The organism is Paraburkholderia sp. Ac-20347, assembly GCF_017104805.1.
GTDB classification, from domain to species: Bacteria; Pseudomonadota; Gammaproteobacteria; order Burkholderiales; family Burkholderiaceae; genus Paraburkholderia; species Paraburkholderia tropica.
On sequence record NZ_JAAGPN010000024.1, the window covers coordinates 1 to 56,561 of the forward strand.

The 56,561-nt window shown below is 64.8% G+C and carries 54 protein-coding genes (1 of these 54 running past the window's edge); 33 read left to right on the forward strand and 21 right to left on the reverse strand.

Going from position 1 to position 56,561, the window contains the following annotated elements:
- Positions 1-768 precede the first annotated feature (768 nt).
- The 4 genes from G3N97_RS07160 (at position 769) to G3N97_RS07175 (ending at position 4,898) form a co-directional block, all read left to right on the forward strand.
- Entirely contained in the window at positions 769-1,869 is a 1,101-nt protein-coding gene (locus tag G3N97_RS07160; RefSeq protein ID WP_065059395.1) for a polyamine ABC transporter substrate-binding protein, read from the forward strand.
- Between the two features lie 112 nt (positions 1,870-1,981).
- A complete protein-coding gene (potA, locus tag G3N97_RS07165; RefSeq protein WP_205992603.1) occupies positions 1,982-3,151 on the forward strand; it encodes a polyamine ABC transporter ATP-binding protein in 1,170 nt (389 codons plus the stop codon).
- Positions 3,148-4,083 (forward strand): ABC transporter permease subunit, encoded by a 936-nt coding sequence (locus G3N97_RS07170; RefSeq protein WP_065059397.1) that lies wholly within the window; start codon positions 3,148-3,150, stop codon positions 4,081-4,083. Before potA ends, G3N97_RS07170 begins: the two co-directional genes overlap by 4 nt.
- Positions 4,080-4,898 carry an ABC transporter permease subunit gene (locus tag G3N97_RS07175; RefSeq protein ID WP_065059398.1) on the forward strand — a complete coding sequence of 273 codons (819 nt, stop codon included), beginning with the start codon at positions 4,080-4,082 and terminating at the stop codon, positions 4,896-4,898. The genes G3N97_RS07170 and G3N97_RS07175 overlap by 4 nt, the downstream gene beginning before the upstream one ends.
- Positions 4,899-4,990: 92 nt before the next feature.
- On the opposite strand, the gene G3N97_RS07180 is transcribed toward G3N97_RS07175, so the two are convergent.
- The gene (locus G3N97_RS07180; protein ID WP_241030445.1) at positions 4,991-6,409 is read right to left on the reverse strand and encodes a methyl-accepting chemotaxis protein; all 1,419 of its coding nucleotides are present in this window, start codon (positions 6,407-6,409) and stop codon (positions 4,991-4,993) included.
- A 436-nt stretch (positions 6,410-6,845) separates the two neighbouring features.
- On the opposite strand from G3N97_RS07180, the gene G3N97_RS07185 reads away from it, so the two are divergent.
- On the forward strand, positions 6,846-7,616 hold the full coding sequence (locus G3N97_RS07185; protein WP_205992604.1) for a class I SAM-dependent methyltransferase: 771 nt from the start codon (positions 6,846-6,848) through the stop codon (positions 7,614-7,616).
- Between the two features lie 43 nt (positions 7,617-7,659).
- Here the strand turns inward: G3N97_RS07185 and G3N97_RS07190 are convergent, their stop codons facing one another.
- The 4 genes from G3N97_RS07190 to G3N97_RS07205 form a co-directional block, all read right to left on the reverse strand.
- Entirely contained in the window at positions 7,660-9,150 is a 1,491-nt protein-coding gene (locus G3N97_RS07190; RefSeq protein ID WP_205992605.1) for an NAD(P)/FAD-dependent oxidoreductase, read from the reverse strand.
- Positions 9,151-9,273: 123 nt separating this feature from the next.
- A complete protein-coding gene (locus G3N97_RS07195) occupies positions 9,274-10,464 on the reverse strand; it encodes a tetratricopeptide repeat protein (protein ID WP_205992606.1) in 1,191 nt (396 codons plus the stop codon).
- Positions 10,465-10,560: 96 nt separating this feature from the next.
- Positions 10,561-11,241, reverse strand: coding sequence for a PspA/IM30 family protein (locus G3N97_RS07200; RefSeq protein ID WP_065059403.1), 681 nt, complete (start codon positions 11,239-11,241; stop codon positions 10,561-10,563).
- A gap of 348 nt (positions 11,242-11,589) precedes the next feature.
- Positions 11,590-12,183 (reverse strand): hypothetical protein, encoded by a 594-nt coding sequence (locus G3N97_RS07205; RefSeq protein ID WP_205992607.1) that lies wholly within the window; start codon positions 12,181-12,183, stop codon positions 11,590-11,592.
- A 311-nt stretch (positions 12,184-12,494) separates the two neighbouring features.
- Between G3N97_RS07205 and G3N97_RS07210 the strand changes: the two genes are divergently transcribed.
- From G3N97_RS07210 to G3N97_RS07250, 9 genes are all read left to right on the forward strand, one after another.
- Positions 12,495-12,854 (forward strand): hypothetical protein, encoded by a 360-nt coding sequence (locus tag G3N97_RS07210; RefSeq protein ID WP_205992608.1) that lies wholly within the window; start codon positions 12,495-12,497, stop codon positions 12,852-12,854.
- On the forward strand, positions 12,841-15,342 hold the full coding sequence (locus tag G3N97_RS07215; protein WP_205992609.1) for a penicillin-binding protein 1A: 2,502 nt from the start codon (positions 12,841-12,843) through the stop codon (positions 15,340-15,342). The genes G3N97_RS07210 and G3N97_RS07215 overlap by 14 nt, the downstream gene beginning before the upstream one ends.
- A 170-nt stretch (positions 15,343-15,512) precedes the next feature.
- A complete protein-coding gene (locus G3N97_RS07220; RefSeq protein WP_205992610.1) occupies positions 15,513-15,827 on the forward strand; it encodes a hypothetical protein in 315 nt (104 codons plus the stop codon).
- Positions 15,828-15,836: 9 nt separating this feature from the next.
- Positions 15,837-16,067 carry a hypothetical protein gene (locus tag G3N97_RS07225; protein ID WP_205992611.1) on the forward strand — a complete coding sequence of 77 codons (231 nt, stop codon included), beginning with the start codon at positions 15,837-15,839 and terminating at the stop codon, positions 16,065-16,067.
- Positions 16,068-16,170: 103 nt separating this feature from the next.
- Positions 16,171-16,404 carry a hypothetical protein gene (locus G3N97_RS07230; protein WP_205992612.1) on the forward strand — a complete coding sequence of 78 codons (234 nt, stop codon included), beginning with the start codon at positions 16,171-16,173 and terminating at the stop codon, positions 16,402-16,404.
- A gap of 928 nt (positions 16,405-17,332) precedes the next feature.
- Positions 17,333-18,658, forward strand: a complete 1,326-nt coding sequence (locus G3N97_RS07235; protein WP_205992613.1) for a hypothetical protein — start codon at positions 17,333-17,335, stop codon at positions 18,656-18,658.
- The gene (locus tag G3N97_RS07240) at positions 18,651-18,827 is read left to right on the forward strand and encodes a hypothetical protein (protein WP_205992614.1); all 177 of its coding nucleotides are present in this window, start codon (positions 18,651-18,653) and stop codon (positions 18,825-18,827) included. Before G3N97_RS07235 ends, G3N97_RS07240 begins: the two co-directional genes overlap by 8 nt.
- A 1,167-nt stretch (positions 18,828-19,994) precedes the next feature.
- Positions 19,995-20,267 carry a CPCC family cysteine-rich protein gene (locus G3N97_RS07245; RefSeq protein ID WP_205992615.1) on the forward strand — a complete coding sequence of 91 codons (273 nt, stop codon included), beginning with the start codon at positions 19,995-19,997 and terminating at the stop codon, positions 20,265-20,267.
- 385 nt (positions 20,268-20,652) lie between these two features.
- The gene (locus tag G3N97_RS07250) at positions 20,653-20,964 is read left to right on the forward strand and encodes a hypothetical protein (protein WP_205992616.1); all 312 of its coding nucleotides are present in this window, start codon (positions 20,653-20,655) and stop codon (positions 20,962-20,964) included.
- An 82-nt stretch (positions 20,965-21,046) separates the two neighbouring features.
- On the opposite strand, the gene G3N97_RS07255 is transcribed toward G3N97_RS07250, so the two are convergent.
- Positions 21,047-22,321, reverse strand: a complete 1,275-nt coding sequence (locus G3N97_RS07255) for a S8 family serine peptidase (protein WP_205992617.1) — start codon at positions 22,319-22,321, stop codon at positions 21,047-21,049.
- Positions 22,322-22,543: 222 nt separating this feature from the next.
- Between G3N97_RS07255 and G3N97_RS07260 the strand changes: the two genes are divergently transcribed.
- A complete protein-coding gene (locus G3N97_RS07260; RefSeq protein ID WP_205992618.1) occupies positions 22,544-22,852 on the forward strand; it encodes a hypothetical protein in 309 nt (102 codons plus the stop codon).
- Here G3N97_RS07260 and G3N97_RS07265 read toward each other — a convergent pair.
- Positions 22,818-23,381, reverse strand: coding sequence for a hypothetical protein (locus G3N97_RS07265; protein WP_205992619.1), 564 nt, complete (start codon positions 23,379-23,381; stop codon positions 22,818-22,820). The genes G3N97_RS07260 and G3N97_RS07265 overlap by 35 nt on opposite strands.
- A 114-nt stretch (positions 23,382-23,495) precedes the next feature.
- Between G3N97_RS07265 and G3N97_RS07270 the strand changes: the two genes are divergently transcribed.
- Positions 23,496-23,882: a hypothetical protein gene (locus G3N97_RS07270; RefSeq protein ID WP_205992620.1), complete on the forward strand. Its 387-nt coding sequence runs from the start codon at positions 23,496-23,498 to the stop codon at positions 23,880-23,882.
- Between the two features lie 80 nt (positions 23,883-23,962).
- On the opposite strand, the gene G3N97_RS39935 is transcribed toward G3N97_RS07270, so the two are convergent.
- The 5 genes from G3N97_RS39935 to G3N97_RS07290 all read right to left on the reverse strand — a co-directional run bounded on the left by G3N97_RS39935 (position 23,963) and on the right by G3N97_RS07290 (position 31,339).
- Positions 23,963-24,097 (reverse strand): hypothetical protein, encoded by a 135-nt coding sequence (locus G3N97_RS39935; RefSeq protein ID WP_277397724.1) that lies wholly within the window; start codon positions 24,095-24,097, stop codon positions 23,963-23,965.
- 686 nt (positions 24,098-24,783) lie between these two features.
- On the reverse strand, positions 24,784-25,206 hold the full coding sequence (locus G3N97_RS07275; RefSeq protein WP_205992621.1) for a hypothetical protein: 423 nt from the start codon (positions 25,204-25,206) through the stop codon (positions 24,784-24,786).
- A gap of 258 nt (positions 25,207-25,464) precedes the next feature.
- The gene (locus G3N97_RS07280) at positions 25,465-26,946 is read right to left on the reverse strand and encodes an efflux transporter outer membrane subunit (protein WP_241030446.1); all 1,482 of its coding nucleotides are present in this window, start codon (positions 26,944-26,946) and stop codon (positions 25,465-25,467) included.
- 74 nt (positions 26,947-27,020) lie between these two features.
- The gene (locus G3N97_RS07285) at positions 27,021-30,179 is read right to left on the reverse strand and encodes an efflux RND transporter permease subunit (RefSeq protein WP_205992622.1); all 3,159 of its coding nucleotides are present in this window, start codon (positions 30,177-30,179) and stop codon (positions 27,021-27,023) included.
- The gene (locus tag G3N97_RS07290) at positions 30,176-31,339 is read right to left on the reverse strand and encodes an efflux RND transporter periplasmic adaptor subunit (protein ID WP_205992623.1); all 1,164 of its coding nucleotides are present in this window, start codon (positions 31,337-31,339) and stop codon (positions 30,176-30,178) included. Before G3N97_RS07290 ends, G3N97_RS07285 begins: the two co-directional genes overlap by 4 nt.
- A gap of 336 nt (positions 31,340-31,675) precedes the next feature.
- Here G3N97_RS07290 and G3N97_RS07295 point away from each other — a divergent pair, with 336 nt between their 5' ends.
- Entirely contained in the window at positions 31,676-32,308 is a 633-nt protein-coding gene (locus G3N97_RS07295) for a TetR/AcrR family transcriptional regulator (protein ID WP_205992624.1), read from the forward strand.
- 19 nt (positions 32,309-32,327) lie between these two features.
- Here the strand turns inward: G3N97_RS07295 and G3N97_RS07300 are convergent, their stop codons facing one another.
- From G3N97_RS07300 to G3N97_RS07320, 5 genes are all read right to left on the reverse strand, one after another.
- Positions 32,328-32,558: a DUF2795 domain-containing protein gene (locus tag G3N97_RS07300; protein WP_205992625.1), complete on the reverse strand. Its 231-nt coding sequence runs from the start codon at positions 32,556-32,558 to the stop codon at positions 32,328-32,330.
- Between the two features lie 200 nt (positions 32,559-32,758).
- Positions 32,759-33,025, reverse strand: coding sequence for a hypothetical protein (locus G3N97_RS07305; RefSeq protein WP_065064697.1), 267 nt, complete (start codon positions 33,023-33,025; stop codon positions 32,759-32,761).
- Positions 33,026-33,366: 341 nt separating this feature from the next.
- Positions 33,367-35,124, reverse strand: coding sequence for a ClcB-like voltage-gated chloride channel protein (locus tag G3N97_RS07310; RefSeq protein WP_205992626.1), 1,758 nt, complete (start codon positions 35,122-35,124; stop codon positions 33,367-33,369).
- Positions 35,125-35,326: 202 nt separating this feature from the next.
- Entirely contained in the window at positions 35,327-36,061 is a 735-nt protein-coding gene (locus tag G3N97_RS07315; RefSeq protein WP_205992627.1) for a glutathione S-transferase, read from the reverse strand.
- 200 nt (positions 36,062-36,261) lie between these two features.
- The gene (locus tag G3N97_RS07320) at positions 36,262-37,353 is read right to left on the reverse strand and encodes a YeiH family protein (RefSeq protein WP_205992628.1); all 1,092 of its coding nucleotides are present in this window, start codon (positions 37,351-37,353) and stop codon (positions 36,262-36,264) included.
- Between the two features lie 113 nt (positions 37,354-37,466).
- Between G3N97_RS07320 and G3N97_RS07325 the strand changes: the two genes are divergently transcribed.
- The 8 genes from G3N97_RS07325 to G3N97_RS07360 all read left to right on the forward strand — a co-directional run bounded on the left by G3N97_RS07325 (position 37,467) and on the right by G3N97_RS07360 (position 45,419).
- Complete coding sequence (locus tag G3N97_RS07325; RefSeq protein WP_205992629.1) at positions 37,467-38,432, forward strand: LysR substrate-binding domain-containing protein; 966 nt, start codon at positions 37,467-37,469, stop codon at positions 38,430-38,432.
- 199 nt (positions 38,433-38,631) lie between these two features.
- Entirely contained in the window at positions 38,632-39,435 is an 804-nt protein-coding gene (locus G3N97_RS07330) for a TIM barrel protein (protein ID WP_205992630.1), read from the forward strand.
- A 59-nt stretch (positions 39,436-39,494) separates the two neighbouring features.
- Positions 39,495-40,517, forward strand: coding sequence for a sugar kinase (locus G3N97_RS07335; protein ID WP_205992631.1), 1,023 nt, complete (start codon positions 39,495-39,497; stop codon positions 40,515-40,517).
- 142 nt (positions 40,518-40,659) lie between these two features.
- Positions 40,660-41,943, forward strand: coding sequence for an MFS transporter (locus G3N97_RS07340; protein WP_205992632.1), 1,284 nt, complete (start codon positions 40,660-40,662; stop codon positions 41,941-41,943).
- Between the two features lie 63 nt (positions 41,944-42,006).
- A complete protein-coding gene (locus tag G3N97_RS07345) occupies positions 42,007-42,972 on the forward strand; it encodes an NAD(P)-dependent oxidoreductase (protein ID WP_205992633.1) in 966 nt (321 codons plus the stop codon).
- Between the two features lie 2 nt (positions 42,973-42,974).
- Positions 42,975-44,069, forward strand: a complete 1,095-nt coding sequence (locus G3N97_RS07350) for a substrate-binding domain-containing protein (RefSeq protein ID WP_205992648.1) — start codon at positions 42,975-42,977, stop codon at positions 44,067-44,069.
- Between the two features lie 134 nt (positions 44,070-44,203).
- Positions 44,204-45,010 (forward strand): YhfC family intramembrane metalloprotease, encoded by an 807-nt coding sequence (locus G3N97_RS07355; RefSeq protein WP_205992634.1) that lies wholly within the window; start codon positions 44,204-44,206, stop codon positions 45,008-45,010.
- 43 nt (positions 45,011-45,053) lie between these two features.
- Entirely contained in the window at positions 45,054-45,419 is a 366-nt protein-coding gene (locus G3N97_RS07360; protein WP_065064718.1) for a DUF3022 domain-containing protein, read from the forward strand.
- A gap of 44 nt (positions 45,420-45,463) precedes the next feature.
- On the opposite strand, the gene G3N97_RS07365 is transcribed toward G3N97_RS07360, so the two are convergent.
- Both G3N97_RS07365 and G3N97_RS07370 read right to left on the reverse strand, forming a co-directional pair.
- The gene (locus tag G3N97_RS07365) at positions 45,464-45,898 is read right to left on the reverse strand and encodes a PGDYG domain-containing protein (RefSeq protein ID WP_205992635.1); all 435 of its coding nucleotides are present in this window, start codon (positions 45,896-45,898) and stop codon (positions 45,464-45,466) included.
- A 185-nt stretch (positions 45,899-46,083) separates the two neighbouring features.
- Positions 46,084-46,632 (reverse strand): Spy/CpxP family protein refolding chaperone, encoded by a 549-nt coding sequence (locus tag G3N97_RS07370; RefSeq protein WP_205992636.1) that lies wholly within the window; start codon positions 46,630-46,632, stop codon positions 46,084-46,086.
- A 275-nt stretch (positions 46,633-46,907) separates the two neighbouring features.
- Here G3N97_RS07370 and G3N97_RS07375 point away from each other — a divergent pair, with 275 nt between their 5' ends.
- Both G3N97_RS07375 and G3N97_RS07380 read left to right on the forward strand, forming a co-directional pair.
- On the forward strand, positions 46,908-47,372 hold the full coding sequence (locus tag G3N97_RS07375; protein ID WP_065064724.1) for an Lrp/AsnC family transcriptional regulator: 465 nt from the start codon (positions 46,908-46,910) through the stop codon (positions 47,370-47,372).
- Positions 47,373-47,598: 226 nt separating this feature from the next.
- Complete coding sequence (locus tag G3N97_RS07380) at positions 47,599-48,705, forward strand: saccharopine dehydrogenase C-terminal domain-containing protein (protein ID WP_205992637.1); 1,107 nt, start codon at positions 47,599-47,601, stop codon at positions 48,703-48,705.
- 48 nt (positions 48,706-48,753) lie between these two features.
- Here G3N97_RS07380 and G3N97_RS07385 read toward each other — a convergent pair whose 3' ends face one another.
- On the reverse strand, positions 48,754-49,335 hold the full coding sequence (locus G3N97_RS07385) for an ATP-binding protein (RefSeq protein ID WP_205992638.1): 582 nt from the start codon (positions 49,333-49,335) through the stop codon (positions 48,754-48,756).
- Positions 49,332-49,505, reverse strand: coding sequence for a cytochrome bd-I oxidase subunit CydX (gene cydX, locus G3N97_RS07390; protein ID WP_205992639.1), 174 nt, complete (start codon positions 49,503-49,505; stop codon positions 49,332-49,334). Before cydX ends, G3N97_RS07385 begins: the two co-directional genes overlap by 4 nt.
- Positions 49,506-49,775: 270 nt before the next feature.
- Here cydX and G3N97_RS07395 point away from each other — a divergent pair, with 270 nt between their 5' ends.
- The 6 genes from G3N97_RS07395 to G3N97_RS07420 all read left to right on the forward strand — a co-directional run.
- Entirely contained in the window at positions 49,776-50,174 is a 399-nt protein-coding gene (locus G3N97_RS07395) for a hypothetical protein (protein WP_205992640.1), read from the forward strand.
- Positions 50,175-50,313: 139 nt separating this feature from the next.
- On the forward strand, positions 50,314-51,291 hold the full coding sequence (corA, locus tag G3N97_RS07400) for a magnesium/cobalt transporter CorA (protein ID WP_205992641.1): 978 nt from the start codon (positions 50,314-50,316) through the stop codon (positions 51,289-51,291).
- A gap of 187 nt (positions 51,292-51,478) precedes the next feature.
- Entirely contained in the window at positions 51,479-52,435 is a 957-nt protein-coding gene (locus G3N97_RS07405) for a sugar ABC transporter substrate-binding protein (protein ID WP_205992642.1), read from the forward strand.
- Positions 52,436-52,796: 361 nt separating this feature from the next.
- Positions 52,797-54,479, forward strand: a complete 1,683-nt coding sequence (locus G3N97_RS07410) for a sugar ABC transporter ATP-binding protein (RefSeq protein WP_205992643.1) — start codon at positions 52,797-52,799, stop codon at positions 54,477-54,479.
- The gene (locus G3N97_RS07415; protein ID WP_205992644.1) at positions 54,476-55,492 is read left to right on the forward strand and encodes an ABC transporter permease; all 1,017 of its coding nucleotides are present in this window, start codon (positions 54,476-54,478) and stop codon (positions 55,490-55,492) included. Before G3N97_RS07410 ends, G3N97_RS07415 begins: the two co-directional genes overlap by 4 nt.
- Positions 55,493-55,766: 274 nt before the next feature.
- A protein-coding gene (locus G3N97_RS07420; protein ID WP_205992645.1) for a LacI family DNA-binding transcriptional regulator crosses the window boundary here: on the forward strand, positions 55,767-56,561 show its 5' portion. Its footprint extends 246 nt past the window's final position; only the first 795 of its 1,041 coding nucleotides appear in the window; it begins with the start codon at positions 55,767-55,769; the stop codon falls past the right edge of the window.

Below are 56,561 nucleotides of genomic sequence, written 5' to 3' on the forward strand. Positions count from 1 at the left end.
CGGCGGTGACGAGCAGGGTGAGTTCGAGCGGCTCGGAGGCGGCGACTTCGCGCGGCGGCTGCAGCATGGCGATGCTGGCGTGCGCGGCCGGGGCGGCGGCGAGACACAGGGCGGCGATTGCCAGCGTCTGAATCGACATTGATGCGCGATGGGTCGCGTCAACCCGGCTGCGCCTGCGCGAGGCCGATACCGCGCGGATCGCACCGATGCGCGCCCGGGAAGGCAGTAAAGACGGCACAGAGGACACACAGGACAGAAGACGGAGAAAGCAAAGACTAAGGCGAGGCGCGGGAGTATCGAGGCTCATGCGTCGGGTCGTCCGGAGGCGGGCGGTGGTCGGAGGGGCGCGCGGGGCGGTGCATGCCGCCCTGAGGCTCGCGAGGCGCGAGCCCGGTCTGCTCGGGGTTTTTACCACGCGTCCCGCGCCGGTGCGCCGGACGTGCCCCAGCGATGACGCGGCGCAAGCCCGGCCCGCGTGGCGCCCGGGCGCGGCCCGCGTCGCGCGAATGTTGCACGGTCCGGTTTTTTCGGTAGACAGGGACGCATAAACGGCTAAAATTGCGCCCGATTTGCCATCGGTGGCCATCGGTCGCGCGCGGAGAATGCGTGTTCCGTTTGCGCGACATGCGGGCGTTCTTTTTTGGCGCCTGGCATGTTTGATGGTAGGTTCGGTAAATTCTGGGGAGCCGCGCGAGGCGCGGCGACATGCGAGGCAAAAACAAAGGGCGGGCGCGAGCCGCGCCGTGGCTGAGTGAATCGGAGAACGGGATGAAGAAACGGGTTTGGGCGCATCTGGGTGCGATCGCGTTGTGCGCGGCGCCGTGGGTGTCGTCGGTGGCGAAAGATACGCAACTGAACGTGTACAACTGGTCCGATTACATCGCCAAGGACACGATTCCGAACTTCCAGAAGCAAACCGGCATTCAGGTCAAGTACGACAACTACGATAGCGACGACACGCTCCAGGCCAAGCTTCTCGCGGGCAATTCGGGCTACGACATCGTTGTGCCGACCAGCAATTACGCGGGCAAGCAGATCGCCGCCGGCATTTTCTCGCCGATCGACAAGTCGAAGATCCCCAATCTCAAGTATCTCGATCCGCAGCTGATGGCGCTCGTCGCCGGCGCGGATCCGGGCAACAAGTTCGCGGTGCCCTGGGCGTATGGCACGACGGGTCTCGCCTACAACGTCACGAAGGCGCAGCAGATCCTCGGCAAGAACGTGCCGCTCGACAACTGGGATATCCTCTTCAAGCCCGAGAACATCTCGAAGCTGAAGGCGTGCGGCGTCTCGGTGCTCGACGCGCCGGACCAGATGTTCGCGGCCGCGCTGCACTACATCGGCAAGGATCCGCTCTCGACGAACCCGGACGACTATCGCGCCGCGCTGGCGATGATGAAGAAGATCCGTCCGTACATCACGCAGTTCAACTCGTCGGGCTATATCAACGACATGGTCGGCGGCGATGTCTGCTTCGCCTACGGCTGGTCGGGCGACGTCGTGATCGCCAAGCATCGCGCGATCGAGGCGAAGAAGCCGTACAAGATCGAGTACTACATCCCGAAGGGCGGCGCGCCGATCTGGTTCGACGTGATGACCATCCCGAAGGATGCGCAGCACAAGGAAGCCGCTTACGAGTGGATCAACTACATCGAGACGCCGCAGGTGCACGCGGCGATCACGAATACGGTGTTCTACCCGAGCGCGAATGCGGAAGCGCGCAAGTACGTGAACAAGGACATCGCCAACGACCCGGCCGTCTACCCGCCGCCCGAGGTCCTGAAGACCCTGTTCCTGCTCAAGCCGCTGCCGCCTGAGATCCAGCGTCTGCAGACGCGTCTGTGGACCGAATTCAAGTCGGGCCGCTGACGCGCCGCGCAGCAGACTGATCGTTTTACCCGAGCCCTCGGCACGACGCCGGGGGCTTTGTTCGTCAACCCCGTCCAGTAGTCAGGCAGAACCAGGCAGGGCAGAGAGAATCATGAGTGACCAGTCGAGCGCGCCGGCAACCGCCGGTGTGCTGCCTTCGGGCTTCGCCGCGGCCAACGGTGCCAATCCCGCCGCGGACAACTTCGTGCAAGTCGTCGATGTCGTCAAGAAGTTCGGCGACACCACGGCCGTCAAGGGCGTCAACCTGTCGGTCAAGAAGGGCGAGCTGTTCGCGCTGCTCGGCAGCTCGGGCTGCGGCAAGTCCACCTTGCTGCGCATGCTCGCCGGTCTGGAGACCGTCACGTCGGGCAAGATCCTGATCGACGGCGAAGACCTCGCCACGCTGCCGCCGTACCGCCGTCCGGTCAACATGATGTTCCAGTCGTATGCGCTCTTTCCGCATATGACCGTGGAATCGAATGTGGGCTTCGGGTTGCGCCAGGAAGGCGTCAAGAAGGGCGAGCTCAAGGATCGCGTGGCCAACGCGCTCGAACTCGTGCAGATGACGCGCTTCGCGAAGCGCAAGCCGCATCAGTTGTCGGGCGGTCAGCAGCAGCGCGTCGCGCTCGCGCGCTCGCTCGTCAAGCGTCCCAAGCTGCTGCTGCTCGACGAGCCGATGTCGGCGCTCGACAAGCAGATTCGCCAGCGCACGCAGATCGAGCTCGTCAATATTCTCGACAAGGTTGGCGTCACCTGCATCATGGTCACGCACGACCAGGAAGAAGCGATGACGATGGCGGGCCGCCTCGCGGTGATGAGCGAAGGCGAGATCGTCCAGCTCGGCACGCCCAACGAGGTCTACGAGTACCCGAACAGCCGTTTCTCGGCGGAATTCATCGGCTCGACCAATCTGTTCGACGGCAACGTCGTGGAAGACGAACCGGACCACGTGTTCGTCGAGTCCCCGGACCTGCCCGTGCGCCTTTACGTGAACCACGGCATCACCGGCCCGCTCGGCATGCCCGTGACGATCTCGGTGCGCCCCGAGCGCATCTCGCTCACGCGCAAGCCGCCCGAGGGCGTGTTCAACTGGGGCAAGGGCGTCGTCAAGAACATCGCCTACATGGGCGGCTACTCGCTGTATCACGTCAAGCTCGAATCGGGCAAGACGGTGATCGCGAACATGTCGAGCCTCGCGCTCTCCGAGATCGACTCGCCGACCTGGGAGGACGAAGTCTACGTGCGCTGGAGCGCCTCGGCCGGCGTGGTGCTGACGTCATGAGCGCGCCGACCTTCAAGGACGTGCTGCACTGGCCGGCGCGGCGCTTCAACCTGACGGGCCGCACCGCCGTGGTGGCGGGGCCGTTCTTCTGGTTGCTGCTGTTCTTCCTCGTGCCGTTCATTCTGGTGGTGAAGATCAGCTTCGCGGACCAGCAGCTCGGCATTCCGCCGTACACGGAACTCACGTCGTTCAGCGACGGCGTCTGGCACATCGCGCTCGACCTCTCGCATTACGCGTTTCTGTTCCAGGACAGCCTGTACTTCGCGACCTACGTGAATTCGGTGGTCGTGGCGGCCATTTCGACGCTGCTGTGTCTGCTGATCGGCTATCCGATGGCGTACTACATCGCGCGCTCGAATCCGGCCACGCGCAACATCCTCATGATGGCCGTGATGCTGCCGTTCTGGACGTCGTTCCTGATTCGCGTCTACGCGTGGATCGGCATCCTGAAGAACAACGGACTGCTGAACAATTTCCTGATGTCGGTCGGCATCATCCATTCGCCCATCGAGCTGTATCACACGAACACGGCGGTCTATATCGGCATGGTCTATTCGTACCTGCCGTTTCTCGTGATGCCGCTTTACGCGCACCTGGTGAAAATGGACCTCACGCTGCTCGAAGCCGCTTACGACCTCGGCGCGAAGCCGTGGCGCGCATTCCTCGAAATCACGCTGCCGCTCTCGAAGAACGGCATCATCGCGGGCTGCCTGCTGGTGTTCATTCCGGCGGTCGGCGAGTACGTGATTCCGGAACTGCTCGGCGGCGCGAACACGCTGATGATCGGCCGCGTCATGTGGAACGAGTTCTTCGATAACGCCGACTGGCCGATGGCGTCCGCCGTCACCTGCGCGATGGTGCTGCTGCTGCTCGTGCCGATGGCGCTGTTCCAGCACTTCCAGGCGAAGGAACTGGAGGGCCGCGGCAAATGAAACCGAATCGCGTCCTGCAATTCATCGCGCTCGGCCTCGGCTTCGCGTTCCTCTACATTCCGATCGTCAGCCTGATCGTCTATTCGTTCAACGAGTCGCAACTCGTGACGGTGTGGACGCATTTCTCGACGCGCTGGTATCAGGCGCTCGCGACCGACGACGAACTCATCAACGCCGCGTGGCTCTCGCTGCGCATCGCGCTGATGACGGCGTTCGCCTCGGTGATCATCGGCACGTGGGCGGGTTTCGTGCTCGCGCGCATGGGCCGTTTTCGCGGCTTCACGCTCTACACGGGCATGATCAACGCGCCGCTCGTGATCCCCGAAGTGATTCAGGGCATTTCGCTGCTGCTGCTGTTCGTCGAAATGGGCAAGCTGCTCGGCTGGCCTGCGGGCCGTGGCGTGTTCACGATCTGGATCGGTCACGTGATGCTCTGCATCTCCTACGTCGCGATCATCGTGCAGTCGCGCGTGCGCGAGCTGAATCCGTCGCTGGAAGAGGCCGCGCTCGACCTCGGCGCCACGCCGTTCAAGGTGTTCTTCCAGATCACGTTGCCGCTGATCTCGCAGGCGCTCGCGGCGGGCTGGCTGCTGTCGTTCACGCTGTCGATCGACGACCTCGTGCTCTCGGCGTTCCTCTCGGGCCCCGGCTCGACGACGCTGCCGCTCGTGGTGTTCTCGCGCGTGCGTCTGGGCCTGAATCCGGAAATGAACGCGCTCGCGACGCTGTTCATCGGCGTTGTGACGGTAGGTGTGATCGTCGGCAATTACTTCATGCAGCGCGCCGAACGTCGGCGCTCGGCGATGGCGGTCTGAGGTTTCGCTGCTTGTGCAGCGTCGCCAAAACAGACAAAACGGCGCGTGGACTTCGGTCTGCGCGCCGTTTTTCTTTTTGGACGAGCGCGCGTTTAAAGCCGATACCCCATTCGAAAACCGCCCCAATGCCGTCCGTTGACGAAGATCGGCGCCGATGCGTCCTTCATCATCGCGAACTGGCCGCCGCCCATATCGCGCCGATACGTCTGCAACAGAAACGGCTTCGTATGCGAGCCCGCCGCGAGCCCGGTGCGGTCGTTGAAAATGCGCCGGTTGCGGCAGTTCGCGGCGTTCCATACCGGATCCGCGCCCTGCGGATGCGAGAACTTGCGGTTGTGCGTGGGAATGTAGCCGAGCGGATCGATGGCGGCGCAGAAGGCCACGCGCTCGTCGAGTTGCAGCAGCGGTTCGAGTATCGGCGGCAGCACGCGGTCGGTGAACGCTGTGAAGCGCGTCATGTGCTGCTGCGGCTGCGTGTTCGGCACCGGCGCGTGGTGGCGGTCGAACAGATCGGCCTCGCTGATCTCGCCGCGCGCGACGGCCGCTTCGAAGAGCTTGCCGACCTGCGCCGCCGCGCGCTGCACGCTGTCGATGAAACGCGTGTCCTCGGTTTCCACGCCCGTCGCGGCCGACAGCTCGATGAGCGTCTCCGAGACCGAAAGCAGCTTGCCGAGCTGATCCTTGGCCTGCGCGAAATTGCGGCTCGAATCCTCGACGCCGTTGGCCATATCGCTGACCTGTGCTTCGAGACCGTCGCACTTCGCCTCGATCTCGCCGGTCAGTTTGGCGATGTCTCCGGCGTGGGCGTCGAGCAGGGTGATTGCGTCGCCGGTACTGTGCACGGCCTCGCCGATCGCCCGCGTGCCTTCGCGCACGCGATGCGCGCGTTCCGTGTTGGCCGCGCCTTCGACGATCAGGCGCTCGGTCTGCTGCGTGAGTTTCGCGAGCGTCTGCTCGATCTGGCCGGTGGCTTGCGCGGTCTTGGCGGACAGGTTCTTCACCTCGGCGGCGACCACCGCGAAGCTCTTGCCGGATTCCCCCGCGCGCGCGGCCTCGATGGCGGCGTTCAGCGCGAGCAACTGGGTTTGCCGCGCGATCAGCGAAATTTCCTCGGAAACCCGCGAGACGTGTTCGAGCGCCGCCTTGAGCGCGCCGATCTGGGTCTCGATGACGGTCACGCCCTCGACCAGCCCGTGAATGTCGCCGAGCGACGCCTCGATGGTCTGCTGCGAGGCCTGCACGTTGGCGGCGGTCCCGGCGCTGACTTCGCGCATCGCGCGCGCGGCGGTGGCGATCTGGTGATTGCCGGCGAGCGTGTGCGCGGCCGACTCGCGCAAGGCGTCGCAGACGTCCGCCTGATGCCCGACGCGGGCCGCCACGGCCTCGACGTTGCCGGACACGTCGCAGATTTCGATGCCAAGCCGGCCCGCGTGCGCGGCGATATCGCCGACGATCGAAGCCGATTTCCCCGGGCGGCGGCGGCCGCGCCAGGCCATGCGCAAAACTGTCATCGGAAGTCTCCTTGCTCTACGTATTCGCTGCGGCGATGCGTGTCGCGCCCGGTCGTCGCGCCACGCATGCATGACGCGTGCGCGATCGCCGGGATTTCAACTTGTTTACGGCAGCCCGGACGGCGACTTGAGCGGGCTTTCCGGACCAACTATGGGCCAACATCGGGCCAACTTCGGGCCTGGCTTCCAGGCCGCTTTCGCGTGCGGGTAGCGCGGGGCGCTATGATCGGGGCTTGCGGATCGCGATGGGCGCGCTCCGCAGTGGGAACATGATGATAGAAGCGATATTTGGACAACTGGCTCAGCTTTGGGAGTTGATCGTGATGGTGTGCCGTTTTCTCTGGGACCTGCTCAAGCTGCTGAGTGGGGCCGGATGACACGGCGCGCCGCGCACGACGCGACACACTGAGCGCACAACACACGACGAGGGGCGTTCATGACCGACGATTCCACCCGGCGTTTCACCGACCGGGTCGCCGACTACGTGAAGTACCGCCCGAGCTATCCGCGCGAAGTGGCGACGTTCGCGCACGTCGAATGCGGCGTCGCGCCAGGCGCGACGGTGGCCGACATCGGCGCGGGCACGGGTTTATCGTCGAAACTTTTTCTCGACGCGGGCCATCCGGTCGTCGCCGTCGAGCCGAATGCGGCGATGCGCGCGGCGGCGGACGCATTTCTGGCCGACTATCCGCGCCATCGCAGCGTGGCGGGCACGGCGGAAGCGAGCACGCTCGATACCGCGAGCGTCGATCTTGTGATTGCCGCGCAGGCGTTTCACTGGTTCGACAAGGCGGGCGCGCGGCGTGAATTCGCGCGCGTGCTCAAGCCGCGCGGCAAGATCCTGCTGTTCTGGAACAGCCGTCTGCTCAAGGGCTCGGCGTTTCTCGAAGGCTATGAGGCTTTGCTGCACGGGTATTGCTCCGACTACACCCAGGTCGCCGAAACCTATCCGTCCGACGATGCGATGGCCGACTGGTTCGGCGAGGGCTTCGAACAGAGAACGGTGTTTCCGAACGCACAACAGCTCGATTTCGACGCGCTGAAAGGGCGCTTGATGTCGTCCTCGTATGCGCCGAAGGCCGACGACGCCCGTCACGCGCCGATGCTTGCGGCGCTACGCACGCTGTTCGATGCCACGCAGCAGGGCGGCACGGTGGACTTCGCGTACGAAACGCGGGTCTACGCGGGCAAGCCGGTGCGCGTGTAGAGCGCGTGGCGCATATGATTCGGATGCCGAAATATACGCGCCATCAGCGACCGAACTCATAGTCGCTTTCGCGCACGCGCCGCGTCTGGTGACGAAACGCGAACGTGAAACCGGGCCACAGCGACGTGACCTTGCCGCTTTTCGTCTGATAGTAGCTATGGCAGCCCGACTTCCAGACCGTGCGCGCGAGCTGCGCCTGCAGCTTCGCGTTGAACGCGCGCTGCACGTCGGCACGAACGTTCATCGTGCGCGCGCGGCGGCGCTGCATCGCGCGAATGCAATCGGCGATATAGCGGATCTGCGACTCGATCATGTAGATCATCGAGTTGTGGCCGAGCCCCGTGTTCGGGCCGATCACGATGAAGAAGTTCGGAAAGCCCGCCACGCTCGCGCCCAGATACGCCTCGGGGCCGTCGCGCCGCCACGCTTCGCCGAGATCCGCGCCGTTGAGGCCCGTCACGCGAAACGGCGCATCCACGTCGTTGACCTGAAAACCCGTACCGCAGACGATTGCATCGACGCGATGATGCGTGCCGTCTTGCGTCACGACGCCATCGGCGACCACTTCGCGAATCGGCTCCGTCACGAGCGCCACGTTGGGCTGCGTGAGCGCGGGCAGATAGTCGCTCGATAGCAGCACACGCTTGCAGCCGAGCAGGTAATCGGGCGCGAGTTTCGCGCGCAGCGCCGCGTCCTTGACCTTGTGCGCGAGATAGTTGCGCGCGAATTTCATCGGCGCATTCAGCAGGCGCAAATCGACGATGAAGCCGAGCGCGCGCGATTCGAGCTGGCAATAAATGGCCGAGCGCGCGAGCCGCTGCGCGAGCGGCACGTGCCGGTAAATCCAGCGCCGGCGCGCGCTGATCGCGCGGTCGCGGCGCGGCATGATCCACGGCGGGGTGCGCTGGAACACCGTGAGTTGCGCGACGCGCGGCTGGATGCGCGGCACGAACTGGATCGCGCTCGCGCCCGTGCCGATCACGGCCACGCGTTTGCCTTCGAGCGCGTAGTCGTGATCCCAGCGCGCCGAGTGAAACAGCTTGCCTTCGAAGCGATCGAGCCCGTCGATCGCGGGCAGGGCGGGACGCGAGAGCGGTCCGTTGGCGGCGATCAGCAGATCGGCTTCCACGGTTTCGGTCACGCCGTCGCGTTCGATCTCGATCACCCAGACGGCGCGCGTCACATCGAAACGCGCGGCGCTCACCCGCGAGCGATAGACGACGAAGCGCTCGACGTCGTATTTGCGCGCGCAGCGTTCGAGATAGTCGAGGATCTCGCGTTGGGGCGCATAGGTGCGCGTCCAGTCCGGGTTCGGCTCGAACGAAAACGAGTAGAGATGCGAAGGCACATCGCAGGCCGCGCCGGGATAGGCGTTGTCGCGCCAGGTGCCGCCGAGGCTCGCGGCGGCTTCGTAAATCGTGAACGACTCGATGCCCATGCGGCGCAGCCGGATCGCCATGCCGATACCGGCAAAACCGCTGCCGACGATGACGATGCGCGGCGCAGTGGAGGAGGGTCCCGCAGGTGTGGCCATGGTCGTGTGCTTCTTCAAAGCGCGAGCGCGTGCTCGAAAAGGAAAGGCAGCGCCGATGCAAAACGGGCTCCGCGAGGGAGCCCGTCATCCAACACCGGCGGTGAATGCGCAGCGGCTGGGCGCCTAGCTGTTCCAGTCGTCGGAACCGCCGCTATCGTTGCTGCCCATGTCGACGCCGCCGCCCGAGCCGTCGTCCCAGTCGTTCGAGCCCTGACCGAAGTCGAGACCGCCGCCGTTGCCGCCGTCGCGCGGCACGCGGCGGCCGTCGTCGTCGACGAGCACGTCGCGTTCGATCACGCGGTCGCGGCCGTGGTTGAGCGCTTCGCCGAGCAGTACGCCCGTCAGCAGACCGCCCATGCCGCCCATTCCACCGCCGCCTTGCTGCACGATGACTTGCGGTTGCTGTTGCGGCGGATACTGCGGCGGATATTGCGGATTGTGACCAAAGGCGGCGTCGGCTTCACGCGCATACGCCGAGCCGCTGCCGTACGCGGCCGCCGGCGCGGCGGCCTGGGCGTTCGGATCGGAGCGGCCTTCGGCGCGCGCCTTGAGGCTTTCGAACTGGCGTTCCAGATCTTCGATCTCGTAGGGCGCGACGGGATTCGTGCTGCCCGAAAGCCGTTCGACCACGCTGCGAAGCTGCGTTTCGAAGGCTTCGAGATCCTTCTCCAGCACCTCGTGACCGGCCGCCGTCGAGAGCTTCACGTCGAGCTTGAGCGAACGCACGCCATTGAGCAGGTCGGTGGCGCGCTTGAGCTGGTCGCGGCGGTCGTCGCCGGCCTTGGCGTCGTCGTTCGATTTCGCGCGGCGCAGCGTCCAGCGCAGCACTAGCGCGATGCCGATCACGACGATCGCAATGCCGATCCACATGCCGATGCCAGGACCGTGCCTGACCGGCGCGGCAGCGGCCATGGCGGCGGCGGGCGCAACGGATTGCGATTGCTGCGCGAACGGATTGCTTGCGCGGTTGGTGGTGACGCCACCGGCGCGCGCGGCGTCGGAGCGGATTTTGGCTTCGACCTGCGCGAAGCGCTGCGGCTGCGTGAAGCGCACTTGCGGGTCGAGCTGCTTCGCCTGCTGGACCTGCGTGAGCGCATCGGCGTAACGGCCTTCGCGGTTGAGCACCTGCGCGTACAGATAGTGCGCGCGTGCGTTGTCCGGATGCGCCTGCAGAACCTCGGTGAGACCCGAGTCGGCGCGTTGCCAGTCGCCTTGCGACATCGCGGATTCGATCTGCTGGACGCTCGGCACGGCAAACGCCAGGCCGCTCACGAACGCAAGCGAAGCGAAAACAGCGACAAGAAACTTTTTCATGTTGCAGGCCGGGCGGCTTGTCGCCCGTCTCCATGACAGTGTTACGTGGATGCGGCGCGCGAAGACCGCCGCGCCGCATCCGTCACGCGCGGCGCGTTACTGCGCCGGCGTATTCAGCTGCTTTTTCAGGGCTTCGAGGCGGTCGTCCACCGACGGGCCCTTGTTCAGCGCGGCGAGCTTGTCGTCGAGCGCCTTGCCGCTCGACGTGTCCGCCGAATTCAGACGGGCGTCGGAGCGGGCGTTCGACAGGTTCACCTTGTCTTCGAGCTTCTGAAAGTCCTGCGCAAGATTCTTGCCGCCGATGCCGCCGAGCGCGGTGGCCGCGACGTCCTTGGCCTGGGCGATCTGCTGCTTCGCCTGCAGGATATTCGAGCGCGCGTTGAGGTCGTTGCGGCGCGAGCGCATGTCGTCGATCTGCTGCTTCAGCTGGTCGACCGACGGTTCGAGCTTGGCAAGTTCCGCCGCGAGCGCGTCGCGTTCGGCTTCAGCCGTGGACTGCGCGCCGAGCGCTTCGCGGGCAAGCGCTTCGTCGCCCGATTGCAGCGCGCGCTTCGCGCCGTCTTCGTACTTCTTCGCCTTGTCGGCGGCCACGTCGCGCTTGCTTTGCTGCATTGCGACCTGCGCCTGGATCTCGACGAGCGAGTTCTCGGCTTTCGCAATGCTGTCGTCGAGTTCGCGCACGATCTGGCGCGCGTCGCGCGACGGGTCCTGCACGGAGTCGGCGGCATCGTTCAAGAGACCCTTGACCGTGCGAGAGATGGAGTCGAAAAGCGACATGTAATTCTCCGGTGAAATGAGATCGGCCCTACGTTTGGCGGGCCGCGATGCGGCTTGCGGCACGTGCGCGCGCCTCGCGTTCAGCTTACGCCGCTTTGGGCGAGCCGCGCATGCAGCGCGCAAATCGGGACGAAAGCGCCGATTGCAATAGCGCGAACGATTCACGCCGACACAATTGACCTTTCTTCACGTCGAGCCGCGTTTCATGCGTGGCCCAGCGCGCATCGCTCGCGGATATTACACCACGGGGTCTCTTAAAAGGGACTTAAAGGCACGGCGCGCAGAGGGCGCGCGGCGCGTGCATCGGCCGTCGCGTTGGCGTTCAGATTGGCGCGGGCGGGCGCCTGCTCAGGCGAACTTGCCGCCCTCGGGCGCGGGGCCATGGCGATGCGTGTCTTCTTCGTCGCGGTCGTCGAGCGTGCGACGCGCGAACGGCGTGCCGCTGAGCGGCTGCAGCGGTTCGTTATCGGCGAAATGCAGGTCTTGCGGAAGTGCGGCGTGGCTCTCCTGCGCGGCGCTTTCGGCGGCGGATGCCGCGAGGCGCGCGACCGCCTGCGCCAATTCGTGCGTGGCGTCGTGTTCGAGATGGACTTCGTGTTCCGCGTGTGTTTCGTCGGATGTCTGCGCGTGTTCGAGCGGCGCGTCGGTTTCGTGCGGCGCGTTCGCTTCGTCGCCGGCAGCGGGCCGTATGCCGGCGCGTCCCGGCTTCAGCGGTTTCGCCGCCTTGCGCAAGACCTGCGCGAGCGCGTCGGGCTGGCGCGGCGCGTTCAGACGGTCGACGATGCTGGCCGCCTTCACCTGGTCGCTGGTCGCGCTGAAGGCGATCACCGCGCGCCGCATGAGCTCGCTGATGCTGATGCCGAGCTCGTCGGCAGTGGCGGAGATCGCGCGTTTCTGCGCGGGGGTGACGAAGACCACGATGCGTTCGCTGGGCTTGTTCATGATCGGCTCGCCGATGGATCGGCGTCGGGGTCGGCCTCGAATGACCTCGGGTCCGGCGCGGGTGGGGCGGCCGTTACAGCAGCGCGATGGCCGCCGCTCGCGCAGGGGCGTGCAGCAATCTCTCCATGATAAGACGAGACGCGCGATGCGCAACGCCAAGCTGCGCGCACGGCGCTTGCGCATCGCGCAATGATCTATTGCGGATTGGGGCGCGCAGCGTCGAATGCGCGCGCCGATCTCCCATCGCTTCGACACTTTCTCCGCAGAACGCGTCAGATGGCGCAAACTGCCGTCACTGCACGGCATTCACGGTGAATAAACAGGTCGGCATGGGCTTGTCCAGGAAACTCTTACAAAAAAAGCGCGACCGCCCCCGCCCGAATTATTTAGAATGCGCTGTTACATTTCGCGTCGATGCAGCGCACAAGGCTTCATGGGCGGGCGTCACGCGAAAGGGTGATGAAAGATTCACCTTGCGACGGCGCGCGGAATTCGCGCGCCACGTGGCCGGACGGGGGCGTTGCCGGCCGCGTTACGGTACCGCGCTCGGGGCGCGGCGCCGTCACATGCCGCATTGGCGCCATGACGCCATGATCGAGATCTACGCGCGCTTGCCGCGCAGCCGCGGCGCAAACGAACGCGCCAATCATTCCAGTCATGCCTATCATTAAACGACCGCCTTCACCGCAGTACCCGAACGACGATCGGGAACCCTCCTTCAACCGTGGACGCGAGCCACAGCGCCGCGACGACGCGCGCGACGAACGGCCCAAACGCCGCTCGATCGGTGCGTCGATCGCGCTCGGCTTCTTCGGCCTGTTCGCTACGCTGGCCGTGGTGGGCGCGCTGATCGTCGGCTACGCGCTCGTCGTGATGGGCCCGCAGTTGCCTTCGCTCGACGCGCTTACGAACTATCAGCCGAAGGTGCCGCTGCGCATCTACACGGCCGACCACGTGCTGATCGGCGAATTCGGCGAAGAGCGACGTCAGCTCGTGCGCTTCGACGACATCCCCGACGTGCAGAAGAAGGCCGTGCTCGCGATCGAGGACTATCGCTTCTACGAACACGGCGGCGTCGACTTCGTCGGCATTCTGCGCGCAGGCGTGGCCGATCTGATGCACGGCGGCGCGTCGCAGGGCGCGAGTACGATCACGATGCAGGTCGCGCGTAACTTCTTCCTCTCGAGCGAGAAGACCTACACGCGCAAGATCTATGAAATGCTGCTGGCGTACAAGATCGAACGCGCGCTCACGAAGGATCAGATCCTCGAGCTGTACATGAACCAGATTTATCTGGGTCAGCGCGCCTACGGTTTTTCGGCCGCCGCGCGCGTGTACTTCGGCAAGGATCTCAAGGACATCACGCTCGCCGAAGCGGCGATGCTCGCGGGTCTGCCGAAGGCGCCGTCCGCGTATAACCCGATCGTCAATCCGAAGCGCGCGAAGATCCGCCAGGCGTACATTCTCAAGCGCATGCTCGATCTCGGCTACGTGACCCAGGCGCAGTACGACGAGGCCATCAAGGAGCCGCTGCACACGCGCACCGCTGGCACCGAATACAGCGTGCACGCCGAGTACATCGCGGAAATGGTGCGCCAGATGATGTACGCGCAGTACAAGGACGAAACGTACACGCGCGGTCTCACGGTCACCACGACCATCGACAGCGCCGATCAGAACGCCGCCTACGCCGCCGTGCGCAAGGGCGTGATGGATTACGAGCGCCGTCATGGCTATCGTGGTCCGGAAGGTTTCGTGCAACTGCCGCCCGCCGGCGACGACCGCGACCAGGCCATCGACGACGCACTGACCGATCACCCCGACAACGGCGACCTCGTCTCCGCGGTCGTGATCGACGCCACGCCGAAATCGGTGACGGCGCAACTGCTCGACGGCACGCAGATCACGGTGACGGGCCAGGGCCTGCGCTTCGTGGCGGCGGGTCTGTCGCCGCGCGCGTCGAACGCGCTGCGCATCAAGTCCGGCTCGATCGTGCGTCTGATCGCCGACGAGAAGAACGACTGGCAGATCACGCAGTTGCCGCAGGTGGAAGGCGCGCTCGTCTCGCTCACGCCGCAGGACGGTGCGATCCGCGCGTTGATCGGCGGCTTCGACTTCAACAAGAACAAGTTCAACCACGTCACGCAGGCGTGGCGTCAGCCGGGTTCGAGCTTCAAGCCGTTCATCTATTCGGCGTCGCTCGAAAAGGGTCTTGGACCGGCGACCATCATCAACGATGCGCCGCTGTATTTCCCGCCGAGCTCGCCGGGCGGCGACGCGTGGGAACCGAAGGACGACGATCAACCCGACGGTCCGATGCCGATGCGCCTCGCGCTGCAGAAGTCGAAGAACCTCGTGTCGATCCGCATCCTGTCGTATATCGGCACGAAGTACGCGCAGGATTACGTGACGCAGCGTTTCGGCTTCGACGCGGACAAGACGCCGCCGTATCTGCCGATGGCGCTCGGCGCGGGTCTCGTCACGCCGCTGCAGTCGGCGGGTGCGTACTCGGTGTTCGCGAACGGCGGCTATCGCATCAATCCGTATCTGATCGCCGAAGTCGACGACGCACGCGGCCAGCCGATCTCGCGCGCGCAGCCGCTGGTGGCCGGCCAGAACGCGCCGCAGACGATCACGCCGCGTAACGCGTACATCATGAACAGCCTGCTGCATTCGGTGGCCACGGCGGGTACGGGTGCGGGCACCAACGTGCTGCATCGCGACGACCTGCAAGGCAAGACCGGCACGACCAACGACGCGCACGACGGCTGGTTCGCCGGCTATCAGCACACGCTGGTGGCGGTTGCGTGGATGGGTTACGACCAGCCGAAGAGCCTCGGCAGCCGCGAGTTCGGCGCGCAGCTCGCGCTGCCGATCTGGGTCGACTACATGAGCAAGGCGCTGCGCGGTATTCCGCAGGAAGAGCCGCCGATGCCGCAAGGTCTCACGACCATCGGCAGCGAGCTGTACTACTCGGATATGACGCCGGGTGCGGGCTTCGTCTCGGCGATCGGCATGGATGCGGGCGTGCCGGCCGGCGCGGCCAGCGACGCGAGCGGCGCAACGGGCAGCATGGGTCCGGGCGGCATGACGCCGCCGAGCGTCACCACGAGCGAGAAGCAGCAGATCATGGATCTGTTCGAGACGAACAAGCCGTAACGCTGCGGTATTCGCTCAGGTTCGCCCCTTCACCTCATTAACACGGCACGTCGGCAACGACGTGCCGTGTTTTGTTTTGTGCGGACAATTCTCTTTGGCAACAAGGGTTTGGGTGGGTTGCCCAGGGCTTGTCCACAGGGACTTCAACAAAAACTGGGGATAAGTGCGGCGTGACAGCGAAAAGTCCCACAAACGTCTATCTGGCCCGCCAGGCGCTTGCCGAGCGCGAACGCGAGGACGGCGAACTGCACCGGACGATACGCGAGCTGTTCGAGGCGTGGCACGTAGTTGCGCATGCCGACAGCACAGCGAAGCACGCGAACGCCGTGCGGCGCATCATGGAGCAGCACCTTCTTTCACGATGCGGCGAGAGTCAGGTTCGCGCGTTCAAGGGCGATCATCTACGTGGTTGTGTGCGCAACATGTTTGACGTGGACAAGTACGCAACGGGCCTCGCCTTCCACAGCTGCACCAGCACCATGTAGGCGACGTGCGTGATACCTGATGCGCTGGCGAAGAACGGTAAATCGCTCACGGTTCATCTGTCCGACTTCGCGCTGCGGTTGCTGCGCGAACTGCATGCGCTCACGGGCCGCACGCCGTTCGTGCTGCCTCACCCGAAGGATTCGAAGTGGCCTGTCACAACGTCTGTGCTGCAAAGCAGCGATCCTTTCACGGCAGAGTTTCGGGCGGTGGGGGAAAAAGAAGCATCGGCCATCCGATGAAACAGTCTCATCGCTGCTCCTGTGTGGTGGCCCCGGGTCATGGCATGACCTGCGCCGCACGGGCGCCACGCTTATGCAGGTTTGCGGTGTGGACGAGCGAATCGTGGAACGCTGGCTGAACTATGCGTACTCGACACGGGCAAACCGTGCGGGATTGAACCACGGGTTGCTCGCGACGTACCAGCAGTACGACTACTGCAGTGAAATGCGTGCGGGCTGGGACGCGCTGGGCGAGTATCTGGTGGCGCTCGGTCCAATGCCTTGGCCAATTGCTACACCTGGTGAGGTCGTGGTGGCTAACGACGACTACGAACCGGCGCGGATTGTTGCTCTGTAGTCGAAATAATGGGGAATTTAATTTTATTCGACATTTACTGAATTGATTTTGATATATTTATATTAAATAATATATCTGCGATGGCGAATTGAATTAAATTGTCAATTTTTGTAGTTGGTAATGCGAATAAAATTGTTGGAAGGCTTGTCCGCTTCCTGCGTGGCGCACAGGAGGCCGGACTGGTAAGTCGTTCGGGAAATATCTACGACATCCCCGTCTCGCTGGTCCAGGAGCGTGCGGGGCTGAACCCGCGTGACTACGACGACCCGGCCGTAGCAGCGCAGATCGAGCGGTTCGCCGCTGCCTTCCTCGCCGGACGCAACGTGCCCCCATCGAGGTCGAATGGGAGGCGCGGCGCGTGGATTTTAGGTCGGCCGGACGATGGGCTGCATGAATGCGCACATCGTACTTCTTTTCACGACTACAGATCAGGACTACAGATTTCTTGCCTGACGGAATCCTGCTTAAAATTCAGACTAGGACGATAGCTACATCTCCACCGTCGCGTCACGATGCTTAAATGGGGTGCGATGTGTTGCGCCCTTGTGGTCAATCGCGCTGTTGTCTGCCTTTGATGTTGACGAGCGTAGTCATGCTGCGTGTGGTGATCCATGTCACAAAAACAAGGAAAAAACATTGGCAGTACAAATTCGCAATGTACTGACGAGGGTTGCGCCGCACACTCTTTCACTCTTCATCTCGGCGTGTGGAGGTAGTGGCAGTGATAACGCAGCCTCCAATTCGGGCCTAAATCAGGCTGAGACCGCGGAGGTCACGGCCGCAGCCAGTGCAGCGGCTACGGAAAATGTTTCTCCGGAAATCGGGAGGCGCTTACGCGCAGTGCCGTTACCAGACCTCAAAGTCGCGTTCATTCGAATTTATTGCGAATGCAGCTGATGTTCTTCATAAATATATGTTGATCTGGTAAATGAATAATTCAAACCCTTCGGTCCGCGCGGCTCCTTACTCAGAGCTACCGCTCCAGTTGGTACTGGAAAGACGCAGTGCTGGCGATTGGGAAGCCGTGGAACGGTTGTGCCTTGCGGAATTTGCCCGGAACCCTGGTAATGCCGAGATCGCGTGGCAACTTGCCAATGCGCAATGGCGAAGCTACGACCCGGCTGCTGCTGAGGCAACCATGCGGGCCGCAGATGCAGCCAACCCCGGTAATGGCAATGTCGTGGCTGCAATAGCGCTATTTGTGGCGGAACAAGGTCGCTATGGCGCGGCACGACGACTATACGAACGTGCCCTTGCGCTCAGTCAGTCGGCCTTGAACGCCTCCGTTGATCTCGCCGAACTCGAATTGCGCAACGGCGCTTGGAAGCGCGGATGGTTTCTGTATGAAGCGAGACTTTCGCGACAAGACCGGTCGCCGAAAAGTACTGTCTCTATCATGGAAAGAATTGCACCGCGATGGAGCGGTCAACCACTCAGTGGTCGGACGCTGTTGGTTTATAGCGAACAGGGCAGCGGCGATGACATTCAGATGGTACGCCTTCTTCCGATGCTTGCAGGACGTGTGCTGGCTGAAGGTGGTCAAGTTGTGTTGGCTTGCAGAAAAGCGTTGTTCCCACTCTTTGCTCGCCACTTTTCACCCTGTGTATCAATCGAGAATGGAGATCTAGGCCGGTTCGGCAAGCCGAGCTATTGTTTGCCGATGATGAGCTTACCGTTTGCGCTCGGTTTGAAACCCGAACAGGTACACGGGATTCCATATCTGTCCGCAAATATGGAGCGCGCACAAATATGGCGCTCCCGCGTAGGAGGCGCTAGCCCCTACCCAGCTAATTTGCAGGTCGGTCTAGTATGGCGTGGCAATCCGGATCATCGGCGTGACTTCCAGCGCTCCATGCAACTTGGCGATATAGAGCAGCTTTTTGAAGTATCAGGCGTGACCTTTCATCCACTTACGCCCGGATGCACGTCTTTACCTGGAGCCGTGCCGCATTGCGATCTAACGCGTTTTTACAGCGACGGTTTCGACGATGTAGCTGCCCATATGGCCGCGCTTGATGCGGTAGTCTCAATCGACAGCGCGCCATTGCATCTCGGTGGAGCCCTTGGCGTACCAGTCTTTGGAATGCTGGATCACGTTTCTCAGTGGGCATGGGGCACGGGCGAGTCGCAGCGCTGGTATAGCAGCGTTACGATGTTCCGGCAGCCGAGGCCTGGTGATTGGCGACCAGTCGTCGAACGTGTCGCCGCTAAATTGCGAGATCTGGAATCGGACCGGGAAACCGAGAATGAGTAAATTGGCGGATTATGAAACCTTTGTAACGTACCGCCAATCCAGTATCGAGATGATTTTTCGAGGAGCCAATGGCAGTTGCGATGCGATCTTGCTGCAATGGGATCGTGCGGTCGAATTCAGGAGGAGTTTTACTGACGGGCCGCGCCCAGGAAGCAGAAAAGAAGATTGATGAGATCCTTGGCCACATGCTAAATGGTGCGCTCTACAACATTCCTGGACTTGTTCGCGATCAGGCAGAACATATCGAATGGTCCAGCACCGCCTCAGGCTCGCTGTGTACGTACGCAAGGTCGAGTGTTTACGCTTTGGCAAATGTAATTTTATCGACTTCTGCCGACCGGGGAGACGCCGCAGAGGCCGGGCACTAAGCGTCAATGCGCAGAGCTTGTGGACTGGGAGGTAGCCTCGCGGCAGTTCCGCGCAGTATGCGAGGCGTCAAGGTCGGTGGCCCCGCGGGTGACAGTCAAGCGCAGAAATTACAGGCTATCAATATCGAACTACGAGCGCTTGGTGCGGGAGGGCGGCTGCGACCCGGTAACGCTCCCGCTGCCTCCGACACATACTGCCGATTTCTATCTTGAGACGGGGGCTGGGACCGATAGCACGTTGCTCGCGGGATTTCTATCGTGCTCCATGAACAGTTGCCGTGGCTGCCCTCATTGACGTCAACAGCAAGATCTACAAGCTGTAGCCTTATCACCGCACGCGTCGTGGGGAACGCCCGCACCGTCCCCGAGCTGTACGCAACGCAATCGACTACTCACTTGCACGAGCCGTGGACTTGTCACATGTCCTGTCAGTTCTTGGTGCCAGTTGCTGCTAACTTTCCTTATCAGCACGACAAACGTCTAATAAGTGCATTCCCCTCGTGTGGGGAATGAGGTTTCTCCTCAGATCAATGCGTGGGGAAACGTGGGGGAATAGACGAACGGAAGTCTCGGGGGAAATTTATTCCCCGGATTCCGTCCGCAGAGCCTTGCGGGCAGGCCTGAGCGATGCCGGACCGATGTTATGCACAGCCTTGTGAACAAAAACTGGGGATAAGTTGGCGCGCCAGCCGCATGCGCGCTCTACCACGCAACGGACATTCACGTCCAGGTCGAGGCGCTATACACACCGCTAACGCAGCATCGATCGATCAATCGCGGCCAACGCAACGCGAGATCGCGCAAAGTTTCACTTTGCACGCGTACAGTAGTGCGAAAGGTGTAAGCCGCATGAAACATAGACGAATAACGCTCGCACGGTCTTCGAATTTGGGATAGGCAAACGAAGGCACGTGATACGTTCACGTCTGCGTTACCACACGCGTTGAAACTGCAGGAGCGGCGAATGTATGAATGATGGATTGACACAATGTGATTGCTGCGACTACTTCGCGCTGTCTGTAAAGGGAGAGTGGGAAATCTGTCCCGTTTGTTTTTGGGAAGATGACCGACTAGGCGAAGTGATCGAAGCGGATATCAAATCCGGCGCGAACCATGGTCTGACATTGCGCGATGCCCGAGCAAATTTCCTTCTCCTCGGTGCCTGTTGCAGAGAGATGCTGCCACACGTCCTGCCCGCCGAGGCACGTGAGCGCTTGCGTTATGCTCCCCGAAATCTCTAAGCGGAGTAAAAGACCCCAAGACCAACAGATGTTTGAATATTCAGGAGCGAACATGGCAAAGCAGGTCGCAGGGGACCTCATGACGCCGATTGAAGGACGGTATGAGTGCGTTGGCGGTATCGAATCACTTGTGCTTGATGACGTCAGATATTTATTCGGGTTCGATTTGGCGAGGTCATATCCAAGCGCGGCTTGTATTGCCGCATACACGCGTTGTCAAGGTCTGGCCTTCCCCCGTTCTCCCGGACACATCAGCTAAGCTGCGAGACACCTGGCCGCGGGGGAACTCGCAGCGGCGACACGGCTCACCTGAATTCAGAAATTCCGTAGAGACTGCACCGGCATCGGCTGTCAGTCTGTTCGCTCTATTCGACGGAGACAGACAATGAAGCGATTCACGAGCTTGACCGTCCTGCTGCTTGCCACAGCCCCCGCCTTTGCTTCGACCTGCACCGAAGATCTGCTGGTCAACCGCGACGAAGGAAACCAGCGCTTCACCATGCAGTCGGGAGCGGTCTACGAAGTGCTCGCCGGTTATGAGACGAAGGACATGCGCTGGATGACGCCACAGGCTGTGACCACGTGCCTGCTTGCGGCAGGCGTTTCACAGCGCAACACGCCTGAGTACGAAATCATCAACAAGTACGATAACGAGTCGATGAGAGCGGCATTGCGCCGCGCGCCGAATCCGAGCTGATCACCAGCGCGTCTCCGGGGCGCGCAGCGCGGGCGACAGTTTTATCGGGTTACGTATTTCTGCTTCATCGAGCTACAGGCGATTAACTAGGGGAGCCGTTAAGCGCCGCCTTGATGTTCAGTACCGACGCTCCCTGCGCCGCGAGTCCGGCACGCGTACCCTTCAACGGCGTGCCGGTACGGACCATGAGCTTGACCAGCGCATCGACAGACGGCCCCTTGCCGAACTTCTGGCGAAGGACAGCGAATGCCCCGGCCACCTGAGGAGCCGCGAACGATGTGCCCCAAACGTAGAAGGAGCCAGAGTCCGCCCAGGGGGCAAGTACGAGATCACCACTCTTGAAGTCACCCGTTCCTACGGGAGCAAACAGGCTGACTCGCTGAGAGATGTTCGTGTAGTTGGTTGGCGTCGCAGGCGTCACGATGCTTGCCGCTCCTACGGGAATGACGTTGCTGCCGCAGTTCCATGTGCCGGTTCCGTTCACCGCATCGTTGCCAGCCGCCATCACCACGGCAACGCCCTTTTTCTTGAGCACGGCTGCCGCTGCGTCGATTCTGTCGCCGCCGCCGCCCGTCGCGCACGGCGACGTGCCTGCTATCGAGCTGCCGTTGGCGGAAATACTGACGGCGACAATTTTCGACCCGACATCCCCACGGAGCAGCAGCACCCTGTTGACGTAATCGAGCGCGTCCACGACTGAATTGATCGGCCACCCCTGCGAAACATTGGTACCCCTCCCGCCACCAACCTTGAGCGTGATGACATTCGCCCCCGGTGCCACGCCCGCATAAGTCATCTTGTAACCCCCATCCCACCGTAAGGTAGGCTGACCGACGACGATTCCCGCCGTGGCGGAGCCGTGGAAGTAATGACAATACTGCGGCTTTGACGGATTGTTCGTGTCGCGGCAGGTGTTGTTGGGCGCGTCCATAGGCTTCGATGACCCACTCAGCGAACTAAAAAAATAGCCCGCCGACGGGTTGCCAGGCAAGGGGCGGGGTATCCAGGCCGTAGTGTTGCAAAGGCTCGGAAACGTCGCGTTGAGCGCCTCACCAAAGCAGGCTTCGACAGGAATCTTGCTCTTGCCCTTCGCATCCTTGAATACCGGATTGCGGGTGTCGAATGCTCCGTCGATGACGACGACGATATACCCCGTTCCGTCGTATGTCTTGCCGCTGCTGGCCTTGTACGTGCCATCCAGCGAACCGCCGAGGTTATAGGGGATGGTCGCCGTCGAGGGCCATCCAGACGGATAGGCGAGCGCTCCGGTACTCGACATCATGACTGCGACCAGCAGGCAGGCGGACTTCACTGCACTTAATCTGTCGTCGTGCGGAGAATTCACGGGAATTTGCATGACTTTCCTGATTTATTTTTCGATGTTTGAGAGAGGGCGGCACGGAACGTACCGGCGTCAAGCGTAGGAGGGGAAGGGACGTCTTCACCATGAGAAATATCTGAAATCGAGGTAGAGATAACCGTATGCGCAATGATTCAGTGACCAGGCATCCTATGTATCTACACTGGCGCGCAGAGCGCTCCTATACTCAGTTTTCCAACCGAAAATTTCCCGTTACCAATGAAACCGCATTTTCAAACCCTGCGCTGTGGTGCATTTACCATTCTGGCGGCCGTGTTCCTCAGTGGCTGCGGCGATGGTGACGGCGGTCCAACCGCCGTCACCACCAGCGTTTCCACACAGGCTGCTTCACCAGTTGAGCATGCTGAACCCGACATCAGCGCAAAGAGCGAAAACCGATCTGCTGAGACAGTCGGCGCGAAAGACACCGACGGCGAATCGGCAAACACCTCGGAACCATCCAGCTCGCCCATCGAGCACAACTATGGCAGGGTCACTGCGGACGACGGCGTGCACGCAGAACCGTGACGGTCAGACCAACCGCCGCTTGCTCACCCGCACCCGCGAGCTGTCGATCGCTTCTTCTTCCGGTACCACGTGGGCGACGTGCAGGCACAGATACCGGAACGCCTCGCATAGGTGGCTCGTTGGCCCTTGCACTGGCTCGTTCGCATTGCCAGTCCCGTGATCGTCGTCGCGCACAGCGTGCGGTGGAAATAGCTACGCCCAGCCCGTCGACGAGCATGGCGCATTTAGGATGAATCACGCACCCGTGGCGCCTGTTCAGCACGCGCGCAACGGCCGCCTTGCGCAGCCCGAAGCAGTTGGTCGCTGCGGGGATCGCACGGATCTGGTAATGCAGCGTGGCGAGCGAGTTCGCGTAGTAGTCGGGCAGCAGGTCCGGCAGATTCTCGGCCTCGAGGTTCAGACAGTAGCGCGGCGGTGCGCCTTCGGCCTCCACGGCCCGCTCGCTCTCGCAGATCACCGCTGCGGGCTGAAGGAACAGCTCCTGCGTCGGGGTGAAGATGCGCCCGACCAGCAGCTCGATCGCGCGCATCGGCTTGCCCTCGACAAACTTCCTGTAGACCCAGTGCGCTCCCCACGAAAATATTGAGACGTGAGCCAGCAGGGCAGCTCGATAATGAGTTTCCTCATCTCAAGGAGTATCGCAATGGACATCCGTTCGTTCGAGTTGCACAAACTGGCGCGCGTTGTTTTGAGCGAGTTAGACGCAAGGCGTCGGCTTGACGCCAAGAAAAATGGCGTTAGCTCTGAGGCAAGCCGCAATTTGCGCAATCCTGCTGTTTGCCTTTACGCCGTGGAGATCTCCAATCGAACAGGTCTCCATCCTTTGAACGAGTCGGACTACGTAAAGCTCCAGGAGCACCTAGAGTCAAAGCACAGTGTCAGAGTCACGACGATCCCGATTGTTAGTGATGGCTCAAATATAATTGCTGGCTTGATAGTTGAAAGCATCGCGCCGAGCATTCCGCCGCAATTTCACTCGCTGACACACCTGCAACGCGCGAATCGGGACGATCTGTCCGCAGCACCATGACAAGCCATCAGGGAAGATCCGCGTGTTGACACCTCCCGTGATCGACAGCACGACGCAAGCCTCATCCTCCCCGTCACGTGCTACATCCCGCGTTTGCCCTGGGCGATGTTGAAGATCACGCGCACGCCGCCCTCGACGTTGTCTTTCTTCGTAGCGGGATTGAGCAGGGTATAGCGCGCCAGAGACTCGAAGATGCGACGGCAGCAACGCTGCATCGTTCTTTGTTTCCTTGGCCAGCCCGTACACATCGGGCAACAGATCCTCGGCCAGCGCGCGCGAGCGCAACAAGAAACCCGCCGCGGCCCCGTGTTCCCTCAACTGGCAGCGCGCATCGCGCAGCGCCGCCGGAAAAAGCGGGCGTGCGAAGTTGCTCCCCGAAATGTTCGAGCGATACACCGTAGATGTCGAGAGTCTCGCGCATGGGTGCCACGCGCAGCACCCGATCGAAGGCGAGGGCGCCCCACTGCGCTTTGTCAAAGACGACCGGCGCAAGTTCGCCATCAGGCTCATCCACGGCGCTCTCCCTTCAGCTCGTTGAGAAACAGGCGCAACGCGACATGCACGATCTGCTGCATGGGCCGGTGCGTCGCGCGCGAGATCGCAAGCATCTCGTTCAGCAGTTCCCGCGGCAGCTACTGGCGGTAGGAAGTATTGCGGTATCGGCCGGCCATCGGGTTTCCCTGTCGTCCTGGCGTGCGCTACAAGTGACTTGTTCCGCACGCTCAGAGATCGAGCACATCGGCGCTCAACAGCCTCGCGCGGATCAGCTTGTGATGCGCACAGGCCAGCAGATCCGTGGCACTCGCAGGCGGGGCTCCGTGGGTAAGCTCTGGAGATCGAATCTAACTCGCTGATCCGCATCGCGTTTTTCGCTTGCGTGCAGCGCGAGGCAGATTGCGGCTCAAAACACGCTGTCGTATCGCAGACCGAATGTTTGGCTATGCGACGTACGCGAGAACATCAAGCCCCAGTGTGTGAGCCACGCGCCCGTGAGCGCACCGAGCGCGTCCGCGAACAGGTCCTTGTACGAGAAGCCGTCGGTGCGGCAGGTGCCGTCGAACGTCTCTTTCAGCAAGCCCGGCACCGTCCCGATCAATGTGCCGTAGATCACCGGATGTCCGCTATCGCGCGCGAGCCAGCCGCCGATTGCGCCGAACGGCGCGGACAGGCCGAAGTGTTCGAGCTTGTCGGTGCCGGTCCAGCTGTCGTGATTCTGGAAGCGAAAGCCGCCGCGCGAGCCGGCGCAATCGATGCTCGCATACGCCGCCTGACTGACGGCGATCAGCAGGGCCAGCGAGATCGTGTATCGGAAGAAGGCAGTCATGGTCGTCATGCTCGAGGTTGTGGTCCGCGGGCGCGGCCATGCATGCCATCCGACGATGCACGGCCCACGCCACTAAACGCTCCGATCAATGGTTATTTTCATCAGGATGACTAACAAATTATTCTGCGATGACCTGATGTGCCGGGGAGTGTAGCAGCCCCATCCCAAAAAAAGTCTTGCGATTTTTCTGTCAGAAAAACGTGAAAAGCGCCTGTTTCAGGCGCTTTTCAACGAATCATGCAAAACGATCGGGATGTATCAGTCGCTGGCCGAAGAGGACGAAGCAGCGACATCGGCGGCCGCTTTCGGAGAAGAAACGGGATTGTCCGACGGCGGGGTGCCCATCGCCTGGAACAGTGCCGCTGTGTCGGACAGACGCGCGCCGCGATAGCGGATCTCGTCGAGACGCGCATTGCGCCATTGCTGCTCGCTTTGGCGCACGGCGTAGTAGGGTAGCGCGCCGAGCTTGTATCGCGCGTTGGTGTCGTCGTAGACGCCTTGCGCGGCCTGCGCCGAGGTGCTCGCCGCGTCGAGCGCCTGCGCGTCGTGCTCCAGCGAGGCGAGCCGGTCGGCGACATCCTGGAACGCCGCCAGCACGGTCTGCCGGTACGACGCGTTGGCCGCGTCATAGGTCTGCAGCGCCGCGCGCCGCTGCGCGACCAGCGCGCCGCCGTGGAAGATCGGCTGCGTGAGCGAGGCGCCGATCGCCCACAGCGCGCCCGCGCCCGACGTGACCACCGGCCAGCTGAAGCCCGCCTGGCCGAGGCCCGCCGACAGCGTGATGCTCGGGAACATCTGCGCCGTCGCCGCGCCCACGTCGGCGGAAGCGGCGATCAGCGCCGCGCTCGCGGCCTCGATGTCGGGACGCGTCTTGAGCAGCTCCGACGGCACCACGACCGGCACCTGCTGCGGCAGATGCAGGCTCGCGAGATCGAGATCGGGCGGCGCATTGTCGGGCGTGCGGCCGAGCAGCACGGCGAGCGCGTGGCGCATCGCCGTCCATTGCTGACGCAGCCCCGGCAGGTTGGCCGCAAGCGACGCCGCGCTCTGCTGCGCATTCAGCAAATCGGTGTGCGACACGGCGCCGAGCGCATAGCGTTTCTGCATTTCGTCGGCTTGCGCGTTGGCGAGCGCGATCAACTGCACGGTCGTGTCGATCTGCGCATGCAGCGTGGCCGCGCCCAACGCACTCGCGACGATGTTGGCCGCGAGCGCGCGTCGCGCCGATTCGAACTGGAACACCTGCATGTTCACGCGCGAGGCGAGCGCCGCGTTGTTCAGGCGCGTCGCGCCGAACAGGTCGAACGAGTAGCGCACCTCGACGAGGCCCGCGAACACGTCGTACTGAAGCTTGTCGATGCCGAGTTGCGGAATGCCGGGCGCGCGCTGGCGTTGCGCAGTGCCGAGCGCATCGACGGTCGGCAGCATCGAACTGCCGATCTGGCCGCGCAACTGCTCCTTCGCGGCTTGCAGGCTGTGATCGGCCGCGGTGAGGTTCGGGCTGTTCGCGAGGCCTTCCTCGACGAGCGCATCGAGCTGCGGCGAATCGTAGAGCGTCCACCATTGCGGCACCGGCTGGGCGCCCACATCGAACTGCTGCGCGACGCCTTGCGCGGCGACCGTCTGTGCCGGTTGCGGCTCGGCGCCGTAATGCGCGGGCTGTGGCATCGCGGGCGGCTTGCCGTCCGGTCCCCAGGAACAGGCGCTCGCGAGCAGCGCGGCCAGCGCCGCCGCGCTCATGCGCAGGCGCGAGGCAGCGGCCTTGCGCCGGACCGCGCGTCCCGCATCGCCCATCTTCGTCGGCGTGGACATGTTCATGATGCCTTCCCCGCGTTCGCTTGAGGCTGGTCGGTTTCGCTGCTGCGCACGCGGAACGCGGTCGCGTACAACGCGGGCAGGAAGAACAGCGTGAGCACCGTGGCGCTCGTGATGCCGCCCATCAGCGCCGTGGCCATCGGCCCGAAGAAGTTCGAGCGCACGAGCGGAATGAGCGCGAGCACGGCGGCGGCCGCCGTCAGCATGATCGGGCGGAAGCGCCGCACGGTCGCGCCGACGATGGCGTCGAAACGCGGATGCCCCGCGCCGATATCCATCTCGATCTGATCCACGAGAATCACCGAGTTGCGCATGATGATGCCGAACATGGCGATCACGCCGAGCATCGCGACGAAGCCGAACGGCTCGTTGAACAGCAGCAGCGCGACCGCCACGCCGATCAGCCCGAGCGGCGCCGTGAGCACGACCATCATCACGCGCGACAGACTTTGCAGCTGGATCATCAGCAGCGTGAGCACGGCGATCACGAGTATCGGCAACTGCGCGTAGATCGACGTCTGGCCTTTCATACTTTCCTCGACCGAGCCGCCCACTTCGATCCGATAACCCGTCGGCAGCGTGGCCTGGATCGACTTGAGCGTCTTCTGCAGTGCGTGCGTGACGTCGATGCCTTGCGCGCCCTGGCGCACGTCGGATTGCACGGTGATGGTCGGCTGCCGGTCGCGCGACCAGATCACGCCGTATTCGAGCGTGTTCTCAAGGTGCCCGAGCGCGCCGAGCGGCACCGCGCCGTTCGGCGTGGGCATGGCGAGCGAGAGCATGCGCGCGGGATCGACGCGCTCGTTGGGCGGCGAGCGCAGATCGACGCTGATGAGCTTGTCGCGCTCGCGATACTGCGTGACGGTGTAGCCGGAGTAGGTCATCTGCAGGAAGTTGGCCACGTCCTGCGAACTCACGTTGAGCGCGCGCGCCTTCTGCTGATCGATCTCGAAGTGCAGCGAGCGTTCGGCCGGTTCGTCCCAGTCGAAGCTGACGTTTTCAGTGCGCTTGTCGGCGCGCATGGCCGCGGCCACGCGATCGGCGATGCCGCGCACGGTCGCGATGTCGTCGCCGCTCACGCGGAACTGCACCGGATAGCCGACGGGCGGCCCGTTCTCCAGCCGCGAAAGACGCGTGCGGACCGCCGGAAAATCGTTGCGCAGTTTGGTTTCGAGCCATTCGGCCAGCTTCTCGCGATCCTTCACCGACTTCGCCGTGATGACGAACTGCGCGAAATTCGGCTGCTGCAATTGCTGGTCGAGCGGCAGATAGAAACGCGGCGCGCCGGTGCCAACGAAGTCGATCGAGTGATCGATTTCCGGTCGGCCCTTGAGCGCTTCTTCGAGCCGCTTCGTCTGGCGCAACGTCGCGTCGAACGATGCGCCTTCGGGCAGCCGCACGTCGACGAGCAGTTCGGGGCGATCGGAACTCGGGAAAAACTGCTGTGGGATCAGCGTGAAGCCCGCGAGCGCGACCACGAACAGCACCAGCGTGAGCCCGAGTACGACGAAGTTGCGCTCGATGCACCAGCCGATCCAGCCGCGCAGCCGATGGTAGAAACGCGTGTCGTAGATGTCGTCTTCGTGATGCTCGTCGTGCGGCGCGTTGGCGTCACGTTTGCGCTCGGGCAGCAGGCGATAGCCGAGCAGCGGAATCAGCACCACGGCCGCGAACCACGACGCGATCAGCGCAATCGCCGACACCTGGAAAATCGAGCGCGTGTATTCGCCCGTGCTCGACTTCGCCAGCACGATCGGCAGGAAACCCGAGACGGTGACGAGCGTGCCGGTTAGCATCGGGAACGCCGTGCTCGTGTACGCGAAGGCGGCGGCGCGCGTGCGGTTCCAGCCTTGCGCGAGCTTCACGGCCATCATTTCGACCGAGATGATCGCGTCGTCGACGAGCAGGCCGAGCGCGAGCACCAGCGTGCCGAGCGAGACCTTGTGCAGGCCGATATCGAACAGAAACATCACGAGCGCGGTGATGGCCAACACGATCGGAATCGTGATGACGACCACCATGCCCGTGCGCACGCCGAGCGAGACGAGGCTCACGACCAGCACGATGCCCACGGCTTCGGCCACGGCTTCGACGAAGTCGTCGACGGAGTGCGAGACCGCGTCGGGCATGCTCGACACTTCGGTGAGCTTGAGGCCCGCGGGCAATTCGGCGCGCAACGCATCGACGCGCTGATCGAGCGCCTTGCCGAGCCGGATCACGTCGCCACCGGGCTGCATCGTGATACCGATGCCGAGCACGGCCTTGCCGTCGTAGCGCATCTGCGTGGCGAGCGGGTCGTCGTAGCCGCGCCGGATCGTGGCGATGTCGCCGAGCCGGAAGTTGTGGCCGTTCACGGTGATGAGCGTGTCGGCGAGCGCCTTGAGGTCGGTGAACTGGCCGCTCGGTCGCACGAACACGCGGTCGTCGGCGGTGGTGAGCGTGCCCGAGGCCGCGACGCTGTTCTGCGCGCCGATCACCTGGCCGATCTGCGTGGGCGAAATGCCGAGGCGCGTGAGCTGCGCGTTCGGAATTTCGATGTAGATGCGCTGGTTCGGGTCGCCAAAATAATCGACCTTGCCCACGTCCTTCACGCGCAGCAGTTCCTCGCGCAGCTTGTCGGCGTAGTCGTGCAGTTGCGCGGGCGAGAAGCCGTCGCCTTCGAGCGTGTAGATGTTGGTGTAGACGTCGCCGAATTCGTCGTTGAAGAACGGGCCTTGCACGCCTTGCGGCAGCATCGGCGCGACGTCACCGACTTTCTTGCGCACCTGATACCACGTTTCGCGCACCTCGCTGACGGGCGCGGAATCCTTCATCGTGAAGAACACCAGCGACTCGCCCGGACGCGAATAGCTGCGCAGGAAGTCGATATACGGCGTTTCCTGGAGCTTGCGGCCGATGCGGCTCGTGACTTCGTCCTCGACCTGGCGCGCGGTCGCGCCGGGCCAGAAGGTCTGGATCACCATCACGCGGAACGTGAAGGGCGGATCCTCGGACTGCGAAAGACGCGTGTACGAGAGCGCGCCGAAGATCGTCGCGAGCGCGATCACGAAGATCACCAGCGCCTGATGGCGCAGCGCCCAGGCGGACAGATTGAAGCGGCCTTCCTGATGATCCGCGCCTGGCTCGCGGTCGTGTTCCTGCTCGGGCACCTCGCTCATGACGCGAAGTCCTCGGGATGCAGCGGCGCAATCGGGCGCACTTTTTCGCCGGCGGTAACCGTGTGCACGCCTTGCACGACGACGCGCTCGCCGTCCTTGAGGCCGTTCGTCACGGTGATGGTGCGCGCGTCGTAGCGCGAGACGCTCACGCGGCGCAGTTGCAGCACGTTGTCCGCGCCTTGCACGATCCAGAGCGCCGGCGCGTTGCCGTCGTGGAAGAGGGCGGTGGCCGGGACCGTGTACGCGTCCTGGGGCGCGTTGTTCGCAGCGTTATTCGGCGCCAGCGCGATGTTCGCGGTCATGCCGAGACGCACGTCGGCGTCGGGATGTTCGAGCGTGAGCTTCACGCGCCACGTGCGGCTTTGCGGATCGGCGGCGGCCGCGAGTTCGCGCACTTTCGCGGCATAGCGGCGGCCTGGCAGCGCGGGCAGTGTGACCTGGGCCGTATCGCCCGTGCGCAGGCCCGCGATGGCGTTTTCCGGCAGATCGCTCACCACGTCGATCTCGCCGGTCCAGGCCAGTTGATAGACGGCTTGCCCCGCCTGCACGTTCTGGCCGGTGTCGGCGTTTTCGGCGGTGATGACGCCCGCGTGGTCGGTGACGAGCTGCGTGTAGCGGCGCTGATCCTGCGCGAGCGCGAGCTGCTGTTTGGCCTGATCGCGCTGCGCAAGCGCCGACGCGTACGCGTCCTGGGTCTGCTCGAACTGCGCGCGGGCGATGAGATTGGCTTGCGACTGCGCGGTGTCGCGATCGAGCTGCTGCTTGGCGAACACGTAGCGATGCGCGGCGGCGTCGTACTGCGCCTGCGCGCTCGCGACGTTTTTGTCGTAATCGCCCGGATCGAGACGCGCGAGCACCTGGCCGGGCTTCACGCTGTCGCCCAGACGCACGTTGCGCTCGATGATCTTGCCGTTCACGCGGAACGACAGCGGTGTGGCGTTGCGCGACTGCACGGTGCCCGGATAGCTGGCGCTCGCGCCGTGCGCGTCCGGATGCACCGTCATCGACACGACGGGACGCGGGCCAGGCGCGGCGGCCTCGTGCTTGCCGCAGGCCGCGAGGCCCGCGAGCGCGCAGCACGCGGCGACGCCCGCCAGGCGGCGGACGGCCCGGCGCAGAGTGGAAGGGGATTCGACGAAAACGGGGCACTGCCCGCGCATCCTGCTCGATGCGCCACGACCGCAACGATTCACTTGGACCTCGACACGCCTGGAACGCGCGCCGGGCCGGATCGAATGCACCGGACACGCCGCGCCGCCGCTGAGTCTGTCCGCGCGTGGCGCGGGACGCGCCTCGATGTCTCCTCCGATGCGCGTCAACTGATCTCAGATGATGGTTTGCATTCTAATACAACGTTGTATCTGAATACACGATTGAATCCGAGGAATGATTCAGTGCTAGACTTCGGCGATCGCCTTTCCATCCGGGACGCATCGTTCCGGCGACGTTTTCCATCGAGGTCCCCACCTCGTTTCTCGCATCGTTATCGACACGCCATGGCACGCCAGACCACCGGGCGCAAGCGCCTTACCCGCGAAGAAAGCCGCGACCAGACGCGCGAGCGTCTGCTCGACGCCGCGCAGGCCATGTTCATGAAGAAGGGTTTCTTGGGCGCGAGCGTGGAAGACATCGCGGTCGCGGCCGGCTACACGCGCGGCGCGTTCTACTCGAACTTCGGCAGCAAGGCGGAACTGCTCGTGGTGCTGCTGCGGCGCGATCACGAAGCGATGGAAGGCGAGCTGCGTTCGATCTTCGAGACGCCCGCCACGCGCGAGGAAATGGAAGCGCGCGTGCTGACTTTCTACAGCCGCTTGCCGCAGGACAACAAGATGTTTCTGCTGTGGGTGGAAGCCAAGCTGCTTGCGGCACGCGATGCGCGTTTCCGGGCACGTTTTAACGCCTTCATGAAAGAAAAGCGCGAGCGGCTCGGTGCGTATATCGCGGAGTTTTCGGCGCGCGTCGGCACGCCGGTGACGATCGCGCCGGACCTCATGGCGCTCGGGCTGATGGGCCTGTGCGACGGCGTGCAGTTTCTCGCCACGGCCGATCCGCAGCACGTGACGCCGCCGGTGGTGGAGGAAGTGCTGGGCCGCTTCTTCGCGCGCGTGGTCTTCGGACGCGACGCCTGACGCGTGCGCGCGGCAAGCCTCAGATGCCGAGGCCAGGGCCGTAGTTGCTGCCGATGAGCTCGGTGACCGAGGCCACGTCGCGGTAATCCTGCTCGGGCATGCCGTCGAGAATCGCGAGCACTTCGTTGCTGGCGCCCGCCGCGCGCGCGGCGTCCACGAGATCGTCCTTGTTGGCGGGCCAGCGCACTTCGCGCAGGACGTCGGTGAACTGGAGGTCGATCGGCTCTTCGGGGATGCGGGAGGCGGACATGCGTCGAATCCTTGCTGAACGGGCTGAAGTGTCGGAAAGCGGTTTTACAGGCGATTTGTGGATACGGCCCGGCCGTCCGGCCGGAGCCGATCAGATACACGTTTCGGTCCACGGGCGTTGCGGATCAAGCATACACAATCCACATCCTGGCCCGCCGCAGGGTGCGCGACCGCCCGTGCAAGCTCGCGCGCGAGCGCGGCTCAGGTCTGCAGATGCACGTCGGGCGTGAGCGCGTGATCGAGACGGTGCGATTTGGGCAGGGTCAGATATTCCCAGCGCTGCGTGCTCGTGGCGGCGGGCACGTCGGGCGCGGGTGGCGCCACGGGCACGTCGGCCATCGGAGAGCGTGTGGACGGCTCCATCGCGTGTGCGCTGGCGCGGTCGATCTGGGCATCATGCGTGTGCACCGGCGCGGCAAAACACGACGCGGACAGCAACACAGTGGTCAACAGCGTCGAGGTTTTCATCGCTCGACCTCCTTTCCTCATGCGGCCCGAAGGCCACAGCAAGTGCCGTACCGCGACGGTGCGCACCTGCGTCCGTGCGATGCGGCGACCGCGTGCCGAAGGCGGGCGATGATGGCAAACATCATGGCCAAACCCGCAGCGAGCGGCTCAGCGCGGCGCGTGCGAACGGCGGGCGAGGCGGCCTGTGCGACGACGGACCGGCTGGAGAAACCGGCTTTGACCGCCGGCCCGCGCACACGCGCGAGCGACCTGCTCATAATGGCAGCAAAAGCCTGCGCGCGTCGCGAACGCGCGTGCTTTTTTTCATCGGTCGATCGGCAATAAGCGATGGGCGCGCGGCTTCAGCGCTCGGCGTTCAGCCGCTGATACGCGTCGAGCAGCGACGTCTTGTAGACCACGCCCGCGAGCTTGGGCTGCTGCGCGCTTTCGATCACCGGCAGGCGCTCGCCCTGAAACGACATGAAATGCTGCAGCGCAACGGCGAGCGGCATATCGGGCGTCAGCACGTCGAACGAGGCCTTGAGGTAGTCGCACGCGTGCTTGTTCGAGGTATCGCGCTTTTGCAGCAAGTCGTTCGTGATGTCGGCGAGCGCGACTGCGCCGAGGAAGCGGCCGTCGTCGTCGGTCACATAGAGATACTTGACCGGATATTCGAGGAACACGCGCGTCATTTCCTGCACCGTCGCTCCGGCGCGCACGACCGTGTCGGCGGGGCGCACGAGCTCGCGCATCTGCGTGGCGCGCAGGCGCAGGCGCTCGGCTTCCTCGCGATTGCGGTGCAGCGTGATTTCGTACATCGACTTCTTGCCGGTCGCGCGCGCGACGAAGTACGCGACCACGCAGGACAGCATCAGCGGCAGCACGACCTGATAGCTCAGCGTCATTTCGAAGATCATCAGGATCGCCATCAACGGCGCCTGGGTCGCGCCCGCGAGGAAGGCGCCCATGCCGACCATCGCATACGCAAACGGCGCGGAGGTGCCGTGCGGCCACAGCGCGTGCATGCCCTGGCCGAACAGACAGCCGACCACCGCGCCCATGAACAGCGTCGGCGTGAACACGCCGCCGACCGCGCCCGAGCCGACCGTCGCCGCCGTCGCCATCAGCTTGAAGACGAGCACGGCCGCGAGCGCGGTCCACGTCCACGGCGAATGCAGGATCGAATTCACGACGCTGTAGCCGTTGCCCCAGACTTCGGGCGTCCACACCGAAATCACGCCGCAGACGAGGCCGCCGAGCGCGAGTTTCGCGGGCAGCGGAATCGCCAGCTTGCCGAAGCCCGCCTTGGCGACGTCGAGCAGCGAAAGAAAACGCGGCGCGAGCACGCCGCACAGCAGCCCGAGCGCCACGAACAGCAGCACTTCGATGCCCGTCACGGGCGGAAACACCGGCATCTCGTACGGCGGCTTGTAGCCCGCGAACTCGCGCATGGTGATGTTCGCCACCACGGACGAGACCACGATCGGCCCGAAGCTTTCCATCACGATCGAGCCGAGCACGATTTCGGTGACGAAGAACGCGCCCGCGATCGGCGCGTTGTACGCCGAGGTGATACCGGCCGCCGCGCCGCAGGCCACCAGCAGACGCAGGCGCTGCGGATCGAAGTGCACCCAGCGGCCGATCAGCGAGGCGGCCAGCGCGGCGAGTTGCACCATCGGGCCTTCGCGGCCGATCGAGCCGCCGCTCGCGATGGTGAACAGCGACGAAACGCTGCGCCAGATGCTTTTGCCGACCGGCATCACGCCGTCGCCGATCGCCACGGCTTCCACGTAATCGGTATGGATCGGCTTGCTGCCGCCGCCCGCCGCGTCGCCCGCCGTGCTGCGTTTGGCGACGAGCAGCAGACAGCCCGCGATGAAGCCGCCCGCCGCGGGCAGCCAGATGCGCGTGTGCCACGGCAGACGGCGCGCCATCTCGACGAAGCTGCCTTCGCTGCCCGTGAAGAGAATCTGCAGATGCGCGATGCCTTCGCGAAACAGCACGGTCGCAAAAGCGCCGGCCACGCCGACGATGACCGACCAGATCAGCATCGTGTGGGCGTCGGAGAGGCGAAAGAGATCGCGGGCGCGGGTGCGCAGTTTCAGCAGGAATGACAGCACGGCAGGCAGGCGGATTGAACAGGTGAACAGGATCGCACGCGCGCGGGGCGGCGTGCGTGCGAAAGCGTCGATATGGCGAGGATAACGTCGCGGCGGCGCGCAGGCGTTGCGAACGCCGGGGCCGCACAGCGCGCGGCCTGCGCTGCGTCAGCCCGAATGCAGGTGCGCGCACGCACCCGACCCGGGAAGCCCGGGCAGGCGTTCAGCGCACGGCGTGGTCGAGTTCCGGGTAGTGCCGGAAAATGCCCGTCTCGTTGAACGGCAAACGCCGCTCCGAAGTCAGATACGCGGCGATGTGCGGGCGCGCCGCCACCGCGTCGTGCAGCGCGACCACGTGCGGATAGTGATCGGCGAAATGTTTCGTGGCCTTCGGAAACGCATAGCGCAGCCCTTCGACGATCTGGAACATCGAAAGATCGACGTAACTGAGCGCGTTGCCGACCATGTGGCGCGGCCCGTCGGGATTCTGCGCCAGCACGCGCTCGAAATAGCTCATGAATTTCGGAATGCGATGCGCGATGAAATCCTTCGCGCGCGCTTTCGCCGCGTCCTTCTGGTCCTCGTAATAGAGGCCGCTCGCGATCGGATGATGCGTGTCGTGCGCCTCGGTCACCAGATCGGCGATCGTCAGTTGCAAGCCGTTCGCAATGATCCGCAGACCCTCGTCGCGCGGCGCGAGCTTGAGCTTGGGCCCGAGGTAGAACAGGATGTTGGCCACGTGCGGCACGATCAGCTCGCCGTCCTTCAGGAACGGCGGCGCGTAGGGCGGATACGGGTCGTCGCTGTCCAGTTCGGCCATCATCGCGCCGATGCCCTCGCCATCGTCCTTCGAGCCGCGCGCCACGTCGATATACGGCGCCTTCGCTTCTTCCAGCGCGAGCCGCACGAATTCGCCCCGGCCTTGCAGGCCGTCCCAGTAATACAGTTCGTATGCCATCGGTCGTCCCCCTGGTCGAGCCGCCGCCCGAGCGTCCGGCGGCAGTGGACAGTATGGCCCGCAACCGGCGCGCCTGGATTGCGCGTGCCCCCGGCGCATGAACGCCAAAAGCCCCGCGACGGGCGGGGCTGACGGCGCTGATGGCGCTGACGGGACGGGCGGCGCGGGCGGCTCCCGCTCGGCCTCGGATCATGCGCGGGTCATCCGAACAGACGCTGCACGCCCCAGGTGATCGCGAGGCCGCCGAGCGTCAGCCACACGTAAAGGATGAAGCCCGTCGTCAGCGCACGCGGACCGGCCTGGCGGATCTGCGAGACGCGCGTTTCGATGCCGAGCGCGGTCATGGCCATCGTGAGCGCGAAGGTGTCGAGCGTGTTCAGCGTCGAGGTGGTCGCTTCGGGCAGCACGTGCAGCGAATTCACCACGACCAGCGCGAGGAAGCCGAGCGTGAACCAGGGCACCGCGAGCTTGCGGGCGCCGTGCTGCGCTTCGTCGTGCGCGCCGTGGGTCTTGCTGGCGACGGCCTGACGCGCCGAGCGGTTCAGCCACACGCCGAGCACGAGCAGCACCGGCACGAGCAGCATGACGCGCGTCATCTTGACGATGGTGGCGATGTGCGTGGCCTCGGGGCTCACGTTGCTCGCCGCGCCCACGACCTGCGCGACTTCGTGGATCGTGCCGCCGAAGAACAGGCCCGCGCCGACCGTGTCGAGATGGAGCCAGCCCGCGCGGTAGAGCAGCGGATAAAGGAACATCGAAAGCGTGCCGAACAGCACCACGCTGCCCACGGCCATCGCGCTCTTGTGCGGCTTCGATTGCAGCGTCGACTCGAAGGCGAGCACGGCGGCCGCGCCGCAGATCGCGCTGCCAGCCGCCGTCAGAATGGCGGTGTCGCGATCGAGCTTCATGACTTTCATGCCGACCCACGTGCCGATCACGAGCGTGCTCACGACGATGACGACCGACTCGACGAGCCCCGGCACGCCCACCTGCGCGATTTCCTGCAGACTCACGCGCAGCCCGAAGAAGGCGACGGCGATGCGCAGCAGCTTGCGCGCCGAGAAGTTGACGCCCGCGGCCCAGCTTTCGGGCATGCCGTCGCGCAAGGCGTTGCCGTAGACGGCGCCCGCGACGATGCCGACGATCAGCGGGCTCAGGCCCAGATTGGCGATGGCGGGCAGCGCGGCGACGCGCGTGACGGCGGCCGCGAACAGGGCGACGAACAGGACGCCGTTCAGCTGGCCGCGTGTGGACGACGGGGAATGCGCAAGCGTGGTCGATGGGGTGGACATGACGGTTATCCAGTTCAGTATCGAGCGAATGCGCTAATCCTAATTTAGATATAACGATATGAAAAATCGTCATTTGCGAAGTAAAATATAGGTCAACCTTATAGATCGACGCCATGACCCCGGAGCAACTGATAACGTTCGCCGCCGTCGCCGAGCACCGCAACATCAGCCGCGCCGCGCTGGCGCTGCATCTGTCGCAGCCCGCCGTATCGGGGCAATTGCGGCTGTTGCAGGAGGAATTCGGCGAGCCGCTGTATCAGCGCGACGGACGCGGCGTGCGGCTCACGCCCACCGGCGAGCAGCTCGCGGCCTACGCGGCGCGCCTGCGCGACACGTGGCGCGACGCCCAGGCGTTCCGCGACGCGCTGCGCGGGCTCGAACGCGGCACGCTGCGCATCGGTGCGAGCACCACGCCCGCGAGTTACCGGCTGCCGTATCTGGTCGCGGCGTTTCATCGGCGCTATCCCGACGTCAAGCTCGAAACCGCGAGCGGCAACACCTCGGACGTCGTCGCCATGCTCGGCCAGCTCGATATCGCGCTGGTGGAAGGGCCGGTGGGCGAGCAGTTGCCCGCCGACACCGCCGTGCATCCGTGGCACGAAGACGAAATCGTCGCCATCGTGCCGCGTGGGCATCCGCTGATTGCGCAACTCGATGAAGGCGAAGGCGAGACCGCCACACCAACACAGACACCGACACCGCCGCGCTGCAACCTGAGCGCCTTTGCCGACTGGCCGCTGGTGCTGCGCGAGGACGGCTCGGGCGTGCGTCAGCTCGTCGAGCGCGCGTTTGCGCGCGCCGCCGTGCATATGCGCGTCGCACTCGAAATCGCGGGCGTGGAGGGCGTGAAGGAGGCCGTGCGCGCGGGCATGGGCATCGGTTTCGTCTCGGCGATGTCGATGCGGCACGAAGACGGCGCGCTGCGTCAGATCCGCATCGGTCCGGAACCGCTGGCGCGACGCTTTTCGATCCTCGTGCCGCACGCGGGCGCGGCCTCGCGGGTCGCGCAGCGCTTTCTCGAACTCTGTCTGCTCGATACGCCCGATGACGGCAGCGCGGCGGCCAGGTTCCCGCCCTGACTTAGGGGATTTCCACAATGGCGTCGCGCGGCGCCTCGGCGCACTATCCCGCCATCGAACAGGCGCTTCACGCGCCTTTTTTCGGAACTGGATTGGAACCGGTTCCAAAGCAATCCCAAGGCAACACTCAGGCAATGCGAAAGGGTGCCGGAACACGTGACGAACGTGCTCCGTTCGGCCCGGCAACAGGAAGACGACGATGGCGGAAGTGGCAATTGTGGCGAGCGCATTCGGCGCCGGGGCGATCCGGCGTGACGGACACGCGACGTGGCTGGAGGTCGCAAAGGCGGGCGGCGCACACGCTTTCGAGGTGCGGCGCGAGCTGATGGACGACGCCGACGCCAGCCTCGACGCACTGCGCACCCTTGGCACAGCGTTTGCGAAAGCGCAGATGTGGTCCGTGTGGTCGACGCCCGATTCGCTCTACGCCGAAGACGGCGCGCTCGACGAATCCGCGCTGCGCGAAGCCGTTGCGTGCGGCGAGGCGCTCGGCGCGCGTTTCGTGAAGCTTCAGCTCGGCGGTTTCGCCGGCGACGCGCACGCGGCGCAGCTTGCCGACGTGTTCGCTGAACTGCACGCAAAGGCCGCGGCAAACGTCGTAGCAAGCGAGACGCGTCTGCCTCGCGTGGTCGTCGAAAACGGTCAGCTCGAAATGGGCGGCCGCCTCGCGCAATTCACCGGGCTGTTTCGCGCGCTGCGTGCGAGCGGCCACGACGGGCTGCTTGGCATGACGTTCGATATCGGCAACTGGCAATGGACCGGCGAAGCGCCGCTGATGGCCGCCGTGGCGCTCGCGCCGCACGTCGAGTACATCCACTGCAAGGCCGTGCAGGGCGAGGGCGCGCGGCGCTTTCCGTGCGCGCCCGCCGCCGACGATCCGCTGTGCCGCGCCGCGCTCGCGCGCCTGCCGTCGGACGTGCCGCGCGGCATCGAATTTCCGTTCGACGAGACGCGCCTCGCCGACGACGCCGCGCGCTACGTGAGCTGGCTCGGCGCCGCCTGAAGCGCGCCTCACAGCACACGAACGGCCCGCATTCTCTCCATTCAGCAGGAACGCATTCCATGAACCATTCACTCGATGTCATCACTTACGGCGAGGCGATGGCGATGTTCGTCGCCGCCGAAACCGGTCCGCTGCACGGCGTCGCGCAGTTCACCAAGCGCGCGGCGGGCGCCGAACTCAACGTGGCGACCGGCCTCGCGCGCCTCGGCTTCAAGGTGGGCTGGATGAGCCGCGTCGGCGACGACTCGTTCGGCCGCTTCGTGCGCGCGGTGCTCGAACAGGAAGGCATCGACACGCAGTGCGTAGCCACCGACGAGCGCTTTCCGACCGGTTTCCAGCTCAAGTCCCGATGCGACGACGGCAGCGATCCGGCGATCGAATATTTCCGTCGCGGCTCGGCGGCGAGCCATCTGTCGATCGGCGACTTCAAGCGCGGCTACGTGCTCGGCGCGCGCCATCTGCATCTGAGCGGCGTCGCGCCCGCGATTTCCGCCACCTCGCGCGAACTCGCGTTCCTGCTCGCGCGCGAAATGCGCGAAGCGGGCCGCACGATCAGCTTCGACCCGAATCTGCGCCCGACGCTGTGGGGCTCGGAAGCCGAGATGGTCGCGACGCTCAACGAACTCGCGCGGCTCGCCGACTGGGTCTTGCCTGGCGTGAATGAAGGCCGCATTCTCACGGGCTCGGACGATCCCGCACTGATCGCGCGCTTCTATCTGGAGCGCGGCGCGCGCGGCGTGGTCGTGAAGCTCGGCGCGGAAGGCGCGTACTTCGAGACCGCCGAGGGCGCGTACGGTCACGTGCAGGCGCAGCCGGTGGAGAAGGTCGTCGATACCGTGGGCGCCGGCGACGGTTTCGCGGTGGGCGTGGTCAGCGCGCTGCTCGAACGCCGCACGCTGCCCGAAGCGGTCGCGCGCGGCAACCGCATCGGCGCGCTCGCGGTGCAGGTGATCGGCGACTCGGAAGGCCTGCCCACGCGCGCGCAGCTCGACGCGCTTGAAGCGCAGGAAGCGCAGGAAGCGCAGGAAGCGCAGGAAGCGCCCGCTACGGTCGATATCACCGATACCGCTCACGCCGCATAAAACACGCCACACCCCGCATCACCACGAAGCAGCCTGAAACGGCAAAAGCCGGGCGCAACCGAACTGCCGCCCGGCAGCCATCCGCCAAGCAGGGGACCGCACGAGGCGCAACCGCGCCCGATGCGATCAACAGGAGACATCGATGACCTCAACCTCGCTCGCACCGCGCCGCTGGTGGGCGATCATGCCGATCGTGTTCATCACGTACAGCCTCGCGTATCTCGACCGCGCGAACTACGGCTTCGCGTCGGCGGCCGGCATCAATCGCGATCTGGGCATCAGCCCGGCGCTCTCGTCGCTGATCGGCGCGCTGTTCTTTCTCGGCTACTTCTTCTTCCAGATTCCCGGCGCGGTCTACGCCGAACGCCGCAGCGTGCGCAAGCTCGTGTTCGTGAGCCTCGTTTTGTGGGGCGGCTGCGCGTCGCTCACGGGCATCGTCTCCAACATTCCCTCGCTGATGGCGATCCGCTTCGTGCTTGGCGTCGTCGAAGCCGCGGTGATGCCCGCGATGCTCATCTACATCAGCAACTGGTTCACGAAAAGCGAACGCTCGCGCGCGAACACCTTCCTGATCCTCGGCAATCCCGTCACCGTGCTGTGGATGTCGGTGGTCTCGGGCTATCTCGTGCACGCGTTCGGCTGGCGTCATATGTTCATCGCCGAGGGCGTGCCCGCCGTGGTGTGGGCCGTGTGCTGGTGGTGCCTCGTGCGCGACAAACCCGCCCAGGTGACGTGGCTCTCGAACGACGAAAAGCGCGCGCTCGACGCCGCATTCCGCGCCGAACAGGCCGCCATCAAACCGGTCAAGAATTACGCCGAAGCGTTCCGCACGCCGGCTGTCATGCTGCTTTCCGCGCAGTACTTCTGCTGGAGCATCGGCGTGTATGGTTTCGTGCTGTGGCTGCCGTCGATCGTGAAGAACGGCTCGGCGCTCGGCATGGTCGAAACGGGCTGGCTCTCGGCATTGCCGTATCTCGCTGCTACCATCGCGATGCTCGCGGCGTCGTGGGCGTCGGACAAGCTCGACAATCGCCGCGCCTTCGTGTGGCCGTTCCTGCTGGTGGGCGCGCTTGCCTTCGCGGGTTCGTACGCGCTCGGCTCGACGCACTTCTGGTTTTCGTACGCGCTGCTGATCGTGGCGGGCGCGGCGATGTACGCGCCGTATGGCCCGTTCTTCGCGATCGTGCCGGAGCTGCTGCCGAAGAACGTCTCGGGCGGCGCGATGGCGCTGATCAACAGCATGGGCGCGCTCGGTTCGTTCGTGGGTTCGTACGTGGTTGGCTATCTGAATGGCGCGACCGGCTCGCCTGCGGCATCCTATGCGTTCATGAGCGCGGCGCTGGTGGCCGCGGTGGGCCTCACGCTCGCCGTCAAGCCGCAGCGCGACGACGCGGCTGGCTATGCCGCGCCGCTGCATGGAAAATAACGCTTTCAAGATCATCGTCACACCGTCCCGACCGCATTGAAGCATTCGAGAGATAGCGCACCTATGAAGCAGAAAATCGTTGCCTACAAAGCCCTGCCCGACGACGTCACCGCGTATCTGCGCGAACACGCCGAGGTCGAATTCGTCGATGGCAACAACGCGGAGGCGCTCGCCGCCGCGCTCAAGGACGCCGACGGCGCGATCGGCGCGAGCGTGAAGGTGACGCCCGCGATGCTCGACGGCACGCGCGTCAAGGCGCTGTCGACCATCTCGGTCGGCTTCGACCAGTTCGACGTGGCCGATCTCACGCGACGCGGCATCGTGCTCGCGCACACGCCCGACGTGCTGACCGAATCGACCGCCGACACCGTGTTCTCGCTGATCCTCGCGAGCGCGCGGCGCGTGGTCGAACTGGCCGACTGGGTGAAGGCGGGCCACTGGAAGGGCAGCATCGGCGCGCCGCAATTCGGCGTGGACGTGCAGGGCAAGACGCTCGGCATCGTCGGGCTCGGACGCATCGGCGGCGCGGTCGCGCGGCGCGCGGCGCTGGGCTTCAACATGAACGTGCTCTACACCAACCGCAGCCCGAACGAGACGGCCGAGCGCGAGTATGGCGCGCGCCGCGTCGAACTCGACACGCTGCTCGCGGAGTCGGATTTCGTCTGCCTGCAGGTGCCGCTGACCGACGCCACGCGTCACATGATCGGCGCCGAGCAGTTCCGCAAGATGAAGAAGAGCGCGATCCTGATTAACGCGTCGCGCGGCGCGACCGTCGACGAACCGGCGCTGATCGCCGCGCTCGAAGCGGGCACGATTCACGGCGCGGGCCTCGACGTGTTCGAGCAGGAGCCGATCGATCCCGCTTCGCCGCTGCTGCGCATGCCGAACGTGGTGGCGCTGCCGCATATCGGCTCGGCCACGCACGAAACGCGTCACGCGATGGCGCTCAACGCGGCCGAAAACCTCGTCGGCGCGCTTGCGGGCACGCTGCGCAACAACATCGTCAATCGCGAGGTGCTCGCGCGATGAGCATGGGCGCGAGCGACGCGCATCGGGACACGTCCGCCGATGCTCATGCAGACGTGCAACCGGCCGCGCCGCGCCGCGCGACGATCAGCGACGTGGCGCGCGAGGCGGGCACCGGCAAGACCAGCATCTCGCGCTATCTGAACGGCGAATTGTCGGTGCTGTCGCCCGATCTGCGCGCGCGTATCGAAGCCGCGATCGAGCGCCTCGACTACCGGCCCAACCAGATGGCGCGCGGCCTCAAGCGCGGCCGCAACCGTCTGCTCGGGCTGCTGCTCGCCGACCTCGCCAATCCGTACTCGGTCGAAGTGCTGCAAGGCGTGGAGTCGGCGTGCCATGCGCTCGGCTACATGCCGCTGATCTGCCACGCCGCCAACGAAGTCGACATGGAGCGGCGCTATCTGCAACTGCTCACGACGTATCGCGTGGAAGGCGTGATCGTGAATGCGCTCGGCGTGCGCGAGTCCATGCTCAAACCGGTCGGCAGCGGCGGCATTCCGGCCGTGCTGGTGGACCGCACCGTCGACGGCCTCGACGCCGACGTAGTCGGTCTCGACAATGCAGCGGCCGTGCGTCTGGGCGTCGAGCATCTGCTCGAACGCGGCTACGACGACCTCGTATTCGTGGTGCAGCCGTTCGAGCACGTGAGTTCGCGGCGCGAGCGCGAAGCGGCGTTTCGCCACGCGACGCACGACGCGCAGCACGGCAAAACTGTCGCGCACGCGACCCAGGTGCTCGATCTGCGCGAGGAAGACGCGGTCGCGCCCGCGCTCGACGCACTCGACGCGCATCTCGCCCAGGCCGCGAAGCGAGGCGCGCGCTGCGCGCTGTTCGCGGCGAATGCGCCGGTCGCACTGCGCCTCGCGCTGCATCTGAAAGCGCGCTTCGGCGCGCAATGGCCGCAGCAAGTCGGCCTGATCGCCATCGACGATCCCGAATGGGCCGAACTCGCCGGCATCACGACGATCCGCCAGCCGACACGCGAGATCGGCTATCGCGCCGTGGAATTTCTGCACGAGCGCATCGAAGGCGCGGCGCCCGCCGCGCGCGCCGCGGCGTTTCCCGGCGAACTCGTCGTGCGCGCGTCGACGCTCGGCTGAAGGCCGCAGCGCCGGGACAAAAAACGCGCGCGACACGCCATGGGCGCGCAGCCGGGGCTGCGCGAGCCGCCCGATATCTGCGATGATTCGGGCTGCGGCGCGCGCCCGGCGCGCCGGATGTCACAAGGAAACCCATGCACGTAGATCCGGTCACGCTCGTCTGCCTGTCGCTCGCCACGCTGTTCGTCGCCGTTTTGCCCATTACCGTCTATCGCCGGCTGCGCAAGCCGTTCCGATTCGACTGGCGCGACACCATTTCCGGCGTCGCGGTGTTCGCCTTGTTCGCGACCGTGCTCGAACGCGGACTCAACGACTTCGTGCTGCATCAGAATCCGGCCACGGCGCAACTGTTCGAAAATCCGCTCGCCTTCGTGCTCTACGGCGCGCTCGCGGCGGGCATCTGCGAGGAAGTGGGGCGCTACATCGCGATGCGCATGCTCGCGCGCCGCGGCGGCCGTCTGCCCAACACGCCCGTCGACAGCACGGGCCTCGCCTACGGCATCGGCCACGGCGGCGCGGAGGCGTGGTTCGTCGGCGTGCTCGTGCAGTTGCAGTGGATCTTCTTCGCGGTGCTCGCCAATCGCGGCGAGCTCGATACGCATCTGAGCAATCTCACGATGGATTCGGTGCTGCGCGTGCATCTGGTGCTCGCCACGCTGTCGCCGCTGCAGGCCGGCATTTTCGCGCTCGAACGCACGGCGGCCTTCGTGTTCCAGATCGGTCTGTCGGTGCTGATGTGGCGCGGCGTGCAGGCGGGACGCAAGTCGATCCTGCCGCTCGCGATCGTGCTGCACGCGCTGATCGACGTGCCCGCGGCGATGTTCCAGGCGCGCCTCGTGCCGCTCGTCGCCGTCGATGCGCTCTATGCGGTCGTGGCGGTCGCGGTGGCCGTCGTGCTGTTCCGCCGCTGCGCGCCCGGACGTCCCGCGCGCGCCGTCTGATAGAGTCCTGCACCGCAGCGCTTTTTCACTTTATTGGTCAGCGATGGAAGACTATCTGTTTGAATGCGCGAGTCCCGATTTCGAGGAGCTCGCGCGCGTGATCGCCGATCTGTTTCCGGAACAGACGCGTTTTAGCGAGCAGCCCGCCGATAACGGCGCGCCGCTCCTCGTCGTGCATTGGGTGGCGATGCGCATGGGCGCCGCCGCGCGCCGCATGACGCTCTCGGTGGCCATCGCGCCCGCCGCGCTCGCGCGTTACCGCGCGCTGCCGCCGCGTTTGCGCGGACGCAGCTTCGCGGTGTTGCGCGCCTACGTGGAAGCGACCATCGGCTCGCTCGAGGAGCAGCACGCGAAGGGCGAGGAAACGCCGCGCGACGTGACGCTCGCGCTGGACGAAGAGTTTGCCTGAGCGCGACGGACGCCCGGCGAAGCGCTGAGCGACGAGTGCGTCGCTCAGTCCGCGAGCCGGTAGACCTTGGCGAAACGCGCGGCTTTTACGACGCCGTAATCGCCGGGTGCATATTGCATGACCCAGTCGCCGGCCGCGCCGGTGAGGCGGTCGCCGCCCGCCGAGCGCACGATGGTGAACGGTTCGTCGATCCGTTTGGCGAGCACGACGGACGGCCGGTTGCGATACGCGCCGGGCGCGCCGTGCGCGAGCGCGGTATCGGCGGGCAGATATTTCGGATCGAAGCGGTCACGCGAAACCACCCAGCGTTCGCCGGTTGCGCCGGTGATGATCGCGTCGCCTTGCGCGTAGCGGTTCGGACCTTCGAGGCTCATCAGCTCGCCGGGCGCGGCGGCGAATTCGACCGTCACGGTTTCATCCTTGACGACGCGTTGCGCGGCGGGATCGGTGGCGAGGTCGAGTTGGTTCAGTTCGATCATGGTGGCGGAAGGCGCAGAAAGCAGGGAAAGCGGAAAACGACTGCCTGAAATATAGGCCAGATTTACAGTCGAGAAGCGCAGTCCAGAAATACAGAAAGGCCGGGCATGATGCCCGGCCTTCGCAGGTTCCGCAAGGCTTCGCCGCTTCGAGCCGTGGCTCTGCAGCGGCGCAGCCTCCAGCGAGCTTACTCGGCTGCCGGCGCGCTTGCGGCTTCCGCGCCGCTGGCTGCCGCTGCGGGCGCCTTCGACTTCGGCTTGCCCTTGTGCTTGCCGTGAGCCGGACCCTTCGCGCCGGGCGCCGGGCCACGGTGACGGAAGGTCGTGTCGGCGAGCTTCTTCTGTTCCGGCGAGAGGCTGGTGTAGAGCGGCTCGAAAGCCGTCACGAGCTTCTGCATGTCTTCGGCGTGCGCCTGGCTGATCTGCGCGTACTGCTTCATGTCGTCGAGCGCGTTACGCGACGTTTCGCTGTCCGCGCGCTGCTTGTACAGCGTGGCCATCGTCTCGCCGTTGTTGCGCATCGTGTCGGCGAACGCCTTCCATTGCGGCTCCTGCTCGGGCGTGATCTTCAGCGCCGAGTGCAGGTAAGCGATACGCTCTTCCACGCGTTGCTGATGCTGTGCAGCGCGCACGTCGGCACCCGACGCCGCGGCAGCCGCAGGCGTGGACGCGGCGGTTTGCGCGAACGCACCGCTCATGGACAGCGTAGCGGCCAGGATGACGAAAGCTTTCTTCATTGTTGCTCCTTGAATCTTCGTTTCGTAGCGAGTAGGCGCGTTACCCGGCAGCGAGGCCGGGTTAACAGCCGATATTAGTACCACGTTATCGTGTTAAAGCGGCTGTGATGCGACAACTGCTTACAAACGAAACGCTCCGAAATACCCTGAAATACGCAGCGCGCATCGCGTAAAACCTCGCATGGGCGCGGCTCCGTGCTTTCGCTGTCGTGGCGACGCGCGCGATAATGCACCGATCTTCTTAACGTTTCTTCACACAGAGAGCCGCTTCTTCGATGAGACCGCCGCGCCTCGACCAACTCGACGACCTCGACCGCAGCCTCGTCGCGCTGCTGCAGGAAAACGCGCGCGAAAGCGTGGCCAATCTCGCGCGTCAGCTCGACGTTGCGCGCACCACGGTGCTCGCGCGCATCGCGCGGCTCGAACGCACGCAGGTGATCGCCGGTTATGGCGTGCGCCTGGGCCAGGACGTGCTCGACGCGAGCCTGCAGGCGTGGGTCGGACTGATCATCGCACCGCGTCACGGGCCCGACGTGCAGAAGCGGCTCGGCAAGATGCCCGAGGTGCAGTTGCTCTGCGCGGTGAGCGGCGAATACGACTACGTGGCGTGGCTGCGCGCCGATTCACCCGATCGCCTGAACGATCTGCTCGATCAGATCGGCGGCATGCAGGGCGTGGAGCGCACGACCACGTCGATCGTGCTCGCGCGCAAGATCGACCGCGGCACGGTGATGGGCTGAAGCGGATTGGGGGGGATTGAAGCGCGCCGACGCGCTGTGCCGCGGCGCGCTTTTACGCTGTTTTTACCCTTTTTCGTCACTATGACGAAAACCTTCGTCGAAATGACGAAAATCGACGACGAAGCGCATCATTTTGCGCCTATCAACTGATTTTGCACCTCCCTAGACTGTCTGCGAGCGGGCGCCGCAAGCCCATCGATCACAGAACATGAAAAGGAGAGGCGAGATGAAAGTCGCGATTGCAGGCGCCGGCCTGATTGGCCACACCATTGCTCACATGCTGCGCGAAACCGGCGACTACGAAGTGGCCGCGCTCGACCGCGATGCACGCGCGCTCGACGCGCTTTCGGCGCAGGGCATTCCCACCGTGCGCGTCGATTCCGCCGACGCCGCCGCGCTGCGCGGCGCGCTCGAAGGCTACGACGTGCTGATCAACGCGCTGCCGTATTACCTCGCCGTGAACGTCGCCTCGGCGGCCAAGGGCGCGGGCGTGCATTACTTCGATCTGACCGAGGACGTGCGCGCCACGCATGCGATCCGCGCGCTCGCCGAAGGCGCCGATCACGCGTTCATGCCGCAATGCGGTCTCGCGCCGGGCTTCATCGGCATCGCGGCGCACGCGCTCGCGAGCCGCTTCACCGAGATCCGCGAAGTGAAAATGCGCGTCGGCGCGCTGCCGCAGTTTCCGACCAACGCGCTCAAATACAACCTCACGTGGAGTGTGGACGGTCTCATCAACGAGTACTGCCAGCCTTGCGAAGCGATTCGCGACAGCCGCATGCAATGGGTGCAGCCGCTCGAAGGCCTCGAACATTTTTCGCTCGACGGCGTCGAGTACGAGGCGTTCAACACTTCGGGTGGGCTCGGCACGCTGTGCGAAACGCTGTCGGGCCGCGTGGAGTCGCTCGACTACAAGTCGGTGCGTTATCCGGGGCATCGCGCGCTGATGCAATTCCTGCTCGAAGATCTGCGTCTTTCCGGCGACCGCGACACGCTCAAGTCCATCATGCGCCGCGCGATTCCGTCGACCGAGCAGGACGTCGTGCTGATCTTCATGACCGTCACGGGTATGCGCAACGGCCAGCTCGTGCAGGAAGTCTTCACGCGCAAGATCTTCGCGAAGACCGTCTGCGGCATGCCGATGAGCGCGATTCAGATCACCACGGCCGGTTCGATGTGCGCGGTGCTCGATCTGTTCCGCGAGAAGCGTCTGCCGCAAGCGGGCTTCGTGCGTCAGGAGCAGGTGTCGCTGCCACAATTCCTCGCCAACCGCTTCGGTCAGGTCTACGAGGGCGCGACGCTCGATGCGCGCGCGCCGGTGGCGGTGGTTTAAATCAGGTGGGAAGAACAGGCGGCCGCGGCGTTCAGTCGGCGGCCGTCGTCACAACGACTGCAGGCGCTGCAATAGCGCGCCGTAGTCCGCGTCGGTGGGCGCGGTGGTGTCGACCGCGATCAGCGCGTCGAGCGCCGCGCCGGCAGGTTCGATGCGGCGCTGCCGGTAATCGTCCCAATGCGCGAGCTTCCAGGCGTCGTCCGGATGGGCGCGCGCCACGATGCGGCGCTGCGCGGTCGCTTCGTCGCAGCGCACCCAGACGGCCGCCACTTTCACATCGGCGTCCACACCCAGCCACGCACGATCGGTAAGACGCCGCTCGCGCGCCTCGCGCGACAGCGGCGCGACCACCAGCACGCTCACGCCGAGTGCGAGATTCTCGCGCGCGGTGTCGAGCAGCCCCTGGTATTCGGGATCGCGCAGGTGGTGGAGAAACAGCGGACTGTCGCGGTCATGCGGATCCTGACCGAGCGCGTTGAGCGTCGCGGCGCTCGTGCGGCCGTAAAGCGTGTCCTTGTCGAGCAGACAGAACGGTTCGCCCGTCGCGCGCGCGAGCGGGCCGATCAGGCGTTTGGCGAGTGAGGTTTTACCCGTGCCGGCGTGACCGCAAACCAACACCAGTCTCGTCACGAACGGCTGTCCTGCGCGGCCGACGGACGGGCGCGGCCTTCGTCGCCGCTTGGGGCCGGCGCGTCGCCGGGTCGCTCGAAGAGCTTGCCGTTCGCATCGAGCCACATCACGTTGATGATGCCGAAGCCGAGCGCGACGCCAATGCCGAGTATCCACGTGAAATACCACATTGCTCGCGTCCTCCTGCGGGTGCCCGATGAATTTCGGGACAGCATACTCCATCGCCGCGCGCCTCGTGCCGCAGCGCGTATATCATGAGACCGCACGCGCAGACCGCGACATCGGCCTGATCGGCCGGTCGCGCATCACAGACGAATCAGAGAACAAACGAGGGGAGAGCGTCCATGCGAGCGAGCGGAGTGAGCGTGTCGTCGTCGGAGAGCGGGGCGGACGGCAGGGCACGCAACAGGCGGGCGTCGTGCGCCGCCCTGACAGTGGCGATGAGTCTGGTCATGTGCCTCGCGCTCGGCGGCTGCGCCGAAGACCACGCGCCGCCCGCGCCGTTCAAGCCGGTCCCGGCCGCGCGCATCGTCAAACCCGGCTACACCACGCCCGGCGAAGGGCTCGTGGCCGTGGACGTGCGCCGCGAGCGCACCAGCAACGTGATCGTCAAATTCCGCGACGCGCCCGTCTATCTCGACGGCGAACCCGTCACCGACCTGATGGACGGCGAGCACGTCACGTTCTACCTGAAACCCGGCGTGCACCGCATCGGCGTGTCGACGCAGTTCGACCCGGTCGTCGAGCTGCGCTTTCTCGTCGACGCCCGTTATACGAATTTCGCCAGTGTCACGTTCGACAAGGATCATCGGATCGGCATCCGGCGCGTGCCGCACTGAGCCGGGCGCGGAACCTGCTAGCCAGCGGCCAGGTCAATCCAGCGCTTAAACTGGGAACCGCTTCAGCGAAACGATTCAATTTCAGGACGAGCGGCTTGCAAAGCTTTCAGTTTCCGCACGCCGCCAGGACGAACACGACATGCTCATCAATTGCGCCGCGTATCAGGGCGGCAAGAAACTGGCCGACATCGATGTCGAGGCCATCAGCGACTATCTGCAGAAACCCGAATGCTTCGTCTGGGTCGCGCTCAAGGATCCGGACGCGGGCGAGATGGCCGCGATGCAGGAGGAATTCGGGCTGCACGTGCTCGCGATCGAAGACGTGATGAACGGCAACCAGCGCCCGAAGATCGAGGAATACGGCGACACGCTGTTCGCGGTGTTCCACACGATCGAACTCGACGCCGACAGCGAACTGGTGACCGGCCAGGTCAACGTGTTCGCCGGCAAGAATTTCGTGCTCTCGGTGCGCCACCGCGCGCAGCAGGGTTTCACCGACGTGCGCGCGCGCTGCGAGCGCGAGCCGGAGCTGCTCAGCGAGGGCTCGGGTTTCGTGCTCTACGCGCTGATGGACAGCGTGGTCGATCGCTACATGCCGGTGCTCGAATCGCTCGCGGGCGAAATCGAGGAACTCGAGGACCGCATCTTCGAGAAGCACAATCTCGCGGCCTCGCGCGCCATCATCGAGGATCTCTATTCGCTCAAACGCCGTTTCGTGATCTTCCAGCATCACGTCACGCCGCTGCTCGACGCCGTCGGCAAGCTGATCGGCGGGCGCATTCCGCAGATCTGCGTGGGCATGCAGGCGTATTATCGCGACGTGTACGACCACCTCGTGCGCCTGTCCAACACGATCGACGCGCGCCGCGAAATGATCGTCACGGCGATCCAGGTGAATCTCGGCATGATTTCGCTCGCCGAGAACGAGGTGACCAAGCGGCTCGGCTCGTTCGCCGCGCTGTTCGCCGTGCCGACCATGATTGCGGGTATCTACGGGATGAACTTCGAACGCATTCCCGAGCTACATTACAAATATGGCTACGAAATCTGTCTGGCGGTGATGGCCGGCATCGACATCGTGCTGTACGTTCTGTTCCGCCGCGGCGGGTGGCTCTGAGTCGGATTGCCGCCGGGTCGGGCGGCCACACGGCTGGATTGAAGGCGTAACACACCGGGAAACCGCAGGGAAAACGCAGGGAAGAGAAGCACCGGCATCCCGTCCACTGTTTCGGGATGCTTGCAAACGTTTGCGCATAACCAGAAATACGGCCCGCACCGGGCCAGACAAACCGGAGACACAAACGATGAACTTCCGCATCCGCCGTCGCGTGCTGTGCACCGCCGTCGCCCTTGCCACCGTCGCGCTCACGCCGCTGGCCGCTCATGCGCAGGCGGCGGGCCACAAGCCCAAGGTCGCGCTCGTCATGAAGTCGCTCGCCAACGAGTTCTTCCTGACCATGGAAAACGGCGCGAAGGACTACCAGAAGCACAACGCCGGCGCCTTCGACCTCATCACCAACGGCATCAAGAACGAGACCGATACGGCCGCGCAGATCCAGATCGTCGAGCAGATGATCGTCTCGAAGGTCGACGCCATCGTGCTCGCGCCCGCCGACTCCAAAGCGCTCGTGCCGGTCGTGAAGAAGGCCGTGGACGCGGGCATCATCGTCGTGAACATCGACAACCGGCTCGATCCGGACGTGCTCAAGTCGAAGGACCTGAATGTGCCGTTTGTCGGGCCGGACAACCGCAAGGGCGCGCGCCTCGTCGGCGACTACCTCGCGAAGAAGCTCAAGGCGGGCGATCAGGTTGGCATCGTGGAAGGCGTGTCGACGACCACCAACGCGCAGCAGCGCACGGCGGGCTTCAAGGACGCGATGGACGCGCTCGGCGCGAAGATCGTCTCCACCCAGTCGGGCGAGTGGGAAATCGACAAGGGCAACGCGGTGGCCTCGGCCATGCTCAACGAGTATCCGGACCTGAAGGCGCTGCTGTGCGGCAACGACAACATGGCGATCGGCGCGGTGTCGGCCGTGCGCGCGGCCGGCAAGCAGGGCAAGGTCTACGTGGTGGGCTACGACAACATCGACGCCATCAAGCCGATGCTCAAGGACGGCCGCGTGCTCGCGACCGCCGACCAGTACGCGGCCAAACAGGCCGTGTTCGGCATCGATACCGCGCTCAAGGCCATCAAGGAGCACAAGAAGCAATCCGAGCTCTCGGGCGTGGTGGAAACGCCCGTGGTGCTGGTCACGAAGTAGGCGCCGGGCAGGGCGCGCCGCGCGCACACGCTATGCATGCCGAATTTTCGGCGTACCTGGCGGTGCGCGCGGCGCGCGGCGATTTCCCGGTGCGGCGGTCGGGCGCTCATTCTTCATACTTTTCGTCTAATAAGCGCTCAAGAAAGCTGCCGCGAGGCCGTTATTTCGTCGGTGATGGGCGCGTGTGCATCCGGGCGGCGGGAAGGCCCGTTTTCCCGCGCCGTCGCGTGACGATGTCCGGGCCAGCCGCCCGGCGTCGCAACCGCGGGATCGTCCGGGTGGCAACCGCCTGGACGCGCCGGTGGAACCACGAGGCGCGCCCGCGGACTTGGGCGGCGCAGCCCGCGACTACAGGATCGTGATGGATGCAATTGCCCCCGACGCTTCCCCGCCAGCCACGGCCGACGCCGTGCTGACGGTCAAGGGCGTCGGCAAGACCTACGAGCAGCCCGTACTCGCCGACGTCAGCCTCGCGCTGCACGCCGGTGAAGTGCTCGCGCTCACGGGCGAGAACGGCGCAGGCAAAAGCACGCTCTCGAAGATCGTGGGCGGCCTGACCGTGCCGAGCGCCGGTGCGATGACGCTGGGCGGCGAGACCTACGCGCCCGCGAGCCGCAACGACGCCGAGGCGCTCGGCGTGCGCATGGTGATGCAGGAGCTGAACCTGCTGCCGACGCTGTCGGTCGCGGAAAACCTGTTCCTGAACCGGCTGCCGCGTTCGCGCGGCTTCGGCGCGCTGAGCTGGACGGGCTGGATCGATCGCGCGCGCCTGCGCGAGGACGCGCGCGCCGCGATGGCCCAGGTCGGGCTGGAGGCGATCGACCCGGACACGCTCGTGGGCGAACTCGGGATCGGCCATCAGCAGCTCGTGGAGATCGCGCGCAATCTGATCGTCGACGAAACGCAGGGCGGTGCGCCGCTGCGCGTGCTGATCCTCGACGAACCGACGGCGATGCTCACGGGCCGCGAAGTCGAGTTGCTGTTCGAGCAGATCGCGCGGCTCAAGGCGCGCGGCGTGGCGCTCGTCTACATCTCGCACCGGCTCGAAGAGCTGGAGCGCATCGCGCAGCGTGTGGCGGTGTTGCGTGACGGCCGCCTCGTGCGCGTCGACGCGATGGCGAATCTCACGCCCGAGCGCATCGTCGCGCTGATGGTGGGACGCGAACTGGGCGAGCAGATCGATCTGGGCGAGCGGCGCATTGGCGCACCCTTGCTCAAGGTGGACGGTTTGAGCCGGGCGAACGCGGTGCGCGACGTGTCGTTCGAGGTGCGCGCCGGTGAGATTTTCGGCGTATCGGGACTGATTGGCGCGGGCCGCACGGAGTTGATGCGCCTGATCTACGGCGCCGATACGAAAGAGCGCGGCACGGTGGCGCTCGCGGGCAAGGACGGCGGCGCGCCGCAGCCGGTGAAGATCGATTCGCCCGTGGATGCGGTACGCCACGGGATCGCGCTCATCACCGAAGATCGCAAGGGCGAAGGGCTGCTGCTGCCGCAACCGGTCGCGGCCAACGTGTCGCTCGGCAACGTGGGGGCGGTGGCGCGGTATGGCGTCGTGGACGCGGCGCGCGAAAACGCGCTCGCGCGCACGCAGATCGAGGCGCTGCGCATCCGCACGGCCGGTCCCGGCCAGCCGGTGGGCGAGCTGTCGGGCGGCAACCAGCAGAAGGTCGTGATCGGCCGCTGGCTCGCGCGGCGCATCAACAGCGACGTGCGCGTGCTGCTGTTCGACGAGCCGACGCGCGGCATCGACGTCGGCGCGAAATTCGACATCTATGCGCTGATGGGCGCACTGGCGCGCGAAGGCCGCGCGCTCGTGGTGGTGTCGAGCGATCTGCGCGAACTGATGCTGATTTGCGACCGCATCGGCGTGATGTCGGCAGGCAGGATGACGGGGATTTTCGCGCGCGGCGCGTGGAGTCAGGACGCGCTGCTCGGCGCCGCCTTCGCGGGCTATCGCGCCGAGGACGCCATGCTCGCGGACGCAGCCGATCTGCCGGCGGCCGGCGACGTGCACACAGACGCAGGAGGTAGCGCTTCATGACGAACGGACCGTTGCGCGAACCGGCAACGAATCAGGCCGCGCCGCAAGCCGCGAGCGGCAAGCCCGCGGGCACGCGTTTCGGCTTCTCGAACTACCTCGGGCTGGCGCTCGCGCTGGTCGCGATGATCGTGCTGTTCTCGCTGTTGAGTTCGCACTTCCTGACATACGATACGTTCAGTACGATCGCGAACCAGATTCCCGATCTAGTCGTGATGTCGGTGGGCATGACCTTCGTGCTGATCATCGCGGGCATCGATCTGTCCGTGGGTTCGGTGCTTGCGCTGGGCGCGTCGGTCGTGAGCGTCGCGGCGCTCAAATGGGGACTCGGCGCGCTGCCGTCCGCCGTGCTCGGCGTGCTGGCCGCGGCGGCCACGGGCACGCTCACGGGCGCGGTCACGGTGGGCTGGCGGATTCCGTCGTTCATCGTGTCGCTGGGCGTGCTGGAAGCCGCGCGCGGCTTCGCGTACCAGATGACGAATTCGCGCACGGCTTATATCGGCGACGCATTCGATTTTCTCTCGAATCCGATCGCGTTCGGCATCTCGCCCGCGTTCCTGATCGCCGTCGCGGTCATGGTGATCGCGCAGCTGGTGCTCACGCGCACGGTGTTCGGCCGCTATCTGATTGGTATCGGTACCAACGAGGAAGCGGTGCGGCTCGCGGGCGTCGATCCGCGGCCCTACAAGGTGATCGTGTTCGCGCTGATGGGCGCGCTGTCCGGGCTCGCGGCGCTGTTTCAGGTGTCGCGTCTCGAAGCTGCCGATCCGAACGCGGGCGTCGGGCTGGAACTGCAGGTGATCGCGGCCGTGGTGATCGGCGGCACGAGTCTGATGGGCGGGCGCGGTTCGGTGATCAGCACGTTTTTCGGCGTGTTGATCATCTCCGTGCTGGCGGCGGGGCTCGCGCAGATTGGCGCGAACGAGCCGACCAAACGCATCATCACCGGCGCGGTGATCGTGGTGGCGGTGGTGCTCGATACGTATCGCAGCCGGCGCGGCAAACGCAAGGCTTGATGCGCATCGGAAAGGGTTCGGAAGCGTATCGAATAGCAGTGCGATGCGGCATCGACAGAAAAACAAGCAAGAACCAGCGGCAACAGATGAAGCGATAAAGCGGCAGACGAACGCTGCGCGCGCAACGAAACGGCGCGCGACGGCTCGGCCGCAGCAAGAAGAACACATTCGAGGGCGTGCCCGCGCATTGGACCAGCGCGGGTGACGAGAGCAATCACCGCCGCGTGGCGGCAGCAGTAGCAAACGGCAGCACGAAGCAGGAGCAACATAAAAGATGGCGACGATCAAGGATGTAGCCGCAGTGGCGGGGGTGTCTTTTACGACGGTGTCGCATGTGGTGAACAATTCGCGTCCGGTGTCGGCGGACGTGCGGGCCAAGGTCGAGAGCGCGATACGCGAGCTCAACTACGTGCCGTCGGCGGTCGCGCGCTCGCTCAAGGCGCGCTCGACCGCGACGATCGGGCTCGTCGTGCCGAACGGAACGAATCCGTATTTCGCGGAGCTGGCGCGCGGCGTCGAGGACGGCTGTGCGCAGAAAGGCTACTGCGTGTTTTTCTGCAATTCCGACGACGATCCCGTGAAGCAGCGCAACTACCTGCGCGTGCTGCAGGAAAAGCGCATCGACGGGCTGATCGTGGCCTCGGCGGGCGACGACGCGGTGCTCGCGGCGACGCTCGGCGACACGCGCGAGCCGATCGTGGTGGTAGACCGCAACATCGAAGGGCTCAACGCCGATCTGGTGCAGATCGATCACGAGCGCGGCGCGTGGCTCGCGACGCGCCATCTGATCGAACTGGGCCACGCGAACATCGGCTGCATCACCGGGCCGATCACGACGGCGGTCAGCGCGATGCGCATGCACGGCTTCCTGCGCGCGATGGCCGAACGCGGCATCGAGATCGCGCCGGGCGCGATCGTCGAAGCGGATTTTTCGGGCGCGGGCGGCTATCGCGCCGCGGCGCAACTGTTCGATACGGTGCGCCCGAGCGCGATTTTCGCGGGCAACGACATGATGGGCATCGGCGCATTGCGCGCGGCGGCGGAACGCGGTTTGCGCGTGCCGGCGGAC

Bases quoted from the DNA above. Each gene is read 5' to 3' on its own strand.
- G3N97_RS07160 (WP_065059395.1), top strand. From the start codon at position 769: ATGAAGAAACGGGTTTGGGCGCATCTGGGTGCGATCGCGTTGTGCGCG.
- potA (WP_205992603.1), top strand. From the start codon at position 1,982: ATGAGTGACCAGTCGAGCGCGCCGGCAACCGCCGGTGTGCTGCCTTCG.
- G3N97_RS07170 (WP_065059397.1), top strand. From the start codon at position 3,148: ATGAGCGCGCCGACCTTCAAGGACGTGCTGCACTGGCCGGCGCGGCGC.
- G3N97_RS07175 (WP_065059398.1), top strand. From the start codon at position 4,080: ATGAAACCGAATCGCGTCCTGCAATTCATCGCGCTCGGCCTCGGCTTC.
- G3N97_RS07180 (WP_241030445.1), bottom strand. From the start codon at position 6,409: ATGACAGTTTTGCGCATGGCCTGGCGCGGCCGCCGCCGCCCGGGGAAA.
- G3N97_RS07185 (WP_205992604.1), top strand. From the start codon at position 6,846: ATGACCGACGATTCCACCCGGCGTTTCACCGACCGGGTCGCCGACTAC.
- G3N97_RS07190 (WP_205992605.1), bottom strand. From the start codon at position 9,150: ATGGCCACACCTGCGGGACCCTCCTCCACTGCGCCGCGCATCGTCATC.
- G3N97_RS07195 (WP_205992606.1), bottom strand. From the start codon at position 10,464: ATGAAAAAGTTTCTTGTCGCTGTTTTCGCTTCGCTTGCGTTCGTGAGC.
- G3N97_RS07200 (WP_065059403.1), bottom strand. From the start codon at position 11,241: ATGTCGCTTTTCGACTCCATCTCTCGCACGGTCAAGGGTCTCTTGAAC.
- G3N97_RS07205 (WP_205992607.1), bottom strand. From the start codon at position 12,183: ATGAACAAGCCCAGCGAACGCATCGTGGTCTTCGTCACCCCCGCGCAG.
- G3N97_RS07215 (WP_205992609.1), top strand. From the start codon at position 12,841: ATGCCTATCATTAAACGACCGCCTTCACCGCAGTACCCGAACGACGAT.
- G3N97_RS07235 (WP_205992613.1), top strand. From the start codon at position 17,333: ATGAATAATTCAAACCCTTCGGTCCGCGCGGCTCCTTACTCAGAGCTA.
- G3N97_RS07240 (WP_205992614.1), top strand. From the start codon at position 18,651: ATGAGTAAATTGGCGGATTATGAAACCTTTGTAACGTACCGCCAATCC.
- G3N97_RS07245 (WP_205992615.1), top strand. From the start codon at position 19,995: ATGAATGATGGATTGACACAATGTGATTGCTGCGACTACTTCGCGCTG.
- G3N97_RS07250 (WP_205992616.1), top strand. From the start codon at position 20,653: ATGAAGCGATTCACGAGCTTGACCGTCCTGCTGCTTGCCACAGCCCCC.
- G3N97_RS07255 (WP_205992617.1), bottom strand. From the start codon at position 22,321: ATGCAAATTCCCGTGAATTCTCCGCACGACGACAGATTAAGTGCAGTG.
- G3N97_RS07260 (WP_205992618.1), top strand. From the start codon at position 22,544: ATGAAACCGCATTTTCAAACCCTGCGCTGTGGTGCATTTACCATTCTG.
- G3N97_RS07265 (WP_205992619.1), bottom strand. From the start codon at position 23,381: ATGCGCGCGATCGAGCTGCTGGTCGGGCGCATCTTCACCCCGACGCAG.
- G3N97_RS07270 (WP_205992620.1), top strand. From the start codon at position 23,496: ATGGACATCCGTTCGTTCGAGTTGCACAAACTGGCGCGCGTTGTTTTG.
- G3N97_RS39935 (WP_277397724.1), bottom strand. From the start codon at position 24,097: ATGCAGCGTTGCTGCCGTCGCATCTTCGAGTCTCTGGCGCGCTATACC.
- G3N97_RS07275 (WP_205992621.1), bottom strand. From the start codon at position 25,206: ATGACTGCCTTCTTCCGATACACGATCTCGCTGGCCCTGCTGATCGCC.
- G3N97_RS07280 (WP_241030446.1), bottom strand. From the start codon at position 26,946: ATGAGCGCGGCGGCGCTGGCCGCGCTGCTCGCGAGCGCCTGTTCCTGG.
- G3N97_RS07285 (WP_205992622.1), bottom strand. From the start codon at position 30,179: ATGAGCGAGGTGCCCGAGCAGGAACACGACCGCGAGCCAGGCGCGGAT.
- G3N97_RS07290 (WP_205992623.1), bottom strand. From the start codon at position 31,339: ATGCGCGGGCAGTGCCCCGTTTTCGTCGAATCCCCTTCCACTCTGCGC.
- G3N97_RS07295 (WP_205992624.1), top strand. From the start codon at position 31,676: ATGGCACGCCAGACCACCGGGCGCAAGCGCCTTACCCGCGAAGAAAGC.
- G3N97_RS07300 (WP_205992625.1), bottom strand. From the start codon at position 32,558: ATGTCCGCCTCCCGCATCCCCGAAGAGCCGATCGACCTCCAGTTCACC.
- G3N97_RS07305 (WP_065064697.1), bottom strand. From the start codon at position 33,025: ATGAAAACCTCGACGCTGTTGACCACTGTGTTGCTGTCCGCGTCGTGT.
- G3N97_RS07315 (WP_205992627.1), bottom strand. From the start codon at position 36,061: ATGGCATACGAACTGTATTACTGGGACGGCCTGCAAGGCCGGGGCGAA.
- G3N97_RS07320 (WP_205992628.1), bottom strand. From the start codon at position 37,353: ATGTCCACCCCATCGACCACGCTTGCGCATTCCCCGTCGTCCACACGC.
- G3N97_RS07325 (WP_205992629.1), top strand. From the start codon at position 37,467: ATGACCCCGGAGCAACTGATAACGTTCGCCGCCGTCGCCGAGCACCGC.
- G3N97_RS07330 (WP_205992630.1), top strand. From the start codon at position 38,632: ATGGCGGAAGTGGCAATTGTGGCGAGCGCATTCGGCGCCGGGGCGATC.
- G3N97_RS07335 (WP_205992631.1), top strand. From the start codon at position 39,495: ATGAACCATTCACTCGATGTCATCACTTACGGCGAGGCGATGGCGATG.
- G3N97_RS07340 (WP_205992632.1), top strand. From the start codon at position 40,660: ATGACCTCAACCTCGCTCGCACCGCGCCGCTGGTGGGCGATCATGCCG.
- G3N97_RS07345 (WP_205992633.1), top strand. From the start codon at position 42,007: ATGAAGCAGAAAATCGTTGCCTACAAAGCCCTGCCCGACGACGTCACC.
- G3N97_RS07350 (WP_205992648.1), top strand. From the start codon at position 42,975: ATGGGCGCGAGCGACGCGCATCGGGACACGTCCGCCGATGCTCATGCA.
- G3N97_RS07355 (WP_205992634.1), top strand. From the start codon at position 44,204: ATGCACGTAGATCCGGTCACGCTCGTCTGCCTGTCGCTCGCCACGCTG.
- G3N97_RS07360 (WP_065064718.1), top strand. From the start codon at position 45,054: ATGGAAGACTATCTGTTTGAATGCGCGAGTCCCGATTTCGAGGAGCTC.
- G3N97_RS07365 (WP_205992635.1), bottom strand. From the start codon at position 45,898: ATGATCGAACTGAACCAACTCGACCTCGCCACCGATCCCGCCGCGCAA.
- G3N97_RS07370 (WP_205992636.1), bottom strand. From the start codon at position 46,632: ATGAAGAAAGCTTTCGTCATCCTGGCCGCTACGCTGTCCATGAGCGGT.
- G3N97_RS07375 (WP_065064724.1), top strand. From the start codon at position 46,908: ATGAGACCGCCGCGCCTCGACCAACTCGACGACCTCGACCGCAGCCTC.
- G3N97_RS07380 (WP_205992637.1), top strand. From the start codon at position 47,599: ATGAAAGTCGCGATTGCAGGCGCCGGCCTGATTGGCCACACCATTGCT.
- cydX (WP_205992639.1), bottom strand. From the start codon at position 49,505: ATGTGGTATTTCACGTGGATACTCGGCATTGGCGTCGCGCTCGGCTTC.
- G3N97_RS07395 (WP_205992640.1), top strand. From the start codon at position 49,776: ATGAGTCTGGTCATGTGCCTCGCGCTCGGCGGCTGCGCCGAAGACCAC.
- corA (WP_205992641.1), top strand. From the start codon at position 50,314: ATGCTCATCAATTGCGCCGCGTATCAGGGCGGCAAGAAACTGGCCGAC.
- G3N97_RS07405 (WP_205992642.1), top strand. From the start codon at position 51,479: ATGAACTTCCGCATCCGCCGTCGCGTGCTGTGCACCGCCGTCGCCCTT.
- G3N97_RS07410 (WP_205992643.1), top strand. From the start codon at position 52,797: ATGGATGCAATTGCCCCCGACGCTTCCCCGCCAGCCACGGCCGACGCC.
- G3N97_RS07415 (WP_205992644.1), top strand. From the start codon at position 54,476: ATGACGAACGGACCGTTGCGCGAACCGGCAACGAATCAGGCCGCGCCG.